Genomic DNA, 56,997 nt, shown 5'->3' on the forward strand with positions numbered 1-56,997 from the left:
GCTGTTCGCGCAGTTCCTCCCCCTACGCCCCTGGGCGTAGGGGGAGGAACTGCGCGAACAGCCCACCACCGGCTGGTGGAGACCAACGCTCCCGACCTAGGGGCTCGTCAGTTCGACGAGCTTCGTCACCGTGTTCCAGTTGCGGGTCGTGGCGACGAGGCCACGGGTGACGGTGGGGCGGGCGAGGGCGTCGGCGAGTTTGGAGCGGCCGAGCCCTTCGGGGGCGTACAGATACAGCGCGCGGTCCCCGATGCGGAACTCCTCGGGGGCGAACGCCGCCGGGTCGATCCCGTCGAACCGCTCGGGCGCGACGGGCCCGGAGAAGTACGTGACGTGCAGCTGCTTCGCCTCCAGCGCGTCGGCCGGGAAGGGGCAGCCGGCCACGACCGCGCGCAAGTAGTCGGCGTTGCGCACCACGCAGTCGACGGCGAAGCCGAAGCGGCGCTCGATGGCCGCCTCCAGAGCACGGCGCACGGCCTCGCCCTCGGCGTCTTCGACGGTGAAGGCCGCGTTGCCGCTCTGGAGGTGGGTGACGACGTCCCGGTGGCCGAGCTCCGCGATGACGGAGCGCAGTTCGGCCATGGGGACCTTCCGGTGGCCGCCGACGTTGATTCCGCGCAGGAGTGCCGCGTATCTGGTGCTCATGGCTCAACCCTAGGGACCGGGTCCGACAGTGCGTTCAGTCCCGCTGGTAGCGGGCGAGCACCAGGTTCCCGTCGCGCACCAGCCGCTTGCGCAGCTCCCGTGCGTCGATCGCCCCGCTGTAGTACTCCTGGTACGCCGGGGTCGCCACCTTGTCCTTCCACTCCGGGTAGCCGCGGACGGACTGGGCGGGCGCGGGGCGCAGTCCGCGGGCCAGCGCGGTGCCCACGGCCCATCCGTGCTCGGCGGTGCGCAGGGAGGGATCGGCCAGGGCCCGGGTCCCCGTCGGGAGCATCCAGTCGCCGCGGGCCAGCCGGACGGTGTTCTGCGGCTGGAGCAGGAAGTCGAGGAAGCGGGCGGCCTCCCGCTTGTGGCGGGTGTCCTCGGCGATGGACAGGGTCTGCGGGCTCACGCCCTGCACGGCGCCACCGGGCCCGACGGGCATCGGCAGCACCGTCCACTCGAAGCCCTCGGGGGCCTGCTGCACGACCTGTTGGCGGTACGAGAAGCCCAGCGGCACCATCGCGTACTTGCCGCCGAAGAAGCCGGGCAGGGCGTCGGAGCCGCCGCCGCCGAGGGTGCTGCGGGCCGCGGTGCGGTCGCGGTTGACCTGGTCGTGCACGACGGACGGCATCACGCCGTCCGCGTCGGTGAAGCGGATGCGGACCTTGCCGTCGTCCTCGCGGTGGAAGAGCCGCCCGCCGGCCGACAGCGCCATGTTGAGGCTGATGGAGACCGGCTCTTTGAGGGGCCAGGCGACGGCGTGCTTCCCCTTGCCCATCTGCTCGGTCAGATCCTTGGCGACCTCGCGGAACTCCTCCCAGGTCCAGGGGGCTTCGGGGGTGGGGAGCCGGACGCCGGACCGGTCGAGGAGCTTGCGGTTGGCGATGAGGACCTTGGGTTCCTGGAGGAAGGGGACGCCGTACACGCCCTCGCCGAAGGTCGTGCTGCGCCAGCTCTCCCGGGGGATGTCGGAGACCAGCCGTTCGGGGAGCAGCCCCCGCAGGTCCGCGAGGTATCCGCCGTAGGCGAAGTCGGCGAGGTCGTCGGAGGCGTCGTGGATGACGTCGGGCGCCTCGCCGCCCTCGAAGGAGGTCAGCAGCTGGTCGTGGACGCTTTCCCAGTTGCCCTGGACGTAGCTCACGCGGACGCCGGGGTTGGCCGCGTTCCACTCCCGCACCAGTGCCTTGTTGACGTCGACGGACTCCTTCTGCCAGGCCAGGGAGAGGAAGCGGAGGCGGATCGTGCCGTCGTCCGACCCGCCGTCGTCCGCGGTGCAGCCGGTCAGCAGCAGGGCCAGCGCGGCGAGGAGGGTCAGCAGCTTCGTCGGCTTGCTCCGGATCATGACTTCATCGCCCCCGCGAGCACGCCGCCGGTGATCCGCCGCTGGATGAGCGCGAAGACCAGCAGGGACGGGATGGTCGCCAGGAACGCGGCGGCGGCGAGCGGGCCGAGGTCGGCGACGCCCTCCGCGCCGATGAAGTGCGTCAGCACGATCGGCAGGGTCTGTTTCTCCGGGGACTTCAACAGCACGAGCGCGAAGAAGAACTCGTTCCACGCCGTGACGAAGGCGAAGAGCGCGGTGGCGACGATGCCGGGCGCGAGCAGCGGCGCCGTGACCGACACCAGGGTGCGGGCCCGGCTCGCGCCGTCCACCGCCGCTGCCTCCTCCAACTCCCGCGGCACCGCCCGTACGTACCCGGTGAGCATCCACAGCGCGAACGGCAGCGCCCACACCACGTACACCAGGACCAGCCCGGTCAGGGTGTTGATCAGCCGCAGGTTCTTCAGGACCAGGAACAGCGGGATGATCAGGAGGACGAAGGGGAACGCCTGGCTGAGCACCACCCAGCCGGTGGCGGCGGTGGCCAGCCGGGTGCGCACCCGGGCGATGACGTACGCCATCGGGGTGGCGATCACCACCGCGATCAGCGCCGCCGAGAGGGCCACCAGGAGGCTGTTGCCGGCGGCCCGCAGCAGCGGGTGCTCGTCGAACGCCTGCCGGAAGTTGTCGAGGGTGGGGTCCTTCGGGATCCAGGTGGGGTGCAGCGAGCCGAGTTCGCGGGCCGGTTTGAAGGCGGTGGACACCAGCCACAGGAACGGCAGGGCGAGGAAGAGCAGATAGCCGAGGAGGGCCAGGTACTGCCCGGCGCGACCGGCCGTCGTCCGGACGCCGCGGCGGCGTCGGCTGGCGGGACGGGGTGCACGGGCAGGCGTGCGGGCGTGGTCGATGACGTCACCTGGCTGCTTCACCGCTCGTCGCCTCCTTTGAGCCGGCCCACCAGGTAGCAGGCGAGCAGCACCGAGATCACCGCGACCATGACGCAGCCCATGGCGGCGGCGTAGCCGAACTGGCCGTAGCGGAAGGCTTCTTCGTACGCGAAGAGCATCGGGAGCCGGGTGCGTCCGCCGGGGCCGCCGCTGGTGAGCACCCAGACCAGGGCGAAGGCGTTGAAGTTCCAGATGAAGTTGAGGGCGGTGATCGCCAGGGCGACGGGCCGCAGCGCCGGCCAGGTCACGGTGCGGAAGCGGCGCCAGGCCCCGGCGCCGTCGAGGGCGGCGGCCTCGTGGAGCTCCTGCGGGGTGTTCTGGAGGCCGGCGAGCAGGGCGACCGTGGTCTGCGGCATGCCCGCCCAGATGCCGACGACGATCACGGCGGGCAGCGCGGTGCCGAGGCCGGTGAGCCAGGCATGGCCGTCGCCGAGGCCCAGGTCGCGGACGGTCTCGTTGAGGATGCCCGCGTCCGGGTTGTAGACCAGGCGCCACATGATGCCGACGACGACCTCCGGCATCGCCCACGGGACGATCGCGAGGGCGCGTGCCAGCCAGCGCAGCCGCAGGTCCTGGTTGAGCAGCAGGGCGAGCCCGAGGGCGAGGGCGAACTGGGGGACGGTGACCCCGACGGCCCACAGCAGCCCGATGCCGAACGACTCCCAGAAGAGGGTGTCCTTGAGCAGGTCCTGGAAGTTCAGGGTGCCGATCCACTGGGTGGGCTCGGTGCGACCGGCCTGGGCGTCGGTGAAGGCGAGGGCGACCCCGTACAGCAGGGGGCCGACGCTCAGCACCAGGATCGGGATCAGCGCGGGCAGGACGAGGAACCAGGCCCCGTGGTCCAGGTGCCGGCGCTGCGGGGGGCGGGTGCGGGTGGGGGTGGGGGGAGCCGTGGTCACCGCCGTCACGGTTACGACTCCTTCGCTCCTGCGCTGCGGGTTTGCTGGTGCGGGCCGCTCCTTACGGGCCTGTGACATCGTCGTGACAGGCCCACCGGCCGTCAAGGACGCCTGCCGCGAATGCGAGACTTTGGCGAGTTCGCACAGGTGAGTACGGGTGAGTACGGCTGAGTACGGAAGGCGCGGGACGCGAGGGATGGACGAGGCACGGGCACGGGAGGTCCTGGACGCCGCGGGGCTGGCGGCGGCCGGGGCGGCAGGGGCGCCGGGAGGCGCCGAGCTGATCGCGCTGGGCGAGAACGCGGTGTTCGCCGTCGGCGACGCGGTCGTCAAGGTCGGCCGCTCGCGGGAGCTGTGGGAGCGCGCGGAGCGCGAGGTGGCCGTCGGGGCGTGGCTGGCGGCTGCCGGGGTCCCGGCGGTGCGGCCGGCGGAGGGTGGCGCGCGGCTGGTGGCGGGGCACCCCGTGACGGTCTGGCACCGGCTGCCGGCCGCGGTGCGCCCCGCCGTGCCCGCCGACCTGGCGCCGCTGCTGCGGCAGGTGCACGCCCTGCCGGCGCCGGACTTCGCGCTCCCGCGCCGTGAGCTGCTGGGCGGGGTGGAACGGTGGCTACGGCTCGCGGGCGACGCGATCGACCCGGCGGACGCGGCGTTCCTGCGGGCGCGGCGGGACGGCTTCGCGCAGGCCGCGGCGGCGCTGACGCCGCATCTGCCGCCGGGGCCCATCCACGGCGACGCGCTGCCGCGCAACGTCCACGTCGGCCCGGACGGCCCGGTCCTGGTCGACCTGGAGACCTTCTCCGCGGACCTGCGCGAGCACGACCTCGTGGTGCTGGCGCTCTCCCGAGACCGGTACGGGCTGGCGGCGGAGGCGTACGACGCGTTCACCCGGGCGTACGGGTGGGACGTGCGGGAGTGGCAGGGCTGCGGGGTGCTGCGCGGGGCGCGGGAGACGGCGAGCTGCGCGTGGGTGGCGCAGCACGCCCCCACGAACCCGAAGGCGCGCGAGGAGTTCACCCGCCGCGTGACGTCCCTCCGGGACGCGGATCCGTCCGTCCGCTGGTACCCCTTCTAGCCCGACGGGCGCGCCGCCGCGGGCCGCGGCGCCCGCTCTCTTCTGCGGCCCGTCGCTGGTTGCTGCGCAGTTCCGCCCCCTACGCCCAGGGGCGTGGGGGGACCTCCAGCGCCCCTACCCCCCGCCCTGTGGGCGAGGGGGACGTTGGCATGGCGCACCAGAAGCAGGAAGCAAGAGGCTATGGCGAGCCGCAACAGGGGCGCGAGGAACTGCGCGACAAGCCACAGTGCACCTGCAGAGACCAGTGCGCCCGCAGGGCTACGACGGGTTTGTCCAGGGGTGCAGGGCACAGGTGGGGGTCCCCCAAGCCCCTGGGCGCAGGGCGCAACTGCGTGAGCAGCCCGCACCCGGGCGCGGGGAGCGCGCCGGTCAGCTGGCCACCGGGGTGGGGGCGCGGAGGGGCCAGGTCGCGTCGACTTGGGCCGAGGCGTTCCCCTTGCGGCGGAGGAAGGACTCGAAGTCCTTCGCCCACGCCGCGTACCAGCCGATCTGACGCGCATGCAGCTCCGCCGCCGTGCTCGCCGCCACCGACTCATGGCGCTTCGCCACCGCCCGGGCCACCCGCACCGCCGCCTCCGCGTCCGCCGTCGCGTCGTGCGCGTCGGCGAGCTCCACCTCGTACTCCGCGCAGGCCGCTTCCAGGGTGCGCTTGCCCTTGCGGTAGCGGTCGACGGCGCGGTCGATGGTGAGGGGGTCGATCACCGGCGCCGCGTCGCGCCCGCCGAGGCGCTCCGACAGCGTCGGCAGGTCGTGGCGCTGGAGCTCCGCGGTGAGCAGCGTCAGGTCGAACGCGGCGTTGTACGCGACGACGGGGGTGCCCCGCTCCCAGTGCTCGCACAGGACCGCGGCGACCTCGTCGGCCACCTCGCGCGCGGGGCGGCCCTCCGCCGCCGCCCGCTCCGTCGTGATCCCGTGGATCGCGGACGCCTGCTCCGGGATCCGCACCCCGGGGTCGGCGAGCCAGACCCGCCGCTGAACGGGCCCCTCCACGCCCATGTGGACGATCGCCGCCGTGACGATCCGGGCCTGGAACGGCTCCGTGCCCGTCGTCTCCAGGTCGAAACCGACCAGTGGTTGCGTGTGCCAAGTCATCCCGGGCCCCTTCTCCATGACGCTCCCCCAGTTGCCCTTCACCCTCGCATGCCGCACTGACATTCAAGAGACCGGGCGGGAGTCGGCCCACACCGACTCGAACTCCTCGCGGTAGATCTGGAACAGACCGTGCTCCCCCGGGTCGTCCGGATCCGCGGCCCGCACCACCGACCGTCCGCCGCCGCGCAGCACCAGCACCGGCGCCTCGATGCCGCGGGCCTTGCGCAGGTAGGTCTGGACGACGGCCACGCCGTCGGGTCCGTCGCCGTCGACGAGGTACGCCGTGAAGCGGGGCGTCTCGTCGAAGACGTGGATCTCGAACGCCCCCGGGTCGCGCAGCCGCGAGCGCACCCGGCGCACATGGAGGATGTTCATCTCCACCGTCCGGCTCAGCTCGCCCTTCTTGAGTCCCAGTTCGCGCTCCCGGCGCTTGACCGCGCTGCTCGCCGGGTTGAGGAAGAGCAGCCGCACCCGGGCGCCCGCCTCGGCGAGCCGGACCAGGCGCCGGCCGGAGAAGTTCTGGACGAGCAGGTTGAGGCCGATGCCGACGGCGTCCAGCCGGCGCGCCCCGCCGAACAGGTCCTCCGCCGGGAGCTGGCGCTGCAGGCGCACCCGGTCGGGGTGGACGGAGACGACGTCCGCGTACCGGTCGCCGACCAGGTCCTCGACGGCGTCGACGGGCAGCCGGTCCGCGGACCGCGTGCCGGTGCCCGAGCCGAGCATCTCCAGCAGCCGGGCGGACGCCCGTTCGGCCTGGGCGAGCACGGCCTCGTTGAGGGCCCGGTTGCGGGAGACGACGTTGCGCGCCACCTCCAGCTCGTCCAGCGCCAGCTCCACGTCGCGCCGGTCGTCGAAGTACGGCTCGAAGCAGGGCCAGTGCTGCACCATCAGCTCGCGCAGCTGGGGCAGGGTGAGGAAGGAGAGGACGTTGTCGTCGGCGGGGTCGAGGAGGTAGCCCTTGCGCCGGGAGACCTCCCGGACGGCGACGGCCCGCTGCACCCACTCCTGCCCCGCGGGGCCCGCCGCCGCGACGACCCAGTCGTCGCCGTGCACGGGTTCGTAGATGGGGCGCAGGACGGCGGCGACCACGGCCCGCAGCCGCTGTTCCACCAGGTTCAGCCAGATGTAGGCGCGGCCGGCGCGCTGGGCGCGGGTGCGCACCTCGCGCCAGGACTCCGCGTCCCACTCCAGCTCCGACCCGATCTCCACCGGTCTGGCGAGGGAGACCGCGCCCGGCGGTGCGTCGGTGGTGTCCCCCTCGTGACCACCGTCACCGGGGGGTAGCTCCAGCCCTCCCGAGCTCACCGGCGTACCCCTTCCCGTCCCCCACCAAAGATCACCGCAGACTACTCCGCAAGCGTGAGGAGGTGCAGCCGGATGCACAGGCTCCTTTCCCAACTCCCGTTCGGGTGCGGGACGTTCTCGGCAGCGGGGGTCCGGGGAGTGAGCGGATTCATAGCGGTGGGGCCGGCGCCGCGGCCCGGGCGGCGCGGGGGGCGGGCGTCCGACGGCCTTCCGGGGCGCCGCGCGGGTGACGGGACGTACGCCGCATTGACGGCCGTCGTCCCGCGTCGTCCGGGGGCGGCCCGGGGGTGCTCGGGGTACGTTCGGTCGGGAACCGGGCCCCGCGTCCCCCACCCGCCCGGATCAGAAGGGGCAGAGTCCATCCATGCAGGTCTGGCCGGGGCAGGCGTATCCCCTCGGTGCCACTTACGACGGCGCCGGCACGAACTTCGCGGTGTTCTCGGAGGCCGCTCGGCGCGTCGAACTGTGCCTGCTGCACGACGACGGCTCCCAGACCTCGGTGGAGCTGCGGGAGAAGGACGCCTTCGTCCGGCACGCGTACCTGCCGGGGGTGATGCCGGGGCAGCGGTACGGCTTCCGGGTGTACGGCCCGTACGCGCCGGAGCGCGGGCAGCGGTGCAACTCCGCCAAACTACTGCTCGACCCGTACGCGCGTGCGATGAGCGGGGGCGTGCGGTGGGACGAGTCCGTCTACGGGTACCGTTTCGGCCGGCCCGACTCGCGCAACGACCTGGACTCGGCGCCGCACACCATGAGCTCGGTGGTGGTGAACCCGTACTTCGACTGGGGCGACGACCGCTCTCCCCGGACGGACTACCACCGCACCGTGATCTACGAGGCCCATGTGAAGGGCCTGACGATGCTCCACCCCGAGCTGCCGCCGGAGCTGCGCGGCACGTACGCGGGGCTGGCCCATCCGGCGGTGCTCTCGCACCTGACGGAGCTCGGCGTCACCACGCTGGAGCTGATGCCGGTGCACCAGTTCGTGCACGACCACCGGTTGGTGGACGCGGGGCTGCGCAATTACTGGGGCTACAACACCATCGGGTTCTTCGCCCCGCACAACGCGTACGCGTCCTGGGGCGAGCGGGGCGAGCAGGTGCTGGAGTTCAAGCACGCGGTGCGCGCGCTGCACCAGGCGGGCATCGAAGTCATCCTCGACGTGGTCTACAACCACACGGCCGAGGGCAACCACCTCGGCCCGACGCTCTCCTTCCGGGGCCTGGACAACGCGTCGTACTACCGGCTGGCGGAGGACCGGCGGCACTACACGGACACCACCGGGACCGGGAACTCGCTGCTGATGCGCTCCCCCCACGTCCTCCAGCTGATCATGGACTCGCTGCGGTACTGGGTCACCGAGATGCACGTCGACGGCTTCCGCTTCGACCTGGCGGCGACGCTGGCCCGGCAGTTCCACGAGGTGGACCGGCTGTCGTCCTTCTTCGACCTGGTGCAGCAGGACCCGGTGGTCAGCCAGGTGAAGCTGATCGCGGAGCCGTGGGACCTGGGCGAGGGCGGGTACCAGGTGGGGAACTTCCCCCCGCTGTGGACCGAGTGGAACGGCAAGTACCGCGACACGGTGCGCGACCTGTGGCGCGGCGAGCCGCGCACCCTCGCCGAGTTCGCCTCCCGGCTGACCGGCTCGTCCGACCTCTACCAGGACGACGGGCGGCGCCCGCTGGCCTCGGTCAACTTCGTCACCTGCCACGACGGCTTCACGCTGCGCGACCTGGTGTCGTACGACGAGAAGCACAACGAGGCGAACGGCGAGCAGAACCGCGACGGGGAGAGCCACAACCGCTCCTGGAACTGCGGGGTGGAGGGCGAGAGCGACGACCCGGAGGTGCGGGAGCTGCGGGCCCGGCAGATGCGGAACTTCATCGCCACGCTGATGCTCTCGCAGGGCGTGCCGATGCTCAGCCACGGCGACGAGTTCGGCCGCACCCAGGGCGGCAACAACAACGCGTACTGCCAGGACAACGAGCTCGCGTGGGTCCACTGGCCGCAGCCCGAAGCCGACGCCGACGCCGACCCTGCGGACGGTGCGGGGGACGGGCTTGCGGCGCGGGCGCTGCTGGAGTTCACCCGGACGATGGTGTGGCTGCGGCGCGACCACCCGGTCTTCCGCCGCCGCCGCTTCTTCCACGGCCGGCCCGTACAGGGCACCCACGACGAGCTGACGGACATCGCGTGGTTCACCCCGCACGGCGAGCAGATGCGACCGCGGGACTGGCAGTCGGCGCAGGCCGGGGCGATGTCGGTGTTCCTCAACGGGCACGCGATCTCCGAGCCGGGCCCGCGCGGGGAGCGGATCCGCGACGACTCGTTCCTGCTGATGGTGAACGCCGGCGACGAGGACCTGGACTTCACGGTGCCCGTGGACCACGGCCGCGAGTGGCAGGTGGTGGTGGACACGGCGCGGACGGCGGGCGTGCGGGCGGGCGGAGGCACGAAGGTGGTCGGCGGCCAGCGGCTGCGCCTGCTGAACCGCAGCCTGACGGTCCTGCGGCGGCCCGCGTAATGGCGGGCCCCAGGTGTGTCCGTGGAGTCCCGCGTGCTTCCCTGCGCTTCTGGACGTAGCCGCCGTTTCCCTGCGGGTGCGATGGTCTCTGCGGGCCGTACGTGGTTGCTCGCGCAGTTCCCCGCGCCCCTGTTTCGCTACCCCCGTCGCTTGTCTGCGGGCTGAGGGCAGAGGCGTTTGGGGCGCTGGGGGTCCCCCCACGCCCTCTGGACGTAGGTGGGGGTGCCCCCGTGCCCACAGGGCACAGGGGGAGGAACTGCGCGAACAGCCACAGACGGGCCGCAGACGCAATGACACAGCCCGCCGCACGGCGAAACCGCCGCCGACCGGGTGCGGGGCCGGGGTGGTGTCACTCCAGTGGGTCAGGCGCGGGGTGGGCGCACTGACACAGGTGGCGTCCGCGCGGGTACGTACGCCACCATGAACCCCACCGCCACCTATCGGCTCCAGCTCCAGCCCGACTTCCCCTTCGCGCGGGCCGCGGCCGTGCTGCCGTACCTCGCGGGCCTGGGGGTCTCGCATCTGCATCTGTCGCCGGTGCTGGAGGCCGTGCCCGGCTCCACCCACGGCTACGACGTCACGGACCCCACCCGGGTGCGGGCCGAACTCGGCGGCGAGGAGGGGCTGCGGGCGCTGGCCGCCGCCGCCCGGGAGCACGGCATGGGCCTGGTGGTGGACGTGGTGCCGAACCACATGGCGCTCAGCCCGCGCCACAGCCCCGCCCTGTGGGAGGTGCTGCGCGACGGCCCCGCGTCGCCGTACGCGCGCTGGTTCGACGTCGACTGGGACGCGGGCGGCAGCCGGGTGCTGCTGCCGGTGCTGGCCGGGCCGTTCGGGGAGGAGTTGGCGGCCGTACGGGTGAACGGCGACACGGTGGAGTACGGGGAGCACCGCTTCCCGCTGCGCACCGACGGCCCGGCCCCCGATGCGGACCTGGTGGAGCTGCTGGACGCCCAGCACTACCGGCTGGGCTGGTGGCGACTGGCCCGCACCGAGCTGACCTACCGGCGCTTCTTCACCGTCGCGGAGCTGATCGGGGTGCGGGTGGAGGACCCGGAGGTCTTCGACGCCACCCACGCGAAGGTCCTGGAGCTGGTGCGGGACGGGGTGGTGGAGGGGCTGCGGGTGGACCACCCCGACGGGCTCGCGGACCCGGAGGCGTACCTCGCCCGGCTCGACGGGGCGACGGGCGGGGCGTGCTGGACGGTGGTGGAGAAGGTCCTCACCGGCGCCGAGCACCTGCCGCCGTCCTGGCCGGTCGCCGGCACGACGGGGTACGACGCGCTGCGGTACGTGGACGGGCTGTTCACCGACCCGCAGGGCGCGGTCGAACTCACCGCCTCCTACCGCCGGTTCACCGACGTCGCGGGCGACCGCGGCGGTTACTGGGACGCGACGGCCCGCCGCGCGGCCCATCGGGTCGTCTCCCGCGATCTGGCGTCGGAGACGGCGGCGCTGACCCGGCTCGCCGTCCGGGTGTGCGCCGGGGAGCCGGCGTTGCGCGACCACGCGCCGTGGGCGCTGCGGGCCGCGGTCCGCGAGCTGCTGGTGCGCCTGCCGGTGTACCGGCCGTACCGGGTCGGCGGCGAGGAGGTGCTGACGCTGCGGGCTGCGGCGGTCGCGAAGGCCACGTTCTCGGTGCTGGCGGAGAGCTCCGCGGTGGACGTCGTACGGGACCTGGCGCTCGGGCGGCTCGGCGCCGGCGCCGACCACGACGCCTTCCGCGCCCGGTTCGCCCAGACGGCGTCGGCGCTGCGGGCGAAGTCGGTGGAGGACACGGCGTACTACCGGTACGTCCCGCTGCTGAGCGCGAACGAGGTGGGCGGCGACCCGGGCGAGCCCTCGGTCACCCCGGCCGCGTTCCACGAGCACTGCGGGCGCATCGCCCGCGACTGGCCGACCACGGGCACGGTGCTCACCACGCACGACACCAAGCGCAGTGCGGACGTGCGGGCCCGGATCGCGGTGCTGACCCAGTGCCCCGAGCGGTGGGACGCCTTCCTCGCACAGGTCACCGAGGAGACGGCCCGGGCGGAGGGCGGGCGGGCGCCCGACGCACAGGTGGCGTGGGCGGCGTGGCAGACCGCGGTCGGCTTCGGCTTCCCGTACGAGGACCGGTTGCGGGCGGCGCTGCTGAAGGGGGCCAGGGAAGCGGCGCTGCACACCAGTTGGACGGAGCCGGACGAGACGTACGAGCGGGCGCTCGCGGCCTTCGTCGCGGCCGGTCCCGCCGGTCCCCCGCTGTACACGGTGGCCCGCTTCGCCCGCGAGTTGGAGCCCTGGGCGCGGGCGAACGCACTGGGCGCGGCGCTGCTGCACCTGACGGTGCCGGGCGTGCCGGACGTGTACCAGGGCACGGAGCGGGAGTACCTGGCGCTGGTGGACCCGGACAACCGGGCGCCATTCGACGAGGGGCCGTTCGACGAGGGGCCAGGGGGCGAGAGGTCGGGGGACGAGAAGACGGCGCTGACCCGGGCGGCGCTGCGGCTGCGCCGGGAGCGTCCGGAGGTGTTCGGAGCATCGGGCACCTACGTGCCGCTGGAGGTCAGCGGGCCGGCGGCCGAGCACTGCGTGGCGTACTGCCGCACGGGCGAGGTGGTGGCGGCCGTCACCCGCCTGGCGCTGCGGCTGGAGCGGGCCGGCGGGTGGCGGGGCACGGAGGTGGAGCTGCCGGACGGACCGTGGACGGACCTGCTCGCGGGGCGCGAGGTCCATGGCGGACGGGTGGCGGCGGCCGAGCTGTTCCTGGAGGGGCCGGTGGCGCTGCTGGCCCGCCCACGGGGGTGAACACCGCTCCCCAGCCGGCCAGGTGAGGCGTGGTCAGCGGGCGGTGAGGCGGAAGGCGATGTTGCCGAAGGAGACCGCGTCGCCGGCGCGCACCGGGATCGCGCCGGTCACCCGGCGGCCGTTGACCGTGGTGCCGTTGGTGGAGCCGAGGTCCCGCAGGATCCACACGCCGTGGCGCAGGCTCAGCTCCGCGTGCGCCCGGGACACGCTCTCGTGCGTCAGCCGCAGGCCGTTGCCCGGGTCGCGGCCTATCCGCAGGGCGTCGGGGCCGGGCTCGGGCAGCAGCAGCGCCGGGAGCTTCTCGGCGTGCCACGCCCTGCGCAGCCGTACGAAGAACGCGGACGCCCCGCCCACCGAGCGGACCAGTCGCTGGCCGAAGCCGCCGTCGCCGTGCAGATCGGCGGTGAGTGCCTTCAGCTGGTCCGGGTCGCGGGCGGCCAGGGCCAGCTCCATCCGGCGCTGAAACGTGTCGTACGAGAGCCGGCCGTCGGCAGCGCCGTCGGTGAGCACGCTGATGGCCCGGTCCCGCTCGGCGTCGGTGGGGCGCGGCGGGACGGGGCCGACGGGCAGAGCGGGGAACTCCGTGGACGACGTCACGCCGTCAATTGTCGGTCCGGCACGGTCGGGGTGTCCACACGATCGACCGCTTCGACCGCTGGGGCCCGGGTGTTGACCTGCGCGGAAGCCATGGTTCCGGCCCGGGCGCGGGCGGCGGGCGCGCTCGGAAACGGCCTCGGAAAAAGGCACTGGACTCCCGCGGATCTTCGGGTTAACGTGCTCACGACGCCGAAGAGACCAGGTCGGAAGGAGGCGAGTGCCGTGCAGTCCATCGCTATCTCGCGCTCCCTTCCCCACCTTCGCGCGTACGTCAGCTGACCGGGAGCGCAGTTCATCCGCTGTTTTGCATCCCGGAGGCTTTCTCCATGACCTCTCTGGTCATTCGCGCCCTCTCCGAGGGCGACGCCCATCTTTTCGACACCCTGCCCGACCCGCTCGGCATCGCCGAAGCCCTGGCCGGTCGGACCCACCGCCCCGAGTGGAAGCGGGTCGCGCTGCGCGACGGCGTGGTCGTCGCCCGCGCCGCCTGGTGGGGCGGCCCGAACGACACCTCCCCCATCAACGTCAACTGGTTCGACGTCGCCGACGGCGAGGAGGAGGCGGGTGCCGAGCTGCTGCGCACCTCCCCGTTCCAGGTGGACTACGAACTCGTGCTGCCCGCCGACTGGCGGGCGGACCCGGTGCTCAAGGCGGCCGGCGAGGCCCGGATCCGAGCGGCCGAAGCCGCCGGCATGAGCGTCCTCGTCGAGCGCTACCGCTACCTGTGGACGCCCGACTGCGGGCTCCCCGAGCGGCCGGGCCGGCTGGTGTTCCGGCCCGAGCCGGACGACGAGGTCGTCCTGGACGTGCTGCGCCGCGTCCACACCGGCACCCTCGACGCGCACGCGCTGCGGGCCATCGAGGAGGGCGGCCTGGACCAGGCGGCCCGGGAGGAGCTGGAGTTCTTCCACTGGTGCCCCTCGCCGCGCGAGTGGCTGCAACTCGCGTACACCCCGCAGGGGGAGCTGGTCGGGCTGCACGTGCCCGCCCACAACCCGAGCGGGCCGTGCGTGGGCTTCATCGGGGTGGTGCCCGAGGCCCGCGGGCACGGCTACGCCTACGACCTGTTGGTGGAGTGCACCCACCGGCTGGTGGAGGAGGGGGCCCGGGAGATCGCCGCGGCCACGGACCAGCCGAACGTGCCCATGGCGAAGAACTTCGTCCGGGCCGGCTACCCGATCGTGCAGGAGCGCATCGACCTGGTGCCGGGCGCGGCGCCGGCCGCGCGGTAGCCCGTACGCGACGCCGTCCTGAGCGTTGATCGTGCGCGGGGGTGTCCGTAAGCTCCGGGCACCCCCGCCCCGCTCGGGGCGCGGGCGCGAGCCGCGTGGAGACGCATGGAGACGTACGGTCCGCACGCACCGCCGCCGGACGCCCGCGGGAGCGGGGCCGGGGTCGAGGGCGGTCTTCCCGCGGAGCCGGTGCGTCCGGTCGGCGCGGGGTGGATCTCCACGCTCGTGCTGGCCACCCTGGGTCTTTACATGGCCTTCCTCACCCCGATCCAGGTGCTGTTGGCCGAGCAGATCGACGAACTCGACCCGGCCGGCAAGGAAGTGGCTCTGGGTTGGGTCACCGGCGTCGGTGCGCTGGTCGCCGTCGTCGCCAACCCCGTCGCCGGGGCCCTGTCGGACCGTACGCGCTCCCGCTTCGGCCGGCGCCGGCCGTGGATCGTCGGCGGCGCGGTGCTGGGCGCGGCGGGCCTCGCGCTGACCGCGGCGCAGTCGACCGTGGTGGGCGTGGCGCTCGGCTGGTGTCTGGCGCAGTCCGGGCTGAACGCCATGCTCGCCGGGGTGAACGCCGTCGTCCCCGACCAGGTGCCGGTGCGACAGCGGGCCGTCGTGTCCGGCTTCGTCGGCGTGCCGCAGACCCTCGGTCTGGTGGTCGGCGCTGTCCTGGTCACCGTGGTCGTCACCGACGTCACGGCCGGCTATCTGGTGCTGGCGCTGGTGACGGTGGGGTGCGCCCTGCCGTTCGTCCTCGTCTCCCGGGATACGGCGCCCGCGGCGGCGGGCCGGCCGGCTTCGCGGCCCCTGCGGGACGCGTGGATCAGCCCGCGGGCGCACCCCGACTTCGCCTGGGCGTGGTTGACCCGGTTCCTCGTGATGCTGGGCAACGCCCTGGGCACCCTGTACCTGCTGTACTTCCTCGAAGACGCCGTCCACCACGACGACCCCGGCGGGGGCGTGCTGGTGCTGACGCTGCTGTACACGGCGGGAGTCGCGACCACCGCGGTCGTCGGCGGGGTCGTCTCCGACCGGTCGGGGCGCCGGCGGGCCCTGGTCTGCGTCGGCTCGGTGGTGATGGCGTTGGCCTCGCTGCTGTTGACGTTCTGGCACACCTGGGCGGCGGCGACCGTCGCGGCGACCCTGCTGGGCCTGGGCTTCGGCGTGTACATCGCCGTCGACCAGGCCCTGATCACACAGGTCCTGCCGCGGGCCGGGGACCGCGCCAAGGATCTCGGCGTGATCAACGTCGCCAACGCGGCGCCGCAGGTCCTCGGGCCGGCGCTGGCCGCGCCGATCGTCGCGTACGCGGGCGGGTACGCGGGCCTCTACCTCGTCGCGACCGTGGTCACCGCACTCGGCGGGGCGCTGGTCTGGCGGATCCGCTCGGTGCGCTGACGATCCGTCACTCGTTCCGTCACTCGGCGTGCTGGGCGGCGATGACGTCGCGGTACCAGTGGTAGGACGCCTTCGGGGTGCGGGCCAGGGTGTCGTAGTCGACGTGCACGAGGCCGAAGCGCTGGCGGGTGCCCTCCGCCCACTCGATGTTGTCGGTGAGGGACCAGGTGAAGTAGCCGCGCACGTCGACCCCTTCGGTGATGGCCCGGTGCAGGGCGCGCAGGTGCCCGTCGAGGTAGGCGATGCGGCGCTGGTCGTCCAGGCCCTCGTACGAGCAGCCGTTCTCGGTGATGTGGATCGGCGGGAGGCGGTCGCCGTAGCGGTCGGCGAGGCCGACGAGGGCGTTGCGCAGTCCGTCGGGGACGACGGGCCAGCCGAAGGCGGTGTGCTCCACCCCGTCGATGTCGTGCAGGACGAAGGGGAGTTCCGCGGGAACCTCGACGCCGCCGAAGCCGCTCCTGCCGTTGGCGCTGCGCGTGCCCGGCGCGCCGACCAGCATCGGCGCGTAGTAGTTCACCCCGTACCAGTCCAGGGGGGCCGCGATGGTGGCGAGGTCGTCGGCGACCGGTCCGGGCAGTCGGGCGGCGAGTGCGCCGTCCGGGTGGGTGCCGGTGAGGATCGGGTCGGAGAACATCCAGTTGGTGAGGGTGTCGTACAGCTCGGCGGCGGCCCGGTCCGCCTCGGTGTCGGCGGCCGGCAGCACCTGGGAGTGGGAGAGGGCGACGCCGATGCCGCCCGCGCCGGCCGCGCGCAGCGCGCCGACCGCGAGGCCGTGGGCGAGGAGTTGGTGGTGGGCGGCGGGCAGGGCGTCGAAGAACAGCCGCTTGCCGGGCGCGTGCACGTCGATCGCGTAGCCCAGCAGGGTGACCTCGGCCGGCTCGTTGATGGTGATCCACATCGGGACGCGGTCGGCCAGCCGCTCGGCGACGACCCCGACGTACTCGGCGAACCGGAACGCGGTGTCGCGGTTCAGCCAGCCGCCGGCGTCCTCCAGGGCGAGCGGGGTGTCCCAGTGGTAGAGCGTGGGCGCGGGGGCGACGCCCCGGGCGCACAGCTCGTCGACGAGCCGGTCGTAGAAGTCGAGGCCGGCGGCGTTCACCGGGCCCCGGCCGTCGGGCACGACGCGCGGCCAGCTGATGGAGAAGCGGAACGCGTCGGCGCCGAGGCCGGCGAGGAGGCCGACGTCCTCGGCGTACCGCTCGTAGAAGCCGGTGGCGCGGTCGGTGTCCGCGCCGTCCTTGATGCGGCCCCGGGCGGCGAAGGCGTCCCAGCCCGACGGCCCCTTGCCGTCCGCGCGGGCGGCGCCCTCGGTCTGGAACGCGGCGGCGGAAGCGCCCCAGAGGAACCCGGCCGGGAACTTCGGCAGTGTCGGCATGGCCCGTGACCCTACTGGCCGCACCGAGTGCCCATCCAGACCCCGGACTCGTCAGGATGGGGAGCGTGGCCGGGATGCGGCGTCGAGGACGGACGAGGGGATGCGCCTGTGCTGTTCGAGGTGTGGGCGCCCCGCGCACGCGAGGGGGTCGCGCTGTGGCTGGCGGGCGAGCGGCGACCGATGGAGCGCGACGAGGACCGTCCGGGCTGGTGGCGGGTGGAGGCGGACGCGAGCGACGGCACGCGCTACGGCTTCGCGCTGGACGACGGCCCGGTACTGCCCGACCCGCGCTCGCGCCGTCAGCCCGACGGCCCGGAGGGGCCGAGCGCGGTGGTGCTCCCCGACGCGTACGACTGGGAACGCGACTGGCCGGGGCGGGGGCTGCGCGGCGCCGTCCTGTACGAGCTGCACATCGGCACGTACACCCCCGAAGGCACCTTGGACGCTGCGGCCGACCGGCTCGATGAGCTCGCGGAGCTGGGGGTGTCCCATGTGCAGCTGCTGCCGTTGTGCCCCTTTCCCGGGGTGCACGGCTGGGGGTACGACGGGGTGCTGCCGTGGGCGGTGCACGAACCGTACGGCGGGCCGGCGGCGCTGAAGCGGTTCGTCGACGCGGCGCACGGGCACGGCCTCGGCGTCGTCCTGGACGTGGTCCACAACCACTTCGGCCCGTCGGGGAACCACCTGCCGGCCTTCGGCCCGTACCTGACCGAGGCGCACCGCACGCCGTGGGGCCCGGCGGTCAATCTGGACGGGCCGGGCTCGGACGAGGTGCGGGCGCACCTGCTGGGCAGCGCGCTGCGGTGGCTGCGGGAGTTCCGTCTGGACGGGCTGCGGCTGGACGCGGTGCACGCGCTCGTCGACGACCGTGCCCTCACCTTCCTGGAGGAGCTGTCGAGCGCGGTGGACCGGCTCGCCGGCGACCTGGGCCGGCCGCTCTTCCTGATCGCCGAGTCCGACCGGAACGACCCCCGCACCACCGCGGTGCGCGACACGGGCGGCCTCGGGCTGCACGCCCAGTGGAACGACGACTTCCACCACGGGTTGCACACCCTGCTCACCGGTGAGTCCCAGGGCTACTACGCCGACTTCGCCGCCCACCCGGACGGCGGGCCGGCGGGGGCGCTCGCCAAGTCGCTGACCCGGGTGTGGTTCCACGACGGCACGTACTCCGCCTTCCGGGGCCGCACCCACGGCCGCCCGGTGGACCCGACCCGCGCCCCGGCCCACCGCTTCGTCGGCTTCGCCCAATCGCACGACCAGGTCGGCAACCGGGCGGCCGGGGACCGGCTGTCGGCGTCGCTGGAGCCGGGCCTTTTGGCGTGCGCGGCGGCCCTCGTGCTGACGGGCCCCTTCACTCCGATGCTGTTCATGGGCGAGGAGTGGGGCGCCCGCACCCCCTGGCAGTACTTCACCGACCACACCGACCCCGAGGTGGCGCGGGCCGCGAGCGAGGGCCGCCGGCAGGAGTTCGCGGCGCACGGCTGGGGCGCCGATCGGGTGCCGGACCCGCAGGACCCGGCCACCCGCCGGCGGTCCTGCCTGGACCGGTCCGAACGCACCCGTCCCCCGCACGACCGGCTGCTGGCCTGGTACCGGGAGCTGATCGCGCTGCGCCGGGACCAGCCGGACCTGACCGACCCGGACCTGGCGACGGTGCGGGCGACGTACGACGGGGCGGGCCGGTTCGTGGTGCGCCGCGGCGACCTGCGGATCGTCTACAACCTCGGGGCGGAGGCGGTGCGCGTGCCGGTGGGTGCGGGCGCCCGGGTGCTGGCCTCCTGGGATCCGTCCGAGGCGCCCGACGCGGACGGCGGGCTGCGGCTCGGCCCGCGCAGCTGCGCCGTCGTCCTCGTCCCGTGACGGAATGCCGGCCCTGACCATAGGGTCGGTGCCATGGAGCAGAAGAACCTCGGCAGGACGGGACTGCGCGTCAGCGAACTGGCCCTCGGCACCATGAGCTTCAGCGGCGACGACGACGGCCACCGGGTCCTCGACGCCTTCGCCGACGCGGGCGGCACGTTCATCGACACCGCCGACATGTACGCCGGCGGCGCGTCGGAGGAGATCCTCGGCCGCTGGCTCGCCAAGCGGCGACGGGAGGACTTCGTCATCGCGACGAAGGTGTGGGGGCGCATGGGGGACGCGCCGAACGACCAGGGGCTGGGCCGCAAGCACCTGATCGCCGCGGTGGAGGCGAGCCTGCGGCGGCTGGGCACCGACTACGTCGACCTGTACCAGACCCACATCTGGGACGCCTGGACCCCGCTGGAGGAGACCCTGGCGACCCTGGACGCCCTGGTGACCGCGGGCAAGGTGCGCTACCTGGGCACCAGCAACGTGACGCCGTCGCAGCTCCAGCGCTCCCTGGACCTGGCGCGGCACGCCGGCTGGGAGCCGTACGTCTGCCTCCAGCCGCGCTACAACCTGCTGTGCCGCGAGACGGAGTGGGAGCTGCTGCCGCTCTGCGCCGAGCAGGGCGTCGGCGTCATCCCGTGGGGCCCGCTGGCCGGCGGCTGGCTCACCGGCAAGTACCGGCGGGGCATGGAGTCCGTGCCCGAGGGCTCGCGCGAGGCGCACTGGCAGCGGCAGAGCGGCAAGGAGGGCTGGCGCACGAAGGCGACGGAGGAGACCTGGCGGGTGCTGGACGCGCTGGAGGAGGTCGGCGCGCAGACCGGCCGTACCCCGTCCCAGGTGGCGCTGCGCTGGCTGGCCGAGCAGCCCGGGGTGACGGCGCCGATCCTCGGGCCGCGCACCGCGGATCAGCTCGCCGACCACCTGGGCGCGGTGGGTTGGCGGCTGACGGAGGAGCAGCGGACGCTCTTGGACGAGGCGAGCGCCCGCCCGCTGCCGTACCCGTACGAGATGCTGTCGCGACTGGGCGACAACCGCTAGGACCCTGCGGCTGGCTTGGCGTACGCGGTTCCGCCGTGCGGCGGACTGTGCCATTGCGTCTGCGGCCCGTCTGTGGCTTGTCGCGCAGTTCCTCGCGCCCCTAAATACCTCCGCCTCCAGCCCGCAGACATATGGCGGGGGAAGCGAAACAGGTGGCGCTGGGGGTCCCCCCACGCCCCTCGGGCGTAGGGGGCGGAACTGCGCGAACAAGCCCCACCGGGCCGCAGAGACCAACGCTCCCGCAGGGCTACGGCGGCTACGTCCAGACGCACAGAGGCGTGCGCGGCTACTCGACGATCGCCATCGTCCGGTCCGTGGCGTTCAGCCGGCGGCCACCGTCCTCGGTGACCGTCACGATGTCCTCGATGCGCACGCCGAACCGGCCCGGCAGGTAGATCCCCGGCTCGACGGAGAAGCACATGCCCGCCACCAGCGGCTGTTCCTCGCCCTCGACGATGTACGGGGGCTCGTGGGTGGTGACGCCGATGCCGTGGCCGGTGCGGTGGATGAACAGGTCGCCGTAGCCGGCCTGTTCGATGATCTCGCGGGCCGCCCGGTCGACGTCCTCGCAGGGCGCGCCGGGCCGGACCGCGTCGCAGCCGGCCTGCTGGGCCTCCCGCACGACGTCGTGGACGTGCTGCTCCGCCGGGGTCGGCTCGCCGACGTGGACGGTGCGGGTGGTGTCGGAGCCGTATCCGTCCTTGAGGCCGCCGAAGTCCATCACGACCATGTCGCCGTGCTCGATGGTGCGGTCACCGGCCTCGTGGTGGGGGTTGGCGCCGTTGGGGCCGGAGCCGACGATGGTGAAGTCCACCTGGGAGTGGCCGAACTGCCGCAGCAGCGCGTCCAGGTCGCGGGCGACCTCCGACTCCCGGCGGCCGGCGAACCGCACCTTCAGGATCTCCTCGTACGTGGCGTCCGCCGCCGCGCCGGCCGCGGCCAGCCGTGCCAGTTCATGGGCGTCCTTGACGGCGCGCAGCATCGGCAGGACGTCGGTGAGCGCCGCGTACGAGCTGTCCGGCAGCGCCCTTTGCAAGCCGAGGACGTGCAGGGCCCAGGTGTTGTCGCTGACGGCGTACCGGCCGGCGGGCGCGAGCAGGTCCGCGGCGATCGCGTACGGGTCCTTGCCGTCGGTCCAGTCGCGCAGCGCGAGCTCGGGGGCGCCGACGGCCTTCGCGGCGTCCGGGGCCTCCAGCGCGGGCACGACGAGGACCGGGTCCGCTCCGGCGGACAGCACGAGGAGGGTGAGGCGTTCGGTGTCCGCGGGCGGCCCGTAGCCGGTGAGGTGGACGAGGTCGGGCCCGGGGGCCACGAGCACCCCGGCGAGTCCGGCGTCCGCGGCTGCCCGGGCGGCCCGGTCCATGCGGGCCCGGTAGTCGTCGGCGGTGAAGGGCGCGGGCGCGGCGGGCGCGGATGTGGTGGACATGGTCCCATCGTGCCCGCGGCGGGTGGCCCGCGCGACCCCTGTCGGGGCGGTACGGCGGCCGTCAGCGGCCGGCGCCGGGGCCGTCGCCGCGCTCGTCGTCGTCGCCCGGTCTCCCCAGGTCCTCGGCGAAGAGCCGCTCCAGCAGCTCCTGGAACTCCCGGCCGACCACGATCCGCATCCGCTCGACCTCTCCGGTGCCGGCGCCGTCACCGGCGTCGGCACCGTCACCATCGTCGTCCCGGTCGCTGAGCTGGGTGAGGGTGCCGTCGCGCCACCAGTAGACGTACGGGCTGATCGCCCCGGGGGTGTCGGCGAAACCGGACGCCGCGAAGCCGGCGAGCGCGTTGAGCGCGGGGATCAGGCTCACGTCCCGGATGACGTGGAAGGCGAGCTGGTGTCTGAAGGGGAAGGCGACCAGTGCGCCCTCCGGCGGCAGGGTCTCCCCCGTCACCTCCCGCACGACGCTCTCCAGCGCCAGCACCCGGCTGGCGGTGTAGAAGGAGTCCCCGACGACCACCTCGAAGCGCACGCCGTCCTCGCCCTTGACGGTCTCGTGGCCTTCGATGGGCAGTCCGCGGAGGTTGTACAGGGCCTGTTCCCGCAGGTAGCGCAGGTCTCCGAGGGGGGCCAGGGCCTCGTCGGTGAGCATCATGACGCTCTCCGGCAGATCGAGCGCGATGACCTCCCACAGGCCGGGGGCGAGGCTGCGGGCGTAGGTGAAGCCGGCCGGGTCGAAGCCCTCGGCGCCCAGGACGCGGGGGTAGAGCTGGGCGCGGATCTGCTCGGTGGGGAGCGTGTCGAGCGCGGACGGCGCTTCCATGGTGCGCAGCACCATGCCGACGTGCTTGCGGACCAGTTCGGGCCAGGCGCGCGGGCCGCGGTCGTCGTTGTGGACCACGGCGGCGAGGTTGGCGAGGCCGAACTGGCGGCCCGCGCTGTCGGAGACGACGTCCGCGTACACCGTCACTTCCAGGCCCTGCTCGGCGAAGGCTTCCCGCACGTGGGAGCGGAAGCGTGCGCCTTCGTCGACGGAGAAGTAGGAGAACTCGGGGTCCCGGGGCGCGTCGCGTCCGTCGCGCTTCGGCCCTCGCCGGAAGAACCCCACGTCATCCGCCTTTCACTCGACTGCCGTGCCTTCCTTCGAGCCTACCCACTTCGTCTCGGGGCGGGATCCGTCCGGGTCACGACGCGGTCGGCGCGGCTGCGGCCCGCGGCGACGAGCCGGGCGTTCGCCTCGTCGGACCGCGCCACCCAGCGCTCGGCTTCGGCGCGCTCCTTGCCGTGGGCGACGTGTCGCTCCACCAGCCGGCGCACCCGGGTGTCCCGGTCGAGCTCCAGGTACCACGTCTCGTCGAGGAGCGGCCGGACCCGGGCCCAGGGGCCGGCGTCGTGGAGCAGGTAGTTGCCCTCGGTGACGACGAGCGGTACGTCCGGGGGCACGGCGATGCTCCCGGCGACCGGTTCCTCCAGGTCACGGTCGAACGCGGGCGCGTACACGGTGACGCCGGGGGCCGGTGCGCGGAGCCGGGTGAGGAGGGCGACGTACCCCTCGGCGTCGAAGGTGTCGGGCGCGCCCTTGCGGTGGGCGCGCCCGAGCCGTTCGAGCTCGGCCTGCGCGAGGTGGAAGCCGTCCATGGGCACGAGCACGGCGTCACGGCCGAGCGCGGCGACGAGTTGCCGGGCGAGGGTGGACTTCCCGGCGCCCGGGGCGCCGGCGATCCCGAGGATCCGTCGGGGTCCGGCTGCGACGAGACCGCGGGCGCGGCGCACAAGCTGCGACGGCAACGACGACGACCCCATGCGCCCAGTGTCCCACCCGTCACGCCGGGTGGGCCCCGCCCCGGGACCTACCCGCCGTGGGCCCTGCGGGGTGCGTCAGACCGCCGACGCCCCGCAAGGGGACGAGCCCTCAGCCCTCGTCAGGGGTCAGCCGCAGGGAGACGCTGTTGATGCAGTAGCGCTGGTCCGTCGGCGTCGGATAGCCCTCACCTTCGAACACATGCCCGAGATGCGAGCCGCAGCGGGCACACCGGACCTCCGTCCGCGCCATCCCGTGCGACCGGTCCTCCAACAGCTCGACCGCGTCCGAGTCCTTGGGGTCGTAGAAGGACGGCCATCCGCAGGGCGAGGCGAACTTCGTGTCGGAGCGGAACAGCTCCGCACCGCACGCCCGGCAGGCGTACACGCCCTCCGTCTTGGTGTCGGTGTACTCCCCGGTGAACGCGGGCTCCGTGCCCGCCTGCCGCAGCACGTGGTACTCCGCGGGGCTCAGCTCCGCGCGCCACTGCTCGTCCGGCTTCTCGATGTCGTACGCCATGAAAACCGCTTCCTCAGCTCGACAGACGGGCCAGGATGCGCGGACCGAGGTCCGTCACGTCACCCGCCCCCATGGTGAGAACGAGGTCGCCGGGCTTCGCCATTCCCGCCACCACCTCGGTGACCGCGGCTGCGTCGGCGGAGCGGACGGCGGTGACGTCCGCGCCCGCCGCACGGGCCGCCTCGACGATCATGTCGCTGGTGACGCCGGGGATCGGGTCCTCGCGCGCCGGGTAGATGTCCAGCACCACGGAGGCGTCGGCCAGGGCCAGCGCCTGGCCCATCTCCTTGCCCAGTTCCTGGGTGCGGGAGAAGAGGTGCGGCTGGAAGACGACGAGCAGCCGGGAGTCGGCCGCGGCGCCGCGCATGGCCTCCAGGTCCGCCACCATCTCGGTGGGGTGGTGGGCGTAGGAGTCGATCACCTGGACGCCCGCCGCCTCGCCCTTGAGCTGCAGGCGGCGCTTGACGCCGGTGTACGCGCCGATCGCCCGCGCCAGGTCGGCCGCGGGGACGCCGAGCGCGGCGCCGGCCGTGAGCGCGGCGACCGCGTTCAGGGCGTAGTGGCGGCCGGGCACGGAGACCGTGAAGGTCAGCTCCGCGCCGTCGAGCGAGACGGTGACTTCGCTGGTCAGGCCGTGCGGAACGATGCTCAGCACCTGGACGTCCGCCACCGCCGACTCGCCGTACGTGGCGATCCGCAGGTCCACGCGGTCCCCGAGCCGGGAGGTCAGCTCGACGGCGCCCTCCTGGTCGGCGGAGACGACCAGGGTGCCGCCGGGGGCGACCTTGCCGACGAAGGTTTCGAAGGACTCGTGGATCTCGTCCATCGAGGCGTAGTTGGCGTGGTGGTCCAGCTCCACGTTGAGGACGATCGCGACCTCGGGGTCGTACTTGTGGAAGCTGCGGTCGCTCTCGTCGGCCTCGGCGACGAAGATCGCGCCGTCGCCGTGGCGGGCGTTGGTGCCGGGCCCCGCCAGGTCGCCGCCGATGGCGTACGAGGGGTCGAGGCCCAGCTCGCCGAGGGCCACGGCCAGCATGGACGTGGTGGTGGTCTTGCCGTGGGTGCCGGCCACGGCGATGGCGCGGCGTCCGACCATCAGCGACGCCAGGGCGTCGGAGCGGTGGACGACCGGGACGGACAGCTCGGCCGCGCGCAGCAGCTCCGGGTTGTCGGTGCGGATGGCGCTGGAGACGACGACGCAGCTCGCGTCGGAGGCCAGGTGCCCGGCCGCGTGGCCGATGTGGACCGTGGCGCCGAGCTCCCGCAGGGCATCCGCCGTGGGCGACTCCTTGGCGTCGCTGCCCGCGACCTGCGCACCGCGCCGGGCGAGGATCTGCGCGATGCCGGACATCCCAGCGCCACCGATGCCGATGAAGTGCGGGCGTTCCATGGCTGCGGGGATGGCGGATGCCATGCGTGTCTGCCTTTCGCTTCGGGTCCCGGCCGGCTGCTCTCCGGCCGGTGACCACCCTATTCGCTGTGCGCGAAGAGCTTGAGCACCGGTACGCCGACCTTGTGGCGCGCCCGGGACGCCCAGTCGCGGTGGAAGAACTCCTCCACGTAGTGCGGCGCGGTCAGCACGATCACCTCGTCGGCATTGGCCTCCTCCACGACCGCCTTGAGCTTGTCGAGCGGGTGGCGCTCGATGACCTGCCCCACCGCCTCGGAGCCGGCCTCGCGCAGCGCGCGCACGGAGTGCTCCAGGGCGAGTTCGGCCGGGGCCAGCGCGTCCTCGCCCTCGGGTTCCTCGCCCTCGTGGACGGCGTCCTTCAGCTCCCCGAGCGCAACGTCGTCGATGGCGCGCAGCAGCGCGTCCGCCTGGTCGCCGCGGGGCTGCAACAGCACGACGAAGGAGACGACCTCGTCTCCGTGGAGGGTCGTCACGAAGTCCACGTCGTCAGGGGTCAGAGGCTTCTCGATCATCAGTACGGTTGTGAACACGTTCAGGAGCCCTTCTGCGGAAACCATCCTTCCCCGTGCCCGCACGGGGTCTGCAGGAGTAAGTGTGCCCGCCCGAAGCTAACCGGAACGAGAAATTCCGCTGATTGTCAGATGCGGTGGTAACGGGTGAAAAGGAAGCCGCCCTCCTCCAGGACGGACGCCAGTGCGAACCGCTCGGGAACGGCGACCTCCGGACCGCCCGCGATCCGCTGCGCGCCGCCCGCCGTGAGCAGCGGCGCCACCGTCAGACAGAGCTCGTCCAACGCCCCGGACGCCACGAACTGCCCCAGCAGCCGGGGGCCGCCCTCGGTGAGCTGTCGGGTCATCCCGCGCTCCGCCAGCGCACGCACCGCGCGCACCGGATCCACTCCGGCGCCCTCCCCCGCGACCACGACCTCCACGCCCTCCTTGCGGGCCGCGTCCAGCCGTTCGACGGGCGCGCCGGTGCCCGTCAGCACCAGGGTCGGCACCAGCGCGTCGACGAAAAGCGGAGCCGTGAAGTCCAGGTCGAGGGAGGCGCTGACCACCGCGATGGCCGGGGCGGGCCGCTGCCCGGCCGCCGCGCGGCGGTCCGCGAAGGCGTCCCGGGCCTTGGCGGGCCGGTACCCCTCCCGACGTACCGTTTCCGCGCCGGCGATCACCACGTCGCTGAGCGCCCGCAGCACCCCGAAGATCCGCATGTCCGACGCGCTCGACAACGGCTGCGACGCCCCCTCGTGCTGGGCCGCGCCGTCCAGCGACGACACCATGTTCGCCCGCAGCCATGCGCCGGCGCCGCCCGCGGAGGGCGGCTCGGGATAGGCGTACGCATCCGCCAGTTCGTCCAGCGACCACTCGCGGTCGTCGGGGCCGGGGGCCGGCGCTGTCGATTCGGTCACAGGGAACAGGCGTCGCATAACGTGCAGTCTTACACGGCGTTTAGGGCCTCTCTTGTGGGTCGGGCTGGGGGAGTGTGGGGGTCCCTCCCACGCCCTCCGGGCGTAGGGGGAGGGGTCTGGTGCCGTGGATCCCAAGGCGGAGGAGGGAGTCGACGCGGTGGGGGTCCCACGGTGCCCGCAGGGCACAGGGGGCCGTCGGCGACCGACGACAACGCAGGGAGGCGCGGTGCCAGGGCACGCGAGCCCAGCAAGATCCACAAGAGAGGCCCTAGAGTGGTGAACTGTGTCGTCACCTGCTACTAGTCCCATAGCCCACGGCTCGCCGCAGTCGCTGTGCGAGCGTGAGCCGCACGTCCCCGCCGACCGGCTGGTGGCCGAGTTGAAACCGCCGCCGCGCTTCGACGCCGTGCGCTTCGACACCTACGTCCCGGACCCGGCGCAGCCCAGTCAGCGCGAGGCCGTCTCCGTCCTGTCGTCCTTCGCGGCGGGGCTCGGCGGCGCCCACGCCAGCGGTGCGGGCAAGCGCCGCTGGTTCGCCCGCAAGTCCGCCGCGCCCACCGGCCCGCGCGGCGTGTACCTGGACGGCGGGTACGGGGTCGGCAAGACGCACCTGTTGGCGTCGCTGTGGCACGCCACCCCCGCCGAGCCCACGCTCAAGGCGTTCGGCACCTTCGTGGAGCTGACGAACCTGGTCGGCGCGCTCGGCTTCCAGGAGACCGTGCGCACCCTCGGCGGCCACCGGCTGCTGTGCATCGACGAGTTCGAGTTGGACGACCCCGGCGACACCGTCCTGGTGTCGTCGCTGCTGGCGAAGCTGGTCGAGTCGGGCGTGGCGCTGGCCGCGACCTCGAACACCCTGCCGGGCAAGCTCGGCGAGGGCCGGTTCGCCGCCGTCGACTTCCTGCGGGAGATCCAGGGCCTGTCCGCGCACTTCCGCCCGCTGCGCATCGACGGCGAGGACTACCGGCACCGCGGGCTGCCCGAGGCCCCCGCACCGTACGCCGACGACGTCGTGACGAAGGCCGCGTACGCCACCGACGGCGCGTCGCTGGACCACTTCCCGGCGCTGCTGGAGCACCTCGCGAAGGTGCACCCCAGTCGGTACGGGGCGCTCACCGACGGCATCACCGCGGTCTGCCTGACCGGCGTCGCCCCGGTCCCCGACCAGTCGACGGCGCTGCGCCTGGTGGTGCTCGCGGACCGGCTGTACGACCGCGAGGTGCCCGTGCTGGCCTCCGGGCTCCCCTTCGACCGGCTGTTCGGCGAGGAGATGCTGCGGGGCGGCTACCGCAAGAAGTACTTCCGGGCGATCTCCCGCCTCACCGCGCTGGCGCGCGACGCGAAGCCCTTGGTGTAGCGGTGCGTTTCCCGCACGCGGGGCGCTACCAGTAGGTTCGGGGAGCGTAACCACCGTTCTTGAGAAGGGATCCACACCATGGCCACCACTCGCACGGCGCACACGGTCTGGCAGGGCGAGCTGCTCACCGGGTCCGGCGAAGTCACCTTCGACTCCTCCGGCATCGGTACGCAGCCGGTCTCCTGGCCGTCCCGCGCCGAGCAGGCCAATGGCAAGACCAGCCCGGAGGAGCTCATCGCGGCGGCCCACTCCAGCTGCTTCTCGATGGCGCTCTCGCACGGCCTGACCGGCGCCGGCACCCCGCCCACCCGGCTGGAGACGAAGGCGGACGTGACCTTCCAGCCCGGTGAGGGCATCACCGGCATCCACCTGACGGTGCGCGGCGAGGTCCCCGGCATCGACGAGGCTGCGTTCGTCGCGGCGGCCGAGGGCGCCAAGAAGAACTGCCCGGTGAGCCAGGCGCTGACCGGCACCACGATCACGCTCACCGCCGAACTGGCCTGACGTCCATCCCGGGCCTTTGGCCAGGGAAACGTAGAGTTTCAGACGACACACGAGCATCGGTGACCCGCACGGTTCACGCACCCACCAGGTGCGTGCTACACACGTGCGGGTCACTTCTTTGTGGCCGCGTCACTTCCTCGTGACGCGGCACTTCTTTGTGGCCGTGTCGCCCCCGCCTCCTTCGTCCCCTCCGCCACGACCTTCCGTCTCCCCTGCTCGTGCGCTTGACCATCCGTCATTTCTCTGTCCGCCAACAGGGAGTTGCCTCATGTCCGAAAGCACCAGACGCCAGGTCCTCGCCCGCACCGGAGTGCTCGGCGCCTCCATCGCGTTCGCGGGTTCCGTGTCCGAACTCTTCGCGGGCACGGCCGCCGCCCACGGCCGCCGCGGCTACGGCCCGCTCGTCCCCGACCCAGCGGGGCTGCTCGACCTCCCGAAGGGCTTCCGCTACCGGGTCCTGTCCCGCGAGGGCGAGCCGCTGCGCTCGGGCGAGGGCGCGGTCCCGGGCTGTCCCGACGGCATGGCCGCCCTCGCCGGCCGGCGCGGCCGGGTCCACCTCGTGCGCAACCACGAGAACGACCACACCGACCCGCTCACCGTGCCCGCGGTCGCCGGTCTGACGTACGACCCGGCGGCCCGCGGCGGCTGCACCGTCCTGGAGCTCGACAGCCGGAACAACGTGCTCTCGGAGCGGGTCGCGATCGCCGGTACCGCGGTGAACTGCGCCGGTGGCCCCACTCCTTGGCAGACCTGGCTGACCTGCGAGGAGAACGAGAACAAGGCCGGCACCAACGGCTACACCAAGGACCACGGGTTCATCTTCGAGGTGGACGGCGCCGACCCGCACCGCTCCGGGGCCGTACCGCTGACCGCGATGGGCCGCTTCGCGCACGAGGCCGTCGCCGTCGACCCGCGGACCGGGATCGTGTACGAGACGGAGGACGCCCGCAACCCCTTCGGCCTCTTCTACCGCTTCCTGCCGAACCGGCCGCTCGGCGGCCCCGGCTCCTTGCGGGCGGGCGGCGCGCTGGAGGCCATGCGGGTGCCCGGCGTGCCCGACCTCGCCGCGATCGCCGAGCCGGGCGCCGAGTTCGACGGCGTCGAGTGGGTGCCGGTCCCGGACAGCCAGGCCGTGCAGACCTCCGTCCGCAAGCAGGACTTCGGCCCGCAGGGCATCACGCGCGCCCAGAAGCTGGAGGGCGCCTGGTGGGGCGGGCGTTCGGTGTACTTCGTCTCCAGTTACGCCCGCAGCAGCCAGGGTTCCGCCGGTGACCACTTCGGCCAGGTGTGGAAGTACGAGCCGGCGCGCCGACGGCTGACCCTCGTGGTGGTCTTCGGCCCGAGCACGGACATCCAACTGCCCGGCGAGTCCCCCGACAACATCTGCCTCGCCCCCGGCGGGAACCTGATGGTGTGCGAGGACGGCGACGGCGCGCAGCACGTGTACGGGCTCTCCCGGAAGGGCGAGCTGTACGAGATGGCCCGCAACCGCCAGAACATCGGCACCCCCGAGGCCCCGGAGTGGGGCGAGTTCGCCGGGGCGGTGTTCTCGCCGGACGGGGAGACGATGTACGTCAACTGCTACCGGCCCGGCACGACCTTCGCGGTCACCGGCCCCTGGCAGGACTGAGCCGGCCGGGAAAGACGCCGGGCGGGCCGAAGTACGGCCCGCCCGGCGTCCCGTGGGGGTCGAAGCGCCCGTTGTGCGCTCCACCCCTTGATACGCACGGGACGCCCGGGGCGTTCAACGCGCGGCGTCCCGTGCCCTCCCCCTATGCCGGCAGGCGCGTGCCGCAGCGGCTGCAGTACGCCGCCGACGCTTCGTCCGACGGGCGGTCGCAGCCGGGACAGATCCGGTGCAGCAGACACGCCCCCTCGCCGCCCTCGTCCACCGCCCCGGCCGGCGCGGCGCGGCGCGTGCCGCGGACGGCGAGCCCGGGGCGGCGGCGGTGCGCGGTGACGTAGACGAGTCCGTCGTCCCCCGCGGTCACGGCCCGGGGCGTGCCGTGCGGGAGCCAGGCCACGCAGCCGGGCTCCAGCGACTGCCGGCCCGCGGCGCTCTCCAGCTCACCGCCGCCGCCGACGACGCACAGCAGGACGTCCAGGTCCGGCTCGACGTGACGGTCGATGCGCGCCCCCGGGCGCACCCGGACGACGTTCGCGTCCAACTGTCGCCCCGCGGCGGCGAGCCGCCACAGCGCTCCGCCGCGGTCGTCGGGCACGGCCCGCACGTCGACGGGTCCGGTCAGCACTCCCGCCGCCGGCAACTGGTCCATCACGTTCCTCCGCTCCATCCGGGTGTGACCCGCTCGGGTGGACAGCCTGGCCGTCTTCCCGACACCCCCGCAACACACTCACCGAACGGTGGGATCATCACATATTTTCCGTTATGTGATGATCAACGTACGCATGCTCACCGCAGCGGTCGTCCTCGGCGCCGTCCTCGTCGGCTGCGGCGGGGACGACGCCGGGCCCGCCCCGACGGAGTCCCCGGCCGCGCCCCGCGTGAAGACCCCCAATGCCGGGGCAGCGCCGAACCTCGCGCCCGGCCCCGGCGGGGTGACCCCGGTCTTCGAACGCTCGGCGATGCCGCCGGGCCGGGCGAAGAGGACGGTCGCCCTGACCTTCGACGCCGACATGACCGCGGACCAGGGCCCGCGGGCGGCGGCGGGCGAGCACTTCGACAACCCCGGGCTGATCGACGCGCTGCGCACCCTGAAGGTCCCCTCGACGGTCTTCATGACCGGTCGCTGGGCGGAGCAGTACCCCGACCAGACCAAGGCGATCGGCTCCGACCCGCTCTTCGAGATCGCCAACCACTCCTACAGTCACCACGCCTTCGCAACGCCCTGCTACGACCTGCCGACGGTCGCGCAGGGGGCCATGGCCGCGGACGTGGACCGCGCCTTCGCGGCGATCCGGAAGGCGGGCGCGCGAAACGTGGTGCCGTACTTCCGCTTCCCCGGCGGCTGCTACGACGACGCGGCGCTGCGGGCGATCGCGCCGGCGAAGGTGACGGCGGTGCAGTGGGACGTCGTGAGCGGCGACGCGTTCGCCCAGGACGCGCAGGCGGTCGCCGAGCAGGTCCTCGCGGAGGTGAAGCCGGGTTCCGTGGTGGTGCTGCACTGCACGCGCAGTGCGGCGCCGGTGACGGAGGAGGTGATCCGGGAGATCGTCCCCGAACTGCGCAAGCAGGGCTACGACTTCGTGAAGGTCTCATCCCTGGTACGCGCGTCACGCTGAGCCCTGACCCGCGCCGTGTCTTGCTGGGGCTCGCCGCACACCTGCGGACAGGGGCGCCCCTGACGAACCCGCCGTAGCCCTGCGGGCGCGCTGGTCTCCGCGGCCCGGTGGGGCGTGTTCGCGCAGTTCCGCCTTCTCGGCCCCGGAGGGCCTGGGGGACCCCCAGCGCCCTGGGTTGCCCTCCCCGACGTCCCACGTGGCAGGCAGGTCGCACCGGCCACGAGCCCACGCCCGCAGGGCGGGGCCTTAGGGGCGCGGGGAACTGCGCGACAAGCCACGGACAAGCCGCAGGGACCAATGCACCCGCAGGGAAACGGCGGTGTTGTCAGGGGCGTTTGGTCACGACGAGGGGCAGCAAGACAGGGCGCTGGGGGTCCCCCAGGCCCGTAGGCACAGGGGGAGGAGCTACGCGAACAACCACAGACGGGCCGCAGGGCAAAGGCGGGTATGCCAGGGGCGCGGGGCTAGCGCACGGTCGCGCGGGTGAGGCGGGTCGTCAGGGCGAATGCCGCGCACGCGAGCGCCAGCGCCGCGGCCAACGGCAGCAGCGGGAGGGGCGCGCTCGCGCCACCCGCACCGTCCACCATGACGAACACCGCACGGTTCGCCGGCGAGTACGGAACCACCAGCGCCAGCAGCGACACCAGCACCGTCGCCGCCCACGACCAGCCCCCGTGCCGCAGCACCGGCCGGGTGCACAGCGCCCCGATCGCCGCCCCCGTCAAAGCGCACGCCGCCGCCGCGAGCAGCCCCGCGACCGCCGCCTCCGCCAGCGGAACCGACGGCCCGCGCGGCGGATCCGCGGCCTTGCCGAGGAGGACCGCTCCGGTCCCGATGACGCCGAGCGCCCCCGCGCAGCCCGTCGCCGCCAGCAGCGCCGCCGCGTGCGCGCGCACCGGACCGCTCGCCGCGGCCACGACGTCGCGCGCCGCGGCCGGCTCCTGGTTCGCGCAGAGCCGGACCAGCCACGCGGTGATCGGCAGCAGTGCCGCCGCGGCGTACCCCAGGGACTCCAGCGGCCGGCCGGACAGCACGCCGTCCGCGATCAGGACCGCGTACAGCACGAGCGGAGCGAGCCAACGCTGGGAGCCCAGCAGCAGCGCGGTCTGGTAGCCGAGCAGCGCGGTCACCGGTCACCGTCTTCGGGCGGCGCGACGGGGGCGACGTGCTCGATGTGCCAGGGCGGGCCGGCCCCCAGCAGCGCGCGCAGCAGGTCGTCGGCGTGTGCGGCCGGCACGGTCAGCGCGGTCGCGCCATCCGGCCCCGGCCCGCGGCGGGGCGCGCCGGGCAGCGCCTCGGGAAGGCGGGCGCCGGCCCCGGACGCCACGATCCGCACCCAGGGCCCGGCGTCGGTCGCAACGGGCTCCCGCAGGTCCGGCCCGACGAGGGTGCCCGCGGTCACCTCGTACACCGCGTCCGCCCGCCCCGCGAGCCGCTGCGGATCGTGGTCGACGAAGACCACGGCGCCGCCGTCGGCCGTCCGCTCGGCGACGGCGCGGTCGAACTCCGCGCGGGCCCCGGTGTCGAGCCCGGTCCACGCCTCGTCGAGGACCAGCAGCTCCGGCTCGGCGAGCAGCGCCTGGGCGACGGCGACCTTCTGGCTGGTGCCCTTGGAGAGTTCGGCGAGCGGCGTACGGGCGTGCTCGGCCGCGCCGAGCCGGGTCAGCCAGCCCGTGGCGCGCCGGCGGGCCGCCGACCGGGTCAGGCCGTGCACGCGGCCCAGGTGCGTCAGGTAGTCGAGCGCGGTGAAGGGGAGGGCCGCCGGGAAGCGCTCCGGTACGTACGCCGTGCGCGGCCGGGCGGTGACGCGGCCCTCGGTCGGCGCGTCGATCCCGGCGAGCAGCCGCAGCAGGGTCGACTTGCCCGTGCCGTTCGTGCCGGTGACCCGGGTCAGCGTGGCCGCCGGCAGCGCGAGGTCGACCCCGCGCAGCACCCACGGTCCGCGGACCCCGTAGCGCCGGCCCACCCCCTCTAACATCAGCTGCCCGACTTCGCGGCGACCAGCTCGCTGGGGCGGACGATGACGAAGCCCTCGCCCGAGAGCACCAGCTGGACCGCTTCGCCGGAGCCGCCGCGGATCATCGAGCCGACGGACTGGGAGCGGTGCAGCGAGGTCTGGAGGCTGGCGCTCCAGCCGACGACCGCGTCCGTGTCGACGTACACCGGCTGCTGGGCCGAGACCGGTATCACGATGGGGCTGCCCTCGCAGATCACGGCGAGCTTGCCGTAGCCGGAGAAGACGCTGTTGAAGAGGCCGCCGCCGGCGGCGCCGACGCCCTTGACCGTCTTGATCTCGTAGGAGAGCGTCGGGTCGAAGCACAGCACGTTGCGGCCGTTGATGGTCAGGGCGTCGCCCTGCTCGACCTCGACGATGAAGCAGTTCGCGGCCTCGTGGGCGAACCACACCTCGCCCTGTCCGCTCACCGTCATCAGCGCCAGGCCCTCGCCGGTCACGGCGCGCTTGAGCATGCCGCCCAGGCCCTGGCCCTTGCGCTCGAACTGGAGGTTGCCGCGGTAGGCGACCATCGAGCCCTGCCGGGCGTACATCTCACCGTTCACGACGTACTTGATCGACTTGGCGTTCTGCTGCACCATGCCCGGAGCGGACGCCGGCTGGGCCATGTTCTCGGAGGCGAAGAGGTCGCTTTTCATGGGGTGCATCCTCACCCAGACGGACCTGTTTGGCCAAAGACTTACCTGTTTTGCCCCGGCTGGCAGACTGGGCGGGGTGAGCAGCGAACCCCTCAGCCCCGACGGCACCACGCCCCCTACTGGCACTGCCAGCCCCAAGGAGCCCACCAGCCCCGTCGACCCCACCGACACCGACCGTGACGCGGCGCCGCAGTTCGTGCTGCCGTTGGTCGCCCGGATCGAGAAGGCCGCTCCCCCGGCCCGTACGGACGCGTTGGAGACCGCCGCCCGCGCGGTGCTGACGATGCTGGCCGACGAGCGGTCCGTCGGGGACGGCGAGTGGGCGCGGGCGGTGCGGGACTGGCAGGACGCGCGGATCCGCAAGGTGGTCCGTCGGGCGCGCGGCGCCGAGTGGCGCAGGGCCTCGGCGCTGCCGGGCGTCACGGTGGTCGGCGCGACGGCGGAGGTGCGGGTCTTCCCGCCGGTACCGCTCGGCGGCTGGCCGAAGGACCTGGCGCGGCTCCAGGTGTCGGGGACCGACCTCACGGACCCCGAGCCGCCGGCCGCGCCCGGCCCCGAAGGGCCGGTGCTGTGGTTGAGCCCCGGGCTCGACATGTCGGCGGGCAAGGCCATGGCGCAGTCCGGGCACGGCGCCCAGCTCGCCTGGTGGGAGCTGACCGGTGCGGAGCGCGCGGCCTGGGCCGCGTCCGGGTTCGCCCTCGCGGTGCGCACGGCGGAGCCCGCGCGGTGGGAGGCGCTCGTCGCGAGCGGGCTACCGGTCGTGCGGGACGCCGGGTACACGGAGATCGCCCCCGGCTCCTGCACGGTGGTCGCCGACCATCCGGCGCTGCGGGCCCGGCTCGCCGCCAGCTGACCGCCGCGGCGGGCCGGGCCGCGCCCAGTCGAGCCGGGCCGAACCCGCGCCGCGCCGGGCCGCGGTCGTTTCGACGCCGGCCGTTTGAACACCGGCCGGCCCGATTGCGTACCTCCCACTGCCGTCGCACCGATGACGCCGACCACGCCGACATCGGTCCGGCGGCCGACGGAACGGATTCGTCGAAGGCACATCGGCTCGGGAGGCACCTTGCAGCGGCGCATCAACGGAACGGCCCTGATCATCGCGGCCCTCCTCGCCACGGTCGGGGCGCTGGCGTTCCCGGTGTGGTCGTACGCGGACCGCTCGGGCACCGGACGGGACAAGCTCGCCGCCGCCACCGTGGCGACCCCGTACGGGCCGCTGTCCGCCACCGACCGCGACTTCCTCGTGAAGGTCCGGCTCGCCGGCCTGTGGGAGCTGCCCGCGGGCCAGCAGGCCATCGAGCGGGCGCCGACCCGGGCCATCAAGGACGCGGGCGACCACCTCGTCGTGGGCCACGCGGACCTGGACGCCCGCGCCCGCGACGTGGCGGCCAAGCTCGGGATCGAGCTGCCGAACCAGCCGAACGAGCAGCAGCAGGGGTGGCTGCGGGAGCTGTCCGCGGCCAGCGGCCGGGAGTACGAGCGGAAGTTCGCGAACCTGCTGCGCAACGCCCACGGCAAGGTCTTCGCCCTGATCGCCCAGGTCCGGCACACCACCCGCAACTCCCTGATACGCCAGTTGGCGACGGACGCCAACCAGACCGTGCTGGACCACATCACCATGCTGGAGGCCACCGGTCTGGTCGACTTCGACGCGATCGCGAACGAGGCGGCGGACGGCACGACCGCGAGCCCGACCGGCCCGCCGCCGCCGGCCGGCGGGGTGCCGACGGCCCCCGACGCGGCGCAGCCGACCGGGAGCGGCACCTTCACGTCCCGCCCGTCGACCGGGCCGGGGGCGCCCACGGCCGTCAACACCGACCGCCCGGCCCCGCCCGCCGACGCCCTCGACACCCTCGCGCCGGCGCCGTCCTGAACTCCCCCGGATTTCCCCACGCGCGACGGGAACCTCAAATCCTCCTCTGAACGTCCCCCTTCTGGGATTCATCGTCGAGCTACGGGGCCATGACCCCTGCACGCACCGTCGCACGGCGCAGTCACCAGGGGGAGGAACGATGCGACACAGCACGCTCGGCACCGGCATCGGCTGGCGACCGGAGATCGCGGAGGCGGTGGAGCGCCTCAGCGGTGTCGACTGGGTCGAAGTCGTCGCGGAGAACGTGTGTCCCGGCCACGTGCCGGCGTCCCTCACCCGGCTGCGCGCCCGCGGCACCACCGTCGTCCCACACGGTGTCTCCCTGGGCCTGGGCGGCGCCGACCGCCCCAGCGAGCAGAAGCTGAAGGACCTCGCGGAGCGGGCCGTGGCGCTGGACGCGCCGCTGGTCACCGAGCACATCGCATTCGTACGGGCGGGCGGCGCGCGCACCGCGTCCCCGGTGCTGGAGGCCGGGCACCTGCTGCCGGTGCCGCGCACCCGCGACGCGCTGGCCGTGCTGTGCGAGAACGTCCGCATCGCGCAGGACCAGTTGCCCGTGCCGCTGGCGCTGGAGAACATCGCGGCCCTCATCGCCTGGCCCGGCGAGGAGATGTCGGAGGGGCAGTTCCTGGCGGAGTTGGTGGAGCGGACCGGGGTGCGGCTGCTGATCGACGTGGCCAACCTCCACACCAACCACGTCAACCGGGGCGAGGACCCCGCCAAGGCCCTGGCCGAGCTGCCCGTGGAGGCGATCGCGTACGTCCACGTCGCCGGCGGCGTCGAGCGGGACGGGGTCTGGCACGACACCCACGCCCACCCCGTTTCCGAGCCCGTGCTGGACGTGCTGCGCGAGTTGGTGTCGCGGGTGGCGCCGCCGGGGGTGCTGCTGGAGCGGGACGACAACTTCCCGCCGCAGGAGGAGTTGGCGGCGGAGCTGACCGCGATCCGTACGGTGCTGGCTTCGGCCCGCCCGCACCCGGACGACGCGGTCGCCGCGGACGAGTCCGTCGCGGGCAGCGGGCCGTCGCCCTCCCCCGCTCCCCAAGAGCAGGCGGACGGGGCGACGGAGCCCGCCCGGGAGCGGCTGGCGATCTCCCAGGCCGCGCTGTTGTCGGCGCTGGTCGCCGGGACGCCCGCGCCGGAGGAGTTCGACCAGCGCCGACTGCGGGTGCAGAGCCGTGCGTTGACGGTCAAGCGGGCGCAGGTCGTGGCGAAGATCGCGCCGGAGCTTCCGCAGATCCTCGGCGACGGGTACCGTGCCGCCTTCCTCGCGTACGCGGGGAAGCGTCCGATGCGCGCGGGGTACCGTCGGGACGCGCTGGACTTCGTCGAACAGCTGTTGGTCGCCGGCCGTCCCGAGGACGAGCGGACGCGTCGGCAGCTGACGCGTTGGTGGCAGGAGCGCACCGGGGAGCGCCGCCCGCGCCGCGCCACCCGGATCGTCCGTGCGGCCCGGGCCGCACTCGTGGGGAGGTAGTCGTGGGACTGAGCAGCGTCGCCGTGCTGGTGAACGTCGTCGTGGGGGTCCTCACCGTCTGGCTGGTCGTCGAGGCGTCGGTGTCCCGCCGGCACCGCCGGCGCGGCATGGTCAAGGGCGGGGGCACCCGGGTCGACGACGTGTACGAGGCCGCGTTCCTCAGCGGCGGCCCGCTGCGCGTCGTGGACGCCGCGCTGGTCGAACTGGTCGCCGACGAACGCGTCAAGCTGGCCGAGCCCGGCATCGTCTCGGTCGTCCGGGCCGAGGCCCGCGACGCGGTGGAGCAGGCGGTGCTCGACGCGGCCGAGAGCGCGCCGAACGGCTCGCTGTCCGCGCTGCGGCACACGGCCGCCCGCTCGGCCACGATCCAGTCGTTGGGGCACCGGCTCGCGGGACAGGGGCTGATGGTCACGCCCACCCGGGACCGTCGGACGCTGCGGATCTGGGCGCTGACGCAGAAGACGGTGTTCCTGTTCGCGCTGTTCGCCTCCTTCGTGCTCACCGCGGCGAACTACGACTACGACCTGCCGGTCGTGACCGGGCCGTTCGTCCTCCACGTCGGCCCGATGCTGCTGGTCGGCGCGGTCGTCGCGGGGGTCGTACGGAGCAAGGTTCGCAGCCGGACCACCAAGGCCGGTCTGAAGGCGCTCGCCGACCACCGGGAGCGGAACGAGAAGACGCAGTCGCCCGCGGGCCTGGTGGTGGTGAAGGGCCTGAAGAAGGGCATCGAGGACCCCACCGTCCAGAAGGTGATGGTCGCCGCGGCTGCGGTGGCGTTCGTCGCGGTCGCCGCTCCCGCCGCCATGGCCGCCGACGGCTCGTCGCAGGCCGCGTGGTGCGGCTCGGGCGCGACGACGAGCTGCGGCGGCAGCGAGGACAAGAAGGGCGGTTCGAGCTGCGGCGGGGGCGGCGGAAGTTGCGGCGGTGACGGAGGCGGCTGCGGGGGCGGCGGCTGCGGTGGTTGCGGGGGCTGCGGCGGCTGATCCCGCCCGCGCCCCGCTCGTCGCCGCCCGTTCGTCGCAGCCCGCTTGAGTCGTCGCAGCCCGCCAGGAAGGAGTGGCAAGGGCACAGGGCGGACCTCGGCACCGGTCCGCCCCCGTACGGATCGTCGGGCGCGGCCGGTGTCGCGCCCGCTCAGGGGGAGACACATGAACGACCGTCCGCTACTCAGCTTCGTCCTCGCCGTGCTCGTCGGCTCGCTCAGCGTGTTCCTGGTCGCCGCGGCCCTCTCCGTCCGCACGCGACGGGCGTCGCACGGCAAGGACCGTTCGATCCGCAGCATCTACGAGGCCGCGTTCCTCATCGCCGGGCCGCCGCGCGTCGTCGACACGGCCGTCGCCGGGCTCAACGAGGACGGGAAGCTCGACATCACCGCGCCGCGGCCGGTCTCGGGCCACGGCATCGTCACGGTGCGTGGCTCCCGCGCCCGCGACGCCGTCCAGCAGGGCGTACTCGACCTCGCCAGGCAGTACGACCACGGGGAGCTCAGGGACCTGCGGAAGGCGGCGGTCGCCGCGCCCGTCGTCCAGGAGATCGGCGACCGGCTCGCCGACCAGGGGCTGATGAGCCGCCCCACGTGGCAGCGCCGGGTGGTGCGGCGCATGGCGCTCGCCCTGGTCGCGGCCTGTCTGCTCGGCCTGGTCGGCTCCCTCGTCTTCACCTTCGTGACCCTGTCCGACGACGAGCCGTTCATCCTGTCCGTCCTGCCGCAGTTGCTCGGCGGCGCGCTCGTCGGGGGCCTGGTCAACGGCCGGCTGCGCCGACGGGTGACCAGGACCGGCCGGAAGGCGCTGCGAATGTACCGCGGGACGCACAGCGCCAGTCGGGCCACCAGGGTGCGGGTGGCGCTGGTCGGCCCGAGCATGGTGCCCGACCACGACGTACGGGTCTTGATGGCCGCCGCGGCTGCGGTCCCGATCGCCGTCGCGACCGCGGGCCCCTTCTCGTCGTCCTTTGACTCCGTCACCCCCTCGGCCGGGGCGAGTTGGTGCGGCAGCAGCGACGGCGGCGGCTCCGGCTCCGGCTGCGGCATGAGCAGCGGCTGCGGAGGCGGAGGGGGCTGCGGCGGCGGGAGCGGTGGAGGCGGCGGAGGAGGGGGCGGAGGCGGCTGTGGTGGCGGTGGCGGCGGCTGCGGAGGAGGGGGCGGCTGACGGGCGCACACCAGCGGGCGCACGGCGCATAGGAGGCATTGGCCGCGACACCACACAAAGGTGCTTTACAGCTCGACACATACCCCGAAAAATCCCTGCACTGCACTACCGTCCGCACGAAGGGAACGGAACGTGACGAGAGCAGGGTTGGCGTACGGACTCGTGGCCGGACTCGGCTCGCTGGTGGTCTCGGCACTCGCCGTGCCGACCGCCAACGGCCTGGCCCCCGGCCGCGAGGCCCCGCCCGACGCCGAGTCCCGCGGCACGGCGGTCGCCGCCGAGCGCGCCGCAGCGGCCGGCGTCTCCTTCGGCACCTGTCCGAAGGAGGAGTCACTGCCGTCGTCCGTCTCCTGCGGCACGGTCGAGGTGCCGCTGGACTACGCGCGACCCGACGGCCGGACGATCCGACTGACCGTCAGCCGGAAGCTGGCCGCCGGCGAAACCACCGAGCACCAGGGCGCGTTGGTCTACAACCCCGGCGGACCCGGCGCCTCCAGCATGCACTTCCCGCTCTACGCCGGGCTGCCCGAGTGGCGGCGACTGGCCCGCGCGTACGACCTGGTGGGCTACGCGCCGCGGGGCGTCGGCCGCTCCGCGCCGCTGTCCTGCCAGGACGCCGAGGACCACGTGAAGGCGCCGACGCAGTCCCCCGCGGTCCCGTCGGAGGCGTTCAAGCGGGAGCGGATCGCCGAGGCGCGGGCGTACGCGGACGGCTGCGCGCGCCGGGCGGGCGACGCCCTGCGGCACTACACGTCCCTCAACAACGCCCGGGACCTCGACGTGTTGCGCGCGGCGCTCGGCGAGCAGCGGCTGACCTTCATGGGCGCCTCGTACGGCACCTACATCGGGGCGCTGTACGCCACCCTGCACCCCTCGCACGTACGGCGCATGGTCTTCGACTCGGCAGTGCACCCGGCCCGCGAGAAGATCTGGTACCGCAACAACCTCGACCAGTCACTGGCGTTCGAGCGCCGCTGGGCGGACTTCCGGGCGTGGGTCGCCCGGCACGACGCCACCTTCGGCCTGGGCACCACGCCCGAGGAGGTCGCCGACCGCTACGAGGAGGCGAAGGCGAAGCTCGCCGACGAGCCCGCGGGCGGGGTGGTGGGCCCCGGCCAACTCCAGTCGGCGTTCCTGGGCGCCGGGTACTACGACGACTACTGGGTGCCGCGCGCGACCGCGCTCTCCGAGTACCTGCGCGGCAACGACGAACCGCTGATCGCCCAGGCCGCGCCGCGGCGCGGGCAGGCGAAGGCGGCGGAGAACGCGAACGCGGTGTACACGGCCGTCGAGTGCAACGACGCGCCCTGGCCCACCGAGTGGGAGGTCTGGGACCGCGACAACACCGAACTGGCGCGCAGGGCGCCGTTCGAGACCTGGGACAACGCCTGGCTGAACCTGCCGTGCGCCTTCTGGTCCGCGCCGCGTCAACAGCCGCTCCAGGTGCGCACCCGCTGGGGCCAACTGCCGCCCGTGCTGATCCTGGCCGCGGAGCGGGACGCGGCGACGCCCTACGCGGGGGCGAAGGAGTTGACCCGGCGGCTCAAGGGCGCCGTGCTGATCACGGAGGAGGACGCCGGCACCCACGGCATCGGCGGCGGGCCGAACGACTGCGTGAACTCGTACCTGGAGGAGTACCTGCTCCGCGGCGAGGCGCCGGTGCGGCGCGCGTCGTGCGCGCCGCACCCGGAGCCCGACCCGGTGTCGCTGGACCGGAGCGCGCCGCAGCCCGTGCTGCCGCGCACCCCCGTCTGATCTTCCGGGTCCCGGTGGCGGGGCCGTCGGCCGGCTCCGCCACCACATCACCGGCCCGGGGACTCCCCGGGCCGCAGCCGAAAGATTACGCCAGTCCCGCCACCAGCTCGGCCACGGACTTCCTACGGCCCGTGCTGCATCCCCCGGGGGACAACCCCCGGACCCCCGGCCGGAGACTACGCAAGGCCCGCCACCAGCTCGGACACGGACTTCCTACGGCCCGTGAAGAACGGGATCTCCTCGCGGACGTGCATCCGGGCGTCCGAGGCGCGCAGATGGCGCATCAGGTCGACGATGCGGTGCAGCTCGTCCGCCTCGAAGGCGAGGATCCACTCGTAGTCACCGAGGGAGAACGACGCGACCGTGTTGGCGCGCACGTCCGGGTAGCCGCGGGCCATCTTGCCGTGCTCGGCGAGCATCCGGCGGCGCTCCTCGTCGGGCAGCAGGTACCAGTCGTACGAGCGCACGAAGGGATACACGCTGACGTAGTCGCGCGGGTTCTCGTCGGCGAGGAACGCCGGGATGTGCGACTTGTTGAACTCGGCGGGGCGGTGCAGCGCCATGTTCGACCAGACGGGCTCCAGCGCGCGCCCGAAGCGGGTGCGGCGGAAGAGGTTGTACGCCTCCTGGAGTTCGTCCGCGGTCTCGGCGTGCCACCAGATCATCAGATCGGCGTCGGCACGCAGCCCGGAGAGGTCGTACGTGCCGCGGATCTTGATGTCCTTGGCGGCGAGCTGGTCGAACAGGTCCTGGACCTCGTCGGCGTAGCCGGCGCGGTCGTCGGGCAGCACGTCGCGCAGCTTGAAGACCGACCACAGCGTGTACCGGATGACCTCGTTGAGGTCTTTGGCCTTCTTGCCCGCGTTCGGAATCTTTTCTGGCGCACTCATGAGGCCATTGTCCCGCGTCCCGATCGGCGCTCGTCAGCAGGGTGGTCCTGGTGGAGGACCTCGTCCGCGGCGCGCTGTCCGTCGGCGATGCAGGCGGGGATGCCGACGCCGTCGTAGGCCGCCCCGCAGACCCGTAGACCGGGCAGTTTGGCGACTTCGGCGCGGATCCGGGCGGTGCGCGCGACGTGGCCGACGGGGTACTGCGGCAGGCCGCCGATCCAGCGGGTGACCTCGCTGGCCACGGGTCGGGCGGCGAGCCCGACGGCGTCGCCGAGGTCCCGCAGGGACGCCTCGACGAGTTCGGCGTCCTCGCGGTGCAGGTGCTCCTCCTCGCCGTACCGGCCGAGCGAGGTCCGCAGCACGAAGAGGTCGGCGGAGCCGTCGGCCACCCACTGCCACTTCTGGCTGGAGAAGGTGGACGCCTTGATCGACCGGCCGTCGACGGGCGGTACGAGGAAGCCGCTGCCGTCGGGCAGCGCGCCCAGCTCGGAGCGGCGGAAGGCCAGGGTGACCAGGGACATCGAGGCGTACTCGATGGTTCCGAGTTCGGTGGCGGCGGCCGGGGACTCGCCGGAGAGCAGTTCGGCGGCCGACCAGGCGGGGGTGGCGATGATCACGGCGTCCGCGGTGAGGGTGTCGCTGTCGGTGCGCACCCGCCAGCCGTCGGCGCCGGCGCGGGCCAGGCCGAGCACGCGCGTCCCGGTGCGCAGTTCGCCGCCGGCGGCGCGCACCGCGTCGGCGACGGCGAGCGGCAGGGTGCCGACGCCGCCGTCGATGCCGAGGAAGACGGGTCCGCCCTGCTGCTGCGCCTGTGCTTCGGCCTGGACCTCGCGCACGGCGTCGAGGAGCGAGGGGTGCCGTCGGGCGGCCTCGAAGAGCCGGGGGACGGCCGCCCGCATCGAGATGCGGTACGAGTCGCCGGCGTACACCCCGCCGAGCAGCGGTTCCACCAGCCGGTCGACGACCTCGCGGCCGAGGCGTTCGGCGACGTACTGCCCGATGGCGACGTCGTCGCCGACTTCGGCGGGGGCGAGTTCGCCTTCCCGGACGATCCGGGCGAGGCCCTCGTCGGAGAGCAGCGCGCCGAGGGCGTCGGGGCCGGCGGGCACGCCCATCACGTGGCCGCGCGGCATGGGCCGCAGTGCGCCGCGGGTCCAGATGGACGCGGTGCTGGTGGCGGGCGGCTGGAGCCGGTCGCCGAGGCCGACGGCCCGGGCCAGGTCGACGGCCTCGGGGCGGCGCGCCAGCATCGACTCGGCGCCCAGGTCGACCGGGGCGCCGGCGATCTCGCCGCGGTGGAGCTTGCCGCCGAGCCGGCCGCCGGCCTCCAGCAGGGTCACCCGCGCTCCGGCGGTGACCAGCCGATGGGCGGCGGCGAGCCCGGAGATGCCGCCTCCGATGACGACGACGTGACGGGCGGGCGGTCCCGACCCGGGTGCGGTGTCCACATGCTGGGAAGACATGCCCCCACTGTCTCAGACCCCGCTGCGGGCCCCGAACGTGACCGGTGCGGAACGGGTGTGCGCGAGGTGGGCGGGGGCGGGCCGCCGACGGGCTCCCCGTAGCGTATGGACCATGACAGCAGAGCGACTGGTGGTCATCGGGGGCGACGCGGCGGGCATGTCGGCCGCGTCGCAGGCGCGCAGGTTCCGCACGCCCGAGGAGTTGGAGATCGTCGCGTTCGAACGCGGGCACTTCAGCTCGTTCTCGGCGTGCGGCATCCCGTACTGGATCGGCGGTCAGGTCGCCGAGCGCGACGACCTGATCGCCCGTACGCCCGCCGAGCACCGCGAGCGCGCGATCGACCTGCGGATGCGTACGGAGGTCACGGAGGTCGACACCGCGCGCGGCCGGGTCCGCTCGCGCGACCTGGAGACCGGCGCGGAGGGCTGGACCGGGTACGACAAGCTCGTGATCGCGACCGGCGCCCGCCCCGTCCGCCCGCCGATCCCCGGCATCGACGCCCCCGGGGTGCACGGCGTGCAGACCCTCGACGACGGGCAGGCGCTCATCGACGCGATCGGGGCCACCGCGGGCCGCCGCGCGGTCGTCGTGGGCGCCGGCTACATCGGCGTCGAGATGGCCGAGGCGATGCTCAACCGCGGCTTCGAGGTCACCGTCCTGAACCGCGGCGAACAGCCGATGGCCACGCTCGACCCCGACATGGGTCGGCTCGTGCACACCGCGATGGACGGACTGGGCATCACCACGGTCGACCGCGCCGAGGTCACCGCGGTGCTGACCGGCCCGGACGGCCGGGTGCGCGCGGTCACCACGGCGGACGCCGAGTACCCGGCCGACGTCGTGGTGCTGGGCATCGGCGTCGAACCGGCGACGGAACTGGCCCGCGCGGCGGGGCTGCCGCTGGGCGCGTACGGCGGCCTGCTCACGGACCTGTCGATGCGGGTGCGCGGGCAGGAGGCGATCTGGGCGGGCGGCGACTGCGTGGAGGTGCTGGACCTGGTCTCGGGACGCGAGCGGTACGTGCCGCTGGGCACCCACGCCAACAAGCACGGCCAGGTCATCGGCGCGAACGTGGGCGGCGGCTACGGGACGTTCCCCGGCGTCGTCGGCACCGCCGTCAGCAAGGTCTGCGACCTGGAGATCGCCCGCACCGGGCTGCGGGAGAAGGACGCGTCGGCGGTGGGCCTCCAGTACGTCACCGCCACCGTCGAGTCCACCGCACGCGCCGGCTACTACCCCGACGCGGGCCTGATGACCGTCAAGATCATCGCGGAGCGGGGCACCGGGCGTCTGCTGGGCCTGCAGATCGTGGGGCGGGAGGGGGCGGCGAAGCGGGTGGACATCGCGGCGGTGGCGTTGACGGCGGGGATGACGGTCGAGCAGATGACCGCGCTCGACCTCGGCTACGCGCCCCCGTTCTCCCCGGTCTGGGACCCGGTCCTCGTGGCCTCCCGCCGCGCCACCAAACTCCTGACCAAGCGCCCGTGACCCCCCGCGCGACCGTGCGGAACGTCTCCACGCGGTTCCTCGCGCCCCTGACACCTCCGCGGTAGCCCTGCGGGGCGCGTTGGCCTGTGCGGTCCGGTGGGCTGGTCGCGCAACTCCCCGCGAAAGTACCCACCCGCCGTTGTCCCACGGGGCGCGTGGAGCAGCGTGCCCGCGGGGCTAACGGCGAGTAGGCCCACCAAGCCCGCCGCAGGCGTCACGCGCTCGACGTCTCCGTGTGGACGAAGTCCACGAGACGGGTCAGCGCGTCCGGGTCCATCGTCGGCAGGACCCCGTGGCCCAGGTTGAACACGTGCCCCTCCAACCCCTCCGCCGCCTCCAGCACCTCACGCGTCTTCGCCTCCACCGCCGCGGTCGGCGCGAACAGGACCGCGGGGTCGAGGTTCCCCTGGAGCGCCTTGCCCGGCCCCACGCGGCGGGCCGCCTCGTCGAGGGGGACGCGCCAGTCGACGCCGACCACGTCCGCGCCGGCCTCGCCGAGCAGGCCGAGCAGTTCGCCGGTGCCCACGCCGAAGTGGATGCGGGGCACGCCGTAGCCCGCGACGGAGTCGAAGACCTTGGTGGACGCCGGCATCACGGAGCGCCGGTAGTCCGCCGGGGCGAGCGCCCCGACCCAGGAGTCGAAGAGCTGCACCGCGCTCGCGCCCGCCTCGATCTGGACCTTCAAGAACGTGGAGGTGATCCCCGCGAGCCGGTCCAGCAGGTCCGCCCACAGCTCCGGGTCGCCGTACATCAGCGCCTTGGTGTGCTCGTGGTTGCGCGAGGGGCCGCCCTCCACGAGGTAGCTGGCGAGCGTGAAGGGCGCGCCGGCGAAGCCGATCAGCGGGGTGGAGCCCAGCTCCGCGGTCAGCAGCCCGATCGCCTCGGTGACGTACCGGACGTCGTCGGGGGTCAGCTCCCGCAGCCGGTCCAGGTCCGCGCGGCTGCGGATCGGCTCGGCGACGACGGGCCCCACGCCCGGCTTGATGTCGAGGTCGACGCCGATGGCCTTGAGCGGGACGACAATGTCGCTGAAGAAGATCGCCGCGTCGACCCCGTGCCGCCGCACCGGCTGGAGGGTGATCTCCTTGACCAGCTCCGGCCGCATGCAGGACTCCAGCATCGGGATGCCCTCGCGCACCTTCAGGTACTCGGGCAGCGAGCGCCCCGCCTGGCGCATGAACCACACCGGGGTGTGGGGCACCGGCTCTCGTCGGCACGCCTTCAAGAAGGCGGAGTCGTGCGTCTTCGGCTGGGGGCCCGCGGGGCGGTCGTTGGCGCTCACGCCCAAATCTTCGCACGTACCCGGAAAGCGGCCGTCGGGTGCGGGGTGTCCTTCCCTGCGCGCACGCCCCGTTCCGCCTAGTCTTCCCCGCATGGCTGCGGCTCAGGGACGTTTTTCCGATCATGCTGAACATGCTGGACCTTCAGAGGGCGCCGACTCGTCGTCGGGCGCGGAGCAGAACGCCGTCCCCCGGGCGTTCCGGCTGGCGGTCGAAGCGCTACGGACCGCGCAGCTGCGCCCCGAGGTCGAACTGGACCCGGCCCGCCCCCCGCAGCGGCTCGCCCCGCACGCGTACGCGGTGGAGGCGGCGGTCGTCGACGAGGGCGAGGACCTGGCGGACGGCCGGCTGGTGCTGCTGCACGACCCCGACGGGCACGAGGCCTGGCAGGGCACCTTCCGTCTGGTGACGCTGGTGCGCGCGGAGTTGGAGCCGGAGATGGCCGCGGATCCGCTGTTGCCGGAGGTGTGTTGGTCGTGGTTGACGGGTGCGCTGGAGGCGCGCGGCCTGTCGTACGGGGAGCCGAGCGGCACCGTCACCCGGGCGAGCTCTCACTATTTCGGTGGACTCGGCCAGCGCCGCCCCGCGACGCAGATCGAGATCCGCGCGTCGTGGACCCCGAGGGAGGGGCACTGCTCGGCGCCGGACGCGGCGGCGCACCTCGCCGCCTGGTGTGACCTGCTGTGTCAGATCGCGGGGCTGCCGCCGGCGCCGGTGGGTACGGCGGACATGGCGACGGGCGTGGTGACGCTTCCGCAGCGGCGGGGGCCGCAGCACCGCTGACGTCCGCCGGCGCACGCGGTGCGCGGCGACTCGTGCGGCCCGGGACACTGGTCCCGGGCCGCACCGCTGTCAGGGGCCGCGGTGCGCCGTCGACCCCCCACTGTCCGACCCGCCAGCCGACGGACCGTCAGCTCACTCGTAGGATGATCGATCACGCGTCCGAATTGCACTAATTGTTACTCACCAAATCGTGATCATTCCCTAAAGGACGCCCGTCGGGCTGCCGAAGAGGTCAGTGACCCTAACTTCACGGAACGCCCCGGCTTCATCCCCGAGCCGGCCCCGTCCCCGCACCTTCCCCCCAGGAGGAGCCCGGTGTCCGTCCTTCTCGAGCAGCCCGCAAGCCTGGTCGCCTATCGTCCGAACAAGCCGACGGCCATGGTCGTCGTGGCCGACCCGCGCGTCCGCTCCACCGTCACCCGCCACCTGTGGGCCCTCGGCGTACGGGACGTCATCGAGGCGTCGTCCATCGCGGAGGCCCGCCCCCGCATCGCCAACCCGCGCGACATCTGCGTCGCCGACGTCCACCTGCCCGACGGCTCGGGGCTCACCCTGCTGTCCGAGACCCGCGCCGCCGGCTGGCCGAACGGCCTCGCGCTCTCCGCGGCCGACGACATCGGCGCCGTGCGCAACGCCCTGGCGGGCGGGGTCAAGGGCTACGTGGTCACCGGCACCCGCACGAACATCGGCCACCCCACCCGCCCGGGCGCCGCCCCCATCGGGGCCGCAGCCGCCCGGCTGGGCCACCGCCGCCCCCCGGGCGCCCCGAGCCACCCGGGCGGCTACCGGGAGCTGTCGGGCCGCGAGGTCGAGGTCCTGCGGCTGGTGGCGGAGGGCCAGTCGAACAAGGCCATCGGCGTCTCCATGGGCCTGTCGGCGCTGACCGTCAAGAGCCACCTGGCGCGCATCGCGCGCAAGCTCGGCACCGGCGACCGCGCGGGCATGGTCGCGGTGGCGCTGCGCACCGGAATCATCCACTGACCCACCCGCTCCCCCGCGCTTCCCCCGTGCGCCTGTCGACGGATCGTTTCCGTCGACAGGCGCACGCCGTTCACGGATACCCTTGACACGTGACCGACGCCCGAAACACCGCAGCAGAGACCGCACTGCGAACCGCCGGGGGCGCTCCCCCGGACGCCGGCGTCGCAGCCGAAGAGGCCCCGATCCCCCTGTTGGAGCCGCGTGAGGGCATTCCGCCCGTGGTTGCCGACGCCCAGGCGCTCGCCGAGGTCGTCGCCGCCTTCGCGGCGGGCAGCGGCCCGGTCGCGGTGGACGCCGAGCGGGCCTCGGGATACCGCTACGGCCAGCGGGCCTATCTGGTCCAGCTGCGCCGCTCGGGGGCGGGCAGCGCGCTGATCGACCCCGTCGGCTGCCCCGACCTCTCCGCCCTCGGCGCCACGCTCGGCGACACCGAGTGGATCTTGCACGCCGCGACGCAGGACCTGCCCTGCCTCCGGGAGATAGGCATGGTTCCCAGCCGGCTCTTCGACACCGAGCTGGCCGGCCGCCTCGCCGGCTTCCCGCGCGTCGGACTGGGCGCGATGGTCGAGTCCGTACTCGGCTACGCCCTGGAGAAGGGCCACTCCGCGGTCGACTGGTCCACCCGCCCGCTGCCCGAACCGTGGCTGCGGTACGCCGCGCTCGACGTGGAGCTCCTGATCGACCTGCGGGACGCCCTGGAGAAGGAGCTGGACCGGCAGGGGAAGCTGGAGTGGGCGCACGAGGAGTTCGAGTCGATCGCCTCCGCGCCGCCGCCCGCGCCGCGCAAGGACCCCTGGCGCCGCACCTCCGGCATGCACAAGGTGCGCCGGCGTCGACAGATGGCGGTCGTCCGGGAGCTGTGGACCACGCGCGACCTGATCGCCCAGCGGCGGGACGTCTCGCCGGGCAAGGTGCTCAGCGACGCCGCGATCGTCGAGGCGGCGCTGGCCCTGCCGGCGCACGTCCACTCGCTGAGCGGACTGACCGGTTTCAGCCATCGCATGGGCCGGCGGCAGCTGGAGCAGTGGCAGGCGGCGATCGACCGGGCGAAGTCGCTCCCGGACGGTGAGCTGCCGCAGCAAGGGCAGCCGCTGAACGGTCCGCCGCCACCGCGCGCCTGGGCGGACAAGGACCCCGCGGCGGCGGCCCGCCTGTCCGCGGCGCGGGCGGCGGTCTCGGCGCTGGCGGAGGAGCTGCACCTGCCCCAGGAGAACCTGATCTCGCCGGACACGGTGCGGCGGATCTGCTGGGAGCCGCCGAAGGATCGCTCGCCGGAGTCGGTGACGTCCGCGCTGCGGTTGCTCGGGGCGCGGGCTTGGCAGGCGGCGCTGGTGTCCCCCGCGCTGTCTCGTGCCCTGACCCCGACGAAGTAACCCCCCTTCGCCCTCCGGGCGCGGGGGGGGGAAGCCCGGCGGCCGGCTTCCTGCGCCGCTGGCCATACCCGCCACTGCCCTGGGGGGCGCGTTGGTCTGTGCGGCCCTGCATGGGGCTTGCTCGCACAGTTCCGCCCCAAAACCCTCCCGCTGCAACCCCGCGGGTGCACTGCCCCCTGCGGCCCAGTGGGTGGCTTGTCGCGCAGTTCCCCGCGCCCCTGATTCGCTGCCCCCGTCATTTGTCTGCGGGCCGAGCTGCGGGTTTTAGGGGCGCGGGGAACTGCGCGACAAGCCCACCACCGGCCGGTGGAGACCAACGCTCCCGCAGGGGAACGGCGGGCATGTCCGGCCGCGCCGAGGGACCCGCGCTGACGCCGCAAGGCATGCGCAGCGCGCGTGGCGTGGGGTGTGACGTTCACCGCTCGGCGTGCGGGGGGTGGGCACTAGGGTTACCCGTAAGTAGCATGAGGGGGAAGCGCGCGCTTAGCCCCACTCGGCGCACGCCCCGCAGCAGTGCCATCCCGCACCCTGGAGGAGAGCCATCGTGCCTCGTACCGTCAGGGACGTCGTCTTCGTCGACGGCGTCCGCACCCCGTTCGGCAAGGCGGGCCCGAAGGGCATCTACCACGAGACCCGCGCCGACGATCTCGTCGTCAAGGCGATCCGGGAGCTGCTGCGCCGCAACCCGGCCCTCGACCCGGCGAAGATCGACGAGGTCGCCATCGCCGCGACCACCCAGATCGGCGACCAGGGGCTGACCATCGGCCGCACCGCCGGCATCCTCGCGGGCCTGCCGCAGTCCGTGCCGGGCTACTCCGTCGACCGGATGTGCGCGGGCGCGCTCACCGCGGTGACGACGACGGCCGGCTCGATCGCGTTCGGCGCGTACGACGTGGTCATCGCCGGCGGCGTGGAGCACATGGGCCGCCACCCGATGGGCGAGGGCGTCGACCCCAACCCCCGCTTCGTCAGCGAGAAGCTCGTTGACGAGTCCGCCCTCTTCATGGGCATGACCGCGGAGAACCTGCACGACCGCTACCCCTCCATCACCAAGCAGCGCGCCGACGAGTACGCCGTGCGCTCGCAGGAGAAGGCGGCCAAGGCGTACGCGAACGGCACGATCCAGCAGGACCTGGTGCCGATCTCGATCCGCCGCACCACCCCCGAGGGCGGGGAGACCGGCTGGGGCCTGGCCACCCAGGACGAGCCGATGCGCCCGGGCACCACGCTGGAGAACCTCGCCGCGCTGAAGACCCCCTTCCGCACCCACGGCCGGGTCACCGCCGGCAACGCCGCCGGGCTCAACGACGGCGCCACCGCCGCCGTGATCGCCTCCGAGGACTTCGCGCGCGAGAACGGCCTGCCGGTCAAGATGCGCCTGGTGGCGTACTCCTTCGCCGGTGTCGAGCCGGAGGTCATGGGGTACGGACCGATCCCGGCGACCGAGAAGGCGCTGGCGCAGGCGGGCCTGTCCATCGAGGACATCGGCCTGTTCGAGATCAACGAGGCGTTCGCCGTCCAGGTGCTGGCGTTCCTGGAGCACTACGGCATCGCGGACGACGATCCGCGGGTCAACCAGTACGGCGGGGCCATCGCGTACGGCCACCCGCTGGCCTCCTCCGGCGTACGGCTGATGACCCAGCTCGCCCGCCAGTTCGAGGCGCAGCCCGAGGTCCGCTACGGCCTCACCACCATGTGCGTCGGCTTCGGCATGGGCGCGACCGTCATCTGGGAGAACCCGCACTTCGAGGGGGACAAGTGAGCACCACCGCGGAACTGCTGAAGGGTGCGGCCGAACTCTTCCCGGACGAGGTCGTCACCAGCGCGCACGTACGCCATCTGGACCTGCCCGCCGGGGCCGGCCGGTTCGCGCTGATCACCCTGGACAACGGCCTGGACCACACCAAGCCGACCACCTTCGGCCCGCAGTCGCTGGCCAACCTCGACGCCGCGCTCGACCAGGTCGAGCGGGAGGCGGCCGAGGGCTCGATCGTCGGCGTCGGCGTCACCGGCAAGCCGTTCATCTTCGCCGTCGGCGCCGACCTCAAGGGCGTGGAGCGGGTCGGCCGCCACGAGGACGCGCTGGCCATCGCCAAGGGCGGCCACGACGTCTTCAAGCGCCTGGCCTCCCTCGCGGTGCCCAGCTTCGCGTACTACAACGGCGCGGCGATGGGCGGCGGCGTGGAGGTCGGTCTGCACTGCACGTACCGCACCGTCTCGCGGGCGATCCCGGCCTTCTCGCTGCCCGAGGTCTTCCTCGGTCTGGTGCCGGGCTGGGGCGGCTGCGCCCTGCTGCCGAACCTGATCGGCGCGGACCGCGCGGTGACGGTGATCGTGGAGAACTCGCTCAACCAGAACCGCCAGATGAAGGGCGAGCAGGTCCACGCACTGGGGATCGCCGACGCGATCTTCGACGGTGCGGACTTCCTGGAGCAGTCGCTGCTGTGGACCGCTTCGGTGCTCACCGGCGCCACCGCGGTGGAGCGCGCCGAGGTCGACCGCGGCGCGGCGTGGGACGCCGCCGTCGCCCGCGGCCGGGCGATCGCGGACGCCAAGGTGCACGGCGCCGCCCCGGCCGCGTACCGCGCGCTGGAGATCGTCGCCGCGGCCAAGGACGGCGACCTCCAGGCCGGCTTCGACGCCGAGGACCGGGCGCTGGCCGACCTGATCATGGGCGGCGAGCTGCGCAGCGGCATCTACGCCTTCAACCTGGTGCAGAAGCGCGGCAAGCGGCCGGCGGGCGCGCCGGACAAGAACCTGGCCCGGCCGGTCACGAAGGTCGGCGTCGTCGGCGCGGGCCTGATGGCCTCGCAGCTGGCGCTGCTGTTCCTGCGCCGCCTCGAGGTGCCGGTCGTGCTGACCGACATCGACCAGGAGCGCATCGACAAGGGCGTGGGTTACGTCCACGGCGAGGTCGACAAGCTGCTCGGCAAGGGCCGGATCAACCAGGACAAGGCCAACCGGCTCAAGGCGCTGGTGACCGGCGTCCTCGACAAGGCCGAGGGCTTCTCGGACGCGGACTTCGTCATCGAGGCCGTCTTCGAGGAGATGCGCGTCAAGCAGCAGGTGTTCGCGGAGGTCGAGGCGGTCGCGCCCGCGCACGCGATCCTGGCCACCAACACCTCCTCGCTCTCGGTGAGCGAGATGGCCGCGAAGCTGAAGCACCCCGAGCGGGTCGTCGGCTTCCACTTCTTCAACCCGGTCGCGGTGCTGCCGCTGTTGGAGATCGTCCGCGGGGAGAAGACGGACGACGCCTCCCTCGCCACCGCCTTCGGGGTGGCGAAGAAGCTGAAGAAGACCGCGGTGCTGGTGAAGGACGCCCCGGCGTTCGTCGTGAACCGGATCCTGACCCGCTTCATGGGCGAGATCCAGAACGTGATCGACGAGGGCACCCCGGTGGCGGTGGCGGAGAAGGCGGTGGAGCCGCTGGGCCTGCCGATGTCTCCGCTGGTGCTGCTGGAGCTGGTCGGTCCGGCGATCGGGCTGCACGTCTCCGAGACCCTGAACCGTGCCTTCCCGGACCGCTTCACGGTCTCGCCGAACCTGGCCGCGGTCGTCAAGGCGGGCAAGCGGGGCTTCTACACGTACGAGTCCGGCAAGCCGGAGCTGGACCCCGAGGTCGCCGCGCTGCTGGTGCAGGGCGACGTCGTCCTGACCGAGGAGCAGGTGCGGGCGCGGGTGCTGGAGGCCGTGGCGCAGGAGATCGGCCTGATGCTGGACGAGGGCGTGGTGGCCGAGGCTCAGGACGTCGACCTGTGCCTGATCACCGGCGCCGGCTGGCCCTTCCACCTGGGCGGCATCACGCCGTACCTGGACCGTGAGGGCGTCTCGGAGCGGGTGAACGGCAAGCCGTTCCTCGCGAACGGCGTGGCGAGCGTTCCCGCCTGACGCGGTGTACGCCTGACGTGCTGAACGTCTGACGTGGTGTACGAAGGGGCCGTACGGAATCGTTCCGTACGGCCCCTTCGGCGAGAAGAGGACGCATGCGGCCCCTGTTGATCGTCGACGGTGCGAACGTCGTCGGCTCCGTTCCCGACGGCTGGTGGCGCGATCGCCGCGGCGCCGCCGAGCGACTGCGGGACCGGCTGGCGCCCCTGGCCGACGAGGGCGTACCGGGCCTGCCGGGGCCCCTGGAGGTGGTCCTGGTGGTGGAGGGCGCGGCGCGCGGCGTGGCGCCCGTGGACGGCGTACGGATCGCGGAGGCGCCCCGCAGCGGGGACGACCTGATCGCCGAACTCGCGGCGGAGGCCGGGCGCGCCGGGCGGTCGTGCGCGGTGGTCACGGCCGACCGCGAGCTGCGCGGCCGGGTACGGGCCGAGGGCGCCACGACCTTGGGTCCGCGCACCGTGTACCCCCCGCCCGCCTGAAGACCCGCCGCCGGACGAACCGTTGGCTTGTCGGCGCGGCGGGGGACATACTCGGCGCAGCGACGGCACGACGGTAGGGGCGACGGTGCGAACTGAGGACATCTGCACGGCACTTGAGGGGCTGACGGGGATCGAGGTCACCGTGCGGGACGCCGGTGCGCGGGTGGACGTCCGGGTGCCCGCCATCGACGACGCCGTGCGTCTGGCGGCCGAGCGCGTGGCACGGTTCCGCGCCATCCGCTCGCCGAACGGCGCCCCGGCGGTGGAGTTCGTCGTCTCCGACGACGACGGCGTACGGCCTCTCATCCTGGTCTCCGACGACGTCGTGTGCGCGCCGGTGGACGCCCGTGAGGTGCTGGACTCCTCGATGGTCTACGCCGTGTCGGACCCGCCGAGCCTCGTCGCGCACTCGGAGATGACACGGGACGCCGAGGCGTTGGCCCGCGCCTGCGCCGGGCCCGGCCCGAAGAACGTCTCCGGGCTCGCGGGCTCCTTCCTGCTGCTGCGCTGTTGCATCGTGGGTGCCACCCGCTTCGGGCTGCGGCCCGTGCGGGCGGTGGCCTGGTGGCAGCGGGCGTGGCACACCATCGGCGGTGACCTCCCGCTCCCTCCGTTCCGCAGCGACGCCCGCTGGGAGGAGCTGGTCCGCTCCGCGACGGAGAGCGGGCTGCCGAGCGTTCCGTCCGACGGTCCGCAGCAGGACGGCCCGGCCGCGGGGACCGACGCCCTGTGTCTGGAGGACTTCCAGCGCACCGCCCCCGCGCTGACCTTCACCCGGCTCGACGACGCGTTCCTCACGGCCTGGAAGACCCATGTGCGGATCGCGCCGGGCCGGCTCGCGGGGGCGCTGCTCGACGGCGTCGAGGGGGGCCGGGCCCGTGTGGCGCTGTACCCCGACGGCGGCGGCAGCATCGACGTACGCGTGGAGTCGGCGGGCTCCGTCCACGCCGTGCTGCAACTGCGCTTCCCGGTCGGCGGTGAGGAACTCGCCGTCGACGAGGTCCGGATCGCCGAGGGGTCCAGGGGCGCCGGACTGTTCCAACGGCTGATGTACAACGCGGAGGAGGTCGGTCGGCTGCTCGGCGTCCACGCGATGACGCTGCACGCGACGGACGCCGGAGGTTACGCCCTGGCCACGCTCGGCGCGTACCCCCGCGACCCCGCGCTCCGCGACGCCGCTGGCCGCTAGCCGCGGTCTGCTGGCTGCTGGGCGTGCCGCAACGTCTCACGAGGTGCTGTAGCGCTGTGGTGAGTCTGCGGTGATGGCGTCTGCGGCCCGGTGACTGGCTTGTCGCGCAGTTCCCCGCGCCCCTAAAAGCCCGTCCTGCCCCTGCAGACAAATGACGGGGGCAGCGAAACAGGGGCGCCGGGGTCCCCCCACGCCCTCTGGGCGTAGGGGGGCGGAACTGCGCGAACAACCACGACGCACCCGCAGAAGACAACGCTCCCGCAGGGTTACGGCGGCCGTGTCTGGAGGCACTTGAGCGCGACCTGCGGCAACGCACCAAAGCGTCCCCAGAGCGCGGCCAGGGGCACCACCGGCAGGCGGGACCTTGTGGAGAGGAGCTGGCGGCGCAGGCTTGGGGGTCAGGCGCGGGGGTTGGGGAGGAGGGTGCGGCGGAGGCCTGCCATGGCTTCCGCGCCGAGGGCCGGTTCCATCGACATGTGCAGGCGCTCGCAGAGCGCGACCGCGGCGGCGAGGTCGCCACGAGCCGCCCGGATCTCGCCACGGAGGCGGTCCGCGGCGGCACGCACCGCCGCGAGACCCCCGTCCGTCAGCTCCCGGACGTCGCGGAGTTCGTGTTCGCGCGCCTCGCCCAGCGCGTCGCCCACCGCGGAGACGAAGTCCAACGAGCGGGGCCCGTCGGCCTCCTGACCGGCCCGCACGAGGCTGCGGACGGTGTCGGAGGGGAGGAAGAACAGCGTCGTGGTGGAGAACCGGCTCTGTGAGGCCTGCTGACGCCACCGGGTCACCAGCCCGGACTTCTCGTCCAGCAGGGGTGCCAACTCCCGGTACAGGCCGACGTCGACGGTCGTCAACAGCGGACGGGACTCCTCCAGCAGGGAGGCCAACTCGTCGAGGGCCTGGAGCTGGCCGTCCAGGAGCTCGACGACGTCCTGCGCCGACTCGGCATCGGTCACCGTCGCCGAGTCCGCCGCCGGCGGAACTTCCGCCGCGGCCTCAAGCAGGTCGAGACGGCCTTCGACGCGGCCGAGGAGCCGTTCGCCCTGCACGGCGAGGTCCTGGAGCATCATCACGATCCGGAAGAGCCGGGCGGCGACGTCGACGTCCCGGGTCGCCCCGCGGCCGTCGAGGAAGCGGGTGGTGTAGGCGGAGATGATCTCCGCCAGCGTGGACAGCAGCCCGAACACGTCAGCCTCCCCCGAGCGGCACCGAGCAGGCGGATGCGCCCGGTCGCCGGTGCGAGTGTAGACGCCCGCGCGGCGGTCGGGCCGTCCGGAGGAGGGGCCGGGCCCCGGGGGCTCAGGGGCGCCGGGCGGAGCCGGTCAGGCGGCTGTGGCGGCGGCCGTACGCGTAGTACACCACCACGCCCAGCGCCATCCACAGCCCGAACCGCAACCACGTCTCCGTCGGCAGGTTGAGCATCAGCCAGAGCGAGGCGGCCACCGAGGCGATCGGCAGCCACGGCACCAGCGGGGTGCGGAAGGCGCGCGGCAGGTCGGGGCGGGTGCGGCGCAGGATGAGGACACCGAGCG

General features: G+C 73.5%; 49 protein-coding genes (1 of these 49 only partly in view). 25 read left to right on the plus strand and 24 right to left on the minus strand.

Features of this window, described 5'->3' with window-relative positions:
* Positions 1-96: 96 nt before the first annotated feature.
* The 4 genes from ABZ842_RS31775 to ABZ842_RS31790 all read right to left on the minus strand — a co-directional run bounded on the left by ABZ842_RS31775 (position 97) and on the right by ABZ842_RS31790 (position 3,821).
* A complete protein-coding gene (locus ABZ842_RS31775; RefSeq protein WP_361544618.1) occupies positions 97-645 on the minus strand; it encodes a DUF1697 domain-containing protein in 549 nt (182 codons plus the stop codon).
* Between the two features lie 34 nt (positions 646-679).
* A complete protein-coding gene (locus tag ABZ842_RS31780) occupies positions 680-1,987 on the minus strand; it encodes a sugar ABC transporter substrate-binding protein (protein ID WP_361544621.1) in 1,308 nt (435 codons plus the stop codon).
* Positions 1,984-2,781, minus strand: coding sequence for a carbohydrate ABC transporter permease (locus ABZ842_RS31785; protein WP_361544822.1), 798 nt, complete (start codon positions 2,779-2,781; stop codon positions 1,984-1,986). Before ABZ842_RS31785 ends, ABZ842_RS31780 begins: the two co-directional genes overlap by 4 nt.
* A gap of 110 nt (positions 2,782-2,891) precedes the next feature.
* Positions 2,892-3,821 (minus strand): sugar ABC transporter permease, encoded by a 930-nt coding sequence (locus tag ABZ842_RS31790; RefSeq protein WP_361544624.1) that lies wholly within the window; start codon positions 3,819-3,821, stop codon positions 2,892-2,894.
* A gap of 187 nt (positions 3,822-4,008) precedes the next feature.
* Here ABZ842_RS31790 and ABZ842_RS31795 point away from each other — a divergent pair, with 187 nt between their 5' ends.
* Positions 4,009-4,884 (plus strand): aminoglycoside phosphotransferase family protein, encoded by an 876-nt coding sequence (locus ABZ842_RS31795; RefSeq protein WP_361544627.1) that lies wholly within the window; start codon positions 4,009-4,011, stop codon positions 4,882-4,884.
* A 369-nt stretch (positions 4,885-5,253) separates the two neighbouring features.
* On the opposite strand, the gene ABZ842_RS31800 is transcribed toward ABZ842_RS31795, so the two are convergent.
* Both ABZ842_RS31800 and ABZ842_RS31805 read right to left on the minus strand, forming a co-directional pair.
* Positions 5,254-5,976, minus strand: coding sequence for an exonuclease domain-containing protein (locus ABZ842_RS31800; protein WP_361544630.1), 723 nt, complete (start codon positions 5,974-5,976; stop codon positions 5,254-5,256).
* 63 nt (positions 5,977-6,039) lie between these two features.
* Complete coding sequence (locus ABZ842_RS31805) at positions 6,040-7,281, minus strand: SAV2148 family HEPN domain-containing protein (protein ID WP_361544633.1); 1,242 nt, start codon at positions 7,279-7,281, stop codon at positions 6,040-6,042.
* 364 nt (positions 7,282-7,645) lie between these two features.
* Between ABZ842_RS31805 and glgX the strand changes: the two genes are divergently transcribed.
* Both glgX and treY read left to right on the plus strand, forming a co-directional pair.
* On the plus strand, positions 7,646-9,805 hold the full coding sequence (gene glgX / locus ABZ842_RS31810; protein WP_361544636.1) for a glycogen debranching protein GlgX: 2,160 nt from the start codon (positions 7,646-7,648) through the stop codon (positions 9,803-9,805).
* 420 nt (positions 9,806-10,225) lie between these two features.
* Positions 10,226-12,592, plus strand: coding sequence for a malto-oligosyltrehalose synthase (treY, locus tag ABZ842_RS31815; RefSeq protein ID WP_361544639.1), 2,367 nt, complete (start codon positions 10,226-10,228; stop codon positions 12,590-12,592).
* Between the two features lie 33 nt (positions 12,593-12,625).
* Here the strand turns inward: treY and ABZ842_RS31820 are convergent, their stop codons facing one another.
* On the minus strand, positions 12,626-13,189 hold the full coding sequence (locus ABZ842_RS31820; RefSeq protein WP_361544642.1) for a DUF1707 and FHA domain-containing protein: 564 nt from the start codon (positions 13,187-13,189) through the stop codon (positions 12,626-12,628).
* A gap of 326 nt (positions 13,190-13,515) precedes the next feature.
* On the opposite strand from ABZ842_RS31820, the gene ABZ842_RS31825 reads away from it, so the two are divergent.
* Positions 13,516-14,421 carry a GNAT family N-acetyltransferase gene (locus ABZ842_RS31825; protein WP_361544645.1) on the plus strand — a complete coding sequence of 302 codons (906 nt, stop codon included), beginning with the start codon at positions 13,516-13,518 and terminating at the stop codon, positions 14,419-14,421.
* Positions 14,422-14,526: 105 nt separating this feature from the next.
* Entirely contained in the window at positions 14,527-15,810 is a 1,284-nt protein-coding gene (locus tag ABZ842_RS31830; protein WP_361544648.1) for an MFS transporter, read from the plus strand.
* A 19-nt stretch (positions 15,811-15,829) separates the two neighbouring features.
* Here ABZ842_RS31830 and ABZ842_RS31835 read toward each other — a convergent pair whose 3' ends face one another.
* The gene (locus ABZ842_RS31835) at positions 15,830-17,185 is read right to left on the minus strand and encodes a GH1 family beta-glucosidase (RefSeq protein WP_361544651.1); all 1,356 of its coding nucleotides are present in this window, start codon (positions 17,183-17,185) and stop codon (positions 15,830-15,832) included.
* 108 nt (positions 17,186-17,293) lie between these two features.
* On the opposite strand from ABZ842_RS31835, the gene treZ reads away from it, so the two are divergent.
* The gene (treZ, locus tag ABZ842_RS31840; RefSeq protein WP_361544654.1) at positions 17,294-19,048 is read left to right on the plus strand and encodes a malto-oligosyltrehalose trehalohydrolase; all 1,755 of its coding nucleotides are present in this window, start codon (positions 17,294-17,296) and stop codon (positions 19,046-19,048) included.
* Positions 19,049-19,081: 33 nt separating this feature from the next.
* The gene (locus tag ABZ842_RS31845) at positions 19,082-20,080 is read left to right on the plus strand and encodes an aldo/keto reductase (protein WP_361544657.1); all 999 of its coding nucleotides are present in this window, start codon (positions 19,082-19,084) and stop codon (positions 20,078-20,080) included.
* Between the two features lie 286 nt (positions 20,081-20,366).
* Here ABZ842_RS31845 and ABZ842_RS31850 read toward each other — a convergent pair whose 3' ends face one another.
* The 7 genes from ABZ842_RS31850 to ABZ842_RS31880 form a co-directional block, all read right to left on the minus strand.
* Entirely contained in the window at positions 20,367-21,506 is a 1,140-nt protein-coding gene (locus tag ABZ842_RS31850) for an aminopeptidase P family protein (RefSeq protein ID WP_361544660.1), read from the minus strand.
* A gap of 61 nt (positions 21,507-21,567) precedes the next feature.
* The gene (locus ABZ842_RS31855) at positions 21,568-22,611 is read right to left on the minus strand and encodes a hypothetical protein (RefSeq protein ID WP_361544663.1); all 1,044 of its coding nucleotides are present in this window, start codon (positions 22,609-22,611) and stop codon (positions 21,568-21,570) included.
* A gap of 41 nt (positions 22,612-22,652) precedes the next feature.
* A complete protein-coding gene (locus tag ABZ842_RS31860; RefSeq protein WP_361544666.1) occupies positions 22,653-23,306 on the minus strand; it encodes a nucleoside/nucleotide kinase family protein in 654 nt (217 codons plus the stop codon).
* A 109-nt stretch (positions 23,307-23,415) separates the two neighbouring features.
* Entirely contained in the window at positions 23,416-23,823 is a 408-nt protein-coding gene (gene msrB, locus ABZ842_RS31865; protein ID WP_361544669.1) for a peptide-methionine (R)-S-oxide reductase MsrB, read from the minus strand.
* Between the two features lie 13 nt (positions 23,824-23,836).
* Positions 23,837-25,237, minus strand: coding sequence for a UDP-N-acetylmuramate--L-alanine ligase (gene murC / locus ABZ842_RS31870; protein WP_361544672.1), 1,401 nt, complete (start codon positions 25,235-25,237; stop codon positions 23,837-23,839).
* 56 nt (positions 25,238-25,293) lie between these two features.
* Positions 25,294-25,746: an indole-3-glycerol phosphate synthase gene (locus ABZ842_RS31875; protein WP_361544675.1), complete on the minus strand. Its 453-nt coding sequence runs from the start codon at positions 25,744-25,746 to the stop codon at positions 25,294-25,296.
* Between the two features lie 125 nt (positions 25,747-25,871).
* Entirely contained in the window at positions 25,872-26,660 is a 789-nt protein-coding gene (locus ABZ842_RS31880) for a pyrimidine reductase family protein (RefSeq protein ID WP_361544678.1), read from the minus strand.
* A 265-nt stretch (positions 26,661-26,925) separates the two neighbouring features.
* On the opposite strand from ABZ842_RS31880, the gene zapE reads away from it, so the two are divergent.
* From zapE to ABZ842_RS31895, 3 genes are all read left to right on the plus strand, one after another.
* Positions 26,926-27,999: a cell division protein ZapE gene (gene zapE, locus ABZ842_RS31885; protein WP_361544681.1), complete on the plus strand. Its 1,074-nt coding sequence runs from the start codon at positions 26,926-26,928 to the stop codon at positions 27,997-27,999.
* A gap of 78 nt (positions 28,000-28,077) precedes the next feature.
* Complete coding sequence (locus ABZ842_RS31890; RefSeq protein WP_361544684.1) at positions 28,078-28,503, plus strand: OsmC family protein; 426 nt, start codon at positions 28,078-28,080, stop codon at positions 28,501-28,503.
* A 268-nt stretch (positions 28,504-28,771) separates the two neighbouring features.
* Positions 28,772-30,133, plus strand: a complete 1,362-nt coding sequence (locus ABZ842_RS31895) for an alkaline phosphatase PhoX (RefSeq protein ID WP_361544687.1) — start codon at positions 28,772-28,774, stop codon at positions 30,131-30,133.
* Between the two features lie 142 nt (positions 30,134-30,275).
* Here ABZ842_RS31895 and ABZ842_RS31900 read toward each other — a convergent pair whose 3' ends face one another.
* On the minus strand, positions 30,276-30,779 hold the full coding sequence (locus tag ABZ842_RS31900; protein ID WP_361544690.1) for a cupin domain-containing protein: 504 nt from the start codon (positions 30,777-30,779) through the stop codon (positions 30,276-30,278).
* 118 nt (positions 30,780-30,897) lie between these two features.
* Between ABZ842_RS31900 and ABZ842_RS31905 the strand changes: the two genes are divergently transcribed.
* Positions 30,898-31,746, plus strand: coding sequence for a polysaccharide deacetylase family protein (locus tag ABZ842_RS31905; RefSeq protein WP_361544692.1), 849 nt, complete (start codon positions 30,898-30,900; stop codon positions 31,744-31,746).
* A gap of 464 nt (positions 31,747-32,210) precedes the next feature.
* Here ABZ842_RS31905 and ABZ842_RS31910 read toward each other — a convergent pair whose 3' ends face one another.
* Genes ABZ842_RS31910 through ABZ842_RS31920 form a run of 3 tightly spaced genes read right to left on the minus strand, consistent with a single transcriptional unit; the run spans position 32,211 to position 34,398 of the window.
* A complete protein-coding gene (locus ABZ842_RS31910; RefSeq protein ID WP_361544695.1) occupies positions 32,211-32,876 on the minus strand; it encodes an ABC transporter in 666 nt (221 codons plus the stop codon).
* Positions 32,873-33,724, minus strand: coding sequence for an ABC transporter ATP-binding protein (locus tag ABZ842_RS31915; protein ID WP_361544698.1), 852 nt, complete (start codon positions 33,722-33,724; stop codon positions 32,873-32,875). Before ABZ842_RS31915 ends, ABZ842_RS31910 begins: the two co-directional genes overlap by 4 nt.
* Complete coding sequence (locus tag ABZ842_RS31920; protein ID WP_361544701.1) at positions 33,724-34,398, minus strand: AIM24 family protein; 675 nt, start codon at positions 34,396-34,398, stop codon at positions 33,724-33,726. Before ABZ842_RS31920 ends, ABZ842_RS31915 begins: the two co-directional genes overlap by 1 nt.
* Positions 34,399-34,474: 76 nt before the next feature.
* Here ABZ842_RS31920 and ABZ842_RS31925 point away from each other — a divergent pair, with 76 nt between their 5' ends.
* The 6 genes from ABZ842_RS31925 (at position 34,475) to ABZ842_RS31950 (ending at position 41,653) form a co-directional block, all read left to right on the plus strand.
* Entirely contained in the window at positions 34,475-35,251 is a 777-nt protein-coding gene (locus ABZ842_RS31925; protein WP_361544704.1) for a peptidyl-tRNA hydrolase, read from the plus strand.
* 210 nt (positions 35,252-35,461) lie between these two features.
* Positions 35,462-36,271, plus strand: coding sequence for a DUF4142 domain-containing protein (locus ABZ842_RS31930; protein ID WP_361544707.1), 810 nt, complete (start codon positions 35,462-35,464; stop codon positions 36,269-36,271).
* A 139-nt stretch (positions 36,272-36,410) separates the two neighbouring features.
* Entirely contained in the window at positions 36,411-37,748 is a 1,338-nt protein-coding gene (locus ABZ842_RS31935) for a DUF692 domain-containing protein (RefSeq protein ID WP_361544710.1), read from the plus strand.
* Positions 37,749-37,750: 2 nt separating this feature from the next.
* Positions 37,751-38,731 carry a TIGR04222 domain-containing membrane protein gene (locus tag ABZ842_RS31940; protein WP_361544713.1) on the plus strand — a complete coding sequence of 327 codons (981 nt, stop codon included), beginning with the start codon at positions 37,751-37,753 and terminating at the stop codon, positions 38,729-38,731.
* A 165-nt stretch (positions 38,732-38,896) separates the two neighbouring features.
* Positions 38,897-39,898, plus strand: a complete 1,002-nt coding sequence (locus tag ABZ842_RS31945) for a TIGR04222 domain-containing membrane protein (RefSeq protein ID WP_361544716.1) — start codon at positions 38,897-38,899, stop codon at positions 39,896-39,898.
* A gap of 132 nt (positions 39,899-40,030) precedes the next feature.
* Positions 40,031-41,653 (plus strand): alpha/beta hydrolase, encoded by a 1,623-nt coding sequence (locus ABZ842_RS31950; RefSeq protein WP_361544719.1) that lies wholly within the window; start codon positions 40,031-40,033, stop codon positions 41,651-41,653.
* A 176-nt stretch (positions 41,654-41,829) separates the two neighbouring features.
* On the opposite strand, the gene hemQ is transcribed toward ABZ842_RS31950, so the two are convergent.
* Both hemQ and hemG read right to left on the minus strand, forming a co-directional pair.
* Positions 41,830-42,543: a hydrogen peroxide-dependent heme synthase gene (hemQ, locus tag ABZ842_RS31955; protein ID WP_361544722.1), complete on the minus strand. Its 714-nt coding sequence runs from the start codon at positions 42,541-42,543 to the stop codon at positions 41,830-41,832.
* Complete coding sequence (gene hemG, locus ABZ842_RS31960) at positions 42,540-44,006, minus strand: protoporphyrinogen oxidase (RefSeq protein WP_361544725.1); 1,467 nt, start codon at positions 44,004-44,006, stop codon at positions 42,540-42,542. Before hemG ends, hemQ begins: the two co-directional genes overlap by 4 nt.
* A 112-nt stretch (positions 44,007-44,118) precedes the next feature.
* Between hemG and ABZ842_RS31965 the strand changes: the two genes are divergently transcribed.
* A complete protein-coding gene (locus ABZ842_RS31965; protein WP_361544728.1) occupies positions 44,119-45,495 on the plus strand; it encodes an FAD-dependent oxidoreductase in 1,377 nt (458 codons plus the stop codon).
* Between the two features lie 214 nt (positions 45,496-45,709).
* On the opposite strand, the gene hemE is transcribed toward ABZ842_RS31965, so the two are convergent.
* Positions 45,710-46,777 carry a uroporphyrinogen decarboxylase gene (gene hemE / locus ABZ842_RS31970; RefSeq protein WP_361544731.1) on the minus strand — a complete coding sequence of 356 codons (1,068 nt, stop codon included), beginning with the start codon at positions 46,775-46,777 and terminating at the stop codon, positions 45,710-45,712.
* A gap of 91 nt (positions 46,778-46,868) precedes the next feature.
* On the opposite strand from hemE, the gene ABZ842_RS31975 reads away from it, so the two are divergent.
* The 7 genes from ABZ842_RS31975 (at position 46,869) to ABZ842_RS32005 (ending at position 55,468) form a co-directional block, all read left to right on the plus strand.
* A complete protein-coding gene (locus tag ABZ842_RS31975; protein WP_361544734.1) occupies positions 46,869-47,558 on the plus strand; it encodes a DUF3000 domain-containing protein in 690 nt (229 codons plus the stop codon).
* Positions 47,559-47,873: 315 nt separating this feature from the next.
* Complete coding sequence (locus tag ABZ842_RS31980; RefSeq protein ID WP_361544737.1) at positions 47,874-48,539, plus strand: response regulator transcription factor; 666 nt, start codon at positions 47,874-47,876, stop codon at positions 48,537-48,539.
* 89 nt (positions 48,540-48,628) lie between these two features.
* A complete protein-coding gene (locus tag ABZ842_RS31985; protein ID WP_361544740.1) occupies positions 48,629-49,912 on the plus strand; it encodes a ribonuclease D in 1,284 nt (427 codons plus the stop codon).
* A gap of 544 nt (positions 49,913-50,456) precedes the next feature.
* Positions 50,457-51,674, plus strand: coding sequence for an acetyl-CoA C-acyltransferase (locus ABZ842_RS31990; RefSeq protein ID WP_361544743.1), 1,218 nt, complete (start codon positions 50,457-50,459; stop codon positions 51,672-51,674).
* Complete coding sequence (locus ABZ842_RS31995) at positions 51,671-53,800, plus strand: 3-hydroxyacyl-CoA dehydrogenase NAD-binding domain-containing protein (RefSeq protein ID WP_361544746.1); 2,130 nt, start codon at positions 51,671-51,673, stop codon at positions 53,798-53,800. Before ABZ842_RS31990 ends, ABZ842_RS31995 begins: the two co-directional genes overlap by 4 nt.
* A gap of 95 nt (positions 53,801-53,895) precedes the next feature.
* A complete protein-coding gene (locus ABZ842_RS32000; protein WP_361544749.1) occupies positions 53,896-54,279 on the plus strand; it encodes an NTP pyrophosphohydrolase in 384 nt (127 codons plus the stop codon).
* Between the two features lie 85 nt (positions 54,280-54,364).
* Entirely contained in the window at positions 54,365-55,468 is a 1,104-nt protein-coding gene (locus tag ABZ842_RS32005; RefSeq protein ID WP_361544752.1) for a hypothetical protein, read from the plus strand.
* Positions 55,469-55,866: 398 nt separating this feature from the next.
* On the opposite strand, the gene ABZ842_RS32010 is transcribed toward ABZ842_RS32005, so the two are convergent.
* Positions 55,867-56,652 (minus strand): hypothetical protein, encoded by a 786-nt coding sequence (locus ABZ842_RS32010; protein ID WP_361544755.1) that lies wholly within the window; start codon positions 56,650-56,652, stop codon positions 55,867-55,869.
* Between the two features lie 112 nt (positions 56,653-56,764).
* Positions 56,765-56,997 carry the end of an amino acid permease gene (locus ABZ842_RS32015; RefSeq protein ID WP_361544758.1) on the minus strand. The gene runs 1,276 nt beyond the window's last position, so only the last 233 of its 1,509 coding nucleotides appear in the window; its start codon lies beyond the right edge, outside the window; its stop codon occupies positions 56,765-56,767.

The sequence above is a fragment of the Streptomyces sp. NPDC047315 genome, from assembly GCF_040643215.1.
Classification (GTDB): Bacteria; Actinomycetota; Actinomycetes; order Streptomycetales; family Streptomycetaceae; genus Streptomyces.

What these genes read in the sequence shown, in the direction of transcription:
- ABZ842_RS31850 (WP_361544660.1), bottom strand. Translation starts at nt 21,506, where the DNA reads ATGTCCACCACATCCGCGCCCGCCGCGCCCGCGCCCTTCACCGCCGAC.
- ABZ842_RS31775 (WP_361544618.1), bottom strand. Translation starts at nt 645, where the DNA reads ATGAGCACCAGATACGCGGCACTCCTGCGCGGAATCAACGTCGGCGGC.
- ABZ842_RS31830 (WP_361544648.1), top strand. Translation starts at nt 14,527, where the DNA reads ATGGAGACGTACGGTCCGCACGCACCGCCGCCGGACGCCCGCGGGAGC.
- ABZ842_RS31800 (WP_361544630.1), bottom strand. Translation starts at nt 5,976, where the DNA reads ATGACTTGGCACACGCAACCACTGGTCGGTTTCGACCTGGAGACGACG.
- ABZ842_RS31895 (WP_361544687.1), top strand. Translation starts at nt 28,772, where the DNA reads ATGTCCGAAAGCACCAGACGCCAGGTCCTCGCCCGCACCGGAGTGCTC.
- ABZ842_RS31905 (WP_361544692.1), top strand. Translation starts at nt 30,898, where the DNA reads ATGATCAACGTACGCATGCTCACCGCAGCGGTCGTCCTCGGCGCCGTC.
- ABZ842_RS31915 (WP_361544698.1), bottom strand. Translation starts at nt 33,724, where the DNA reads ATGTTAGAGGGGGTGGGCCGGCGCTACGGGGTCCGCGGACCGTGGGTG.
- ABZ842_RS31845 (WP_361544657.1), top strand. Translation starts at nt 19,082, where the DNA reads ATGGAGCAGAAGAACCTCGGCAGGACGGGACTGCGCGTCAGCGAACTG.
- ABZ842_RS31920 (WP_361544701.1), bottom strand. Translation starts at nt 34,398, where the DNA reads ATGAAAAGCGACCTCTTCGCCTCCGAGAACATGGCCCAGCCGGCGTCC.
- ABZ842_RS31945 (WP_361544716.1), top strand. Translation starts at nt 38,897, where the DNA reads ATGAACGACCGTCCGCTACTCAGCTTCGTCCTCGCCGTGCTCGTCGGC.
- ABZ842_RS31975 (WP_361544734.1), top strand. Translation starts at nt 46,869, where the DNA reads ATGGCTGCGGCTCAGGGACGTTTTTCCGATCATGCTGAACATGCTGGA.
- ABZ842_RS31825 (WP_361544645.1), top strand. Translation starts at nt 13,516, where the DNA reads ATGACCTCTCTGGTCATTCGCGCCCTCTCCGAGGGCGACGCCCATCTT.
- ABZ842_RS31880 (WP_361544678.1), bottom strand. Translation starts at nt 26,660, where the DNA reads ATGCGACGCCTGTTCCCTGTGACCGAATCGACAGCGCCGGCCCCCGGC.
- ABZ842_RS31900 (WP_361544690.1), bottom strand. Translation starts at nt 30,779, where the DNA reads ATGGACCAGTTGCCGGCGGCGGGAGTGCTGACCGGACCCGTCGACGTG.
- ABZ842_RS31795 (WP_361544627.1), top strand. Translation starts at nt 4,009, where the DNA reads ATGGACGAGGCACGGGCACGGGAGGTCCTGGACGCCGCGGGGCTGGCG.
- hemG (WP_361544725.1), bottom strand. Translation starts at nt 44,006, where the DNA reads ATGTCTTCCCAGCATGTGGACACCGCACCCGGGTCGGGACCGCCCGCC.
- ABZ842_RS31875 (WP_361544675.1), bottom strand. Translation starts at nt 25,746, where the DNA reads ATGATCGAGAAGCCTCTGACCCCTGACGACGTGGACTTCGTGACGACC.
- glgX (WP_361544636.1), top strand. Translation starts at nt 7,646, where the DNA reads ATGCAGGTCTGGCCGGGGCAGGCGTATCCCCTCGGTGCCACTTACGAC.
- ABZ842_RS31860 (WP_361544666.1), bottom strand. Translation starts at nt 23,306, where the DNA reads ATGGGGTCGTCGTCGTTGCCGTCGCAGCTTGTGCGCCGCGCCCGCGGT.
- ABZ842_RS31965 (WP_361544728.1), top strand. Translation starts at nt 44,119, where the DNA reads ATGACAGCAGAGCGACTGGTGGTCATCGGGGGCGACGCGGCGGGCATG.
- ABZ842_RS32000 (WP_361544749.1), top strand. Translation starts at nt 53,896, where the DNA reads ATGCGGCCCCTGTTGATCGTCGACGGTGCGAACGTCGTCGGCTCCGTT.
- ABZ842_RS31835 (WP_361544651.1), bottom strand. Translation starts at nt 17,185, where the DNA reads ATGCCGACACTGCCGAAGTTCCCGGCCGGGTTCCTCTGGGGCGCTTCC.
- ABZ842_RS31890 (WP_361544684.1), top strand. Translation starts at nt 28,078, where the DNA reads ATGGCCACCACTCGCACGGCGCACACGGTCTGGCAGGGCGAGCTGCTC.
- treY (WP_361544639.1), top strand. Translation starts at nt 10,226, where the DNA reads ATGAACCCCACCGCCACCTATCGGCTCCAGCTCCAGCCCGACTTCCCC.
- msrB (WP_361544669.1), bottom strand. Translation starts at nt 23,823, where the DNA reads ATGGCGTACGACATCGAGAAGCCGGACGAGCAGTGGCGCGCGGAGCTG.
- ABZ842_RS31780 (WP_361544621.1), bottom strand. Translation starts at nt 1,987, where the DNA reads ATGATCCGGAGCAAGCCGACGAAGCTGCTGACCCTCCTCGCCGCGCTG.
- ABZ842_RS31935 (WP_361544710.1), top strand. Translation starts at nt 36,411, where the DNA reads ATGCGACACAGCACGCTCGGCACCGGCATCGGCTGGCGACCGGAGATC.
- hemQ (WP_361544722.1), bottom strand. Translation starts at nt 42,543, where the DNA reads ATGAGTGCGCCAGAAAAGATTCCGAACGCGGGCAAGAAGGCCAAAGAC.
- murC (WP_361544672.1), bottom strand. Translation starts at nt 25,237, where the DNA reads ATGGCATCCGCCATCCCCGCAGCCATGGAACGCCCGCACTTCATCGGC.